The organism is Sphaerisporangium sp. NPDC088356 (genome assembly GCF_040685555.1).
Classification (GTDB): domain Bacteria; phylum Actinomycetota; class Actinomycetes; order Streptosporangiales; family Streptosporangiaceae; genus Sphaerisporangium.
In genome coordinates, this window is the sequence record NZ_JBFBIK010000026.1 from 1 (window position 1) to 57,671 (window position 57,671).

The 57,671-nt window shown below is 70.7% G+C and carries 46 protein-coding genes (1 of these 46 running past the window's edge); 23 read left to right on the forward strand and 23 right to left on the reverse strand.

All coding sequences use genetic code 11. From position 1 onward, the window contains the following. The first annotated feature begins 59 nt into the window (after positions 1-59). A complete protein-coding gene (locus AB0O34_RS12760; protein ID WP_363915489.1) occupies positions 60-386 on the forward strand; it encodes a nitrilase-related carbon-nitrogen hydrolase in 327 nt (108 codons plus the stop codon). Between the two features lie 37 nt (positions 387-423). Then, positions 424-855: a hypothetical protein gene (locus AB0O34_RS12765; protein WP_363915490.1), complete on the forward strand. Its 432-nt coding sequence runs from the start codon at positions 424-426 to the stop codon at positions 853-855. On the opposite strand, the gene AB0O34_RS12770 is transcribed toward AB0O34_RS12765, so the two are convergent. From AB0O34_RS12770 to AB0O34_RS12785, 4 genes are all read right to left on the reverse strand, one after another. Beyond that, on the reverse strand, positions 804-2,009 hold the full coding sequence (locus tag AB0O34_RS12770) for an RNA-guided endonuclease TnpB family protein (protein WP_363915491.1): 1,206 nt from the start codon (positions 2,007-2,009) through the stop codon (positions 804-806). The genes AB0O34_RS12765 and AB0O34_RS12770 overlap by 52 nt on opposite strands. 627 nt (positions 2,010-2,636) lie before the next feature. Continuing rightward, complete coding sequence (locus AB0O34_RS12775; RefSeq protein WP_363915492.1) at positions 2,637-4,154, reverse strand: carboxyl transferase domain-containing protein; 1,518 nt, start codon at positions 4,152-4,154, stop codon at positions 2,637-2,639. A gap of 76 nt (positions 4,155-4,230) precedes the next feature. Continuing rightward, positions 4,231-5,388 carry a CoA transferase gene (locus AB0O34_RS12780; protein WP_363915493.1) on the reverse strand — a complete coding sequence of 386 codons (1,158 nt, stop codon included), beginning with the start codon at positions 5,386-5,388 and terminating at the stop codon, positions 4,231-4,233. 312 nt (positions 5,389-5,700) lie between these two features. Beyond that, the gene (locus AB0O34_RS12785; protein ID WP_363915494.1) at positions 5,701-5,847 is read right to left on the reverse strand and encodes a hypothetical protein; all 147 of its coding nucleotides are present in this window, start codon (positions 5,845-5,847) and stop codon (positions 5,701-5,703) included. Between the two features lie 309 nt (positions 5,848-6,156). On the opposite strand from AB0O34_RS12785, the gene AB0O34_RS12790 reads away from it, so the two are divergent. Beyond that, entirely contained in the window at positions 6,157-6,921 is a 765-nt protein-coding gene (locus tag AB0O34_RS12790) for a DUF2786 domain-containing protein (RefSeq protein WP_363915495.1), read from the forward strand. A 161-nt stretch (positions 6,922-7,082) separates the two neighbouring features. On the opposite strand, the gene AB0O34_RS12795 is transcribed toward AB0O34_RS12790, so the two are convergent. Then, positions 7,083-8,306, reverse strand: a complete 1,224-nt coding sequence (locus AB0O34_RS12795) for a S8 family serine peptidase (RefSeq protein ID WP_363915496.1) — start codon at positions 8,304-8,306, stop codon at positions 7,083-7,085. 575 nt (positions 8,307-8,881) lie between these two features. On the opposite strand from AB0O34_RS12795, the gene AB0O34_RS12800 reads away from it, so the two are divergent. Then, positions 8,882-9,907: a hypothetical protein gene (locus AB0O34_RS12800; RefSeq protein WP_363915497.1), complete on the forward strand. Its 1,026-nt coding sequence runs from the start codon at positions 8,882-8,884 to the stop codon at positions 9,905-9,907. Positions 9,908-10,072: 165 nt separating this feature from the next. After that, positions 10,073-11,992 carry a DUF6571 family protein gene (locus AB0O34_RS12805; RefSeq protein ID WP_363915498.1) on the forward strand — a complete coding sequence of 640 codons (1,920 nt, stop codon included), beginning with the start codon at positions 10,073-10,075 and terminating at the stop codon, positions 11,990-11,992. A gap of 4 nt (positions 11,993-11,996) precedes the next feature. Here the strand turns inward: AB0O34_RS12805 and AB0O34_RS12810 are convergent, their stop codons facing one another. After that, positions 11,997-12,467 carry a hypothetical protein gene (locus AB0O34_RS12810; protein ID WP_363915499.1) on the reverse strand — a complete coding sequence of 157 codons (471 nt, stop codon included), beginning with the start codon at positions 12,465-12,467 and terminating at the stop codon, positions 11,997-11,999. A 118-nt stretch (positions 12,468-12,585) separates the two neighbouring features. On the opposite strand from AB0O34_RS12810, the gene AB0O34_RS12815 reads away from it, so the two are divergent. Continuing rightward, positions 12,586-12,888, forward strand: a complete 303-nt coding sequence (locus AB0O34_RS12815; protein ID WP_363915500.1) for a hypothetical protein — start codon at positions 12,586-12,588, stop codon at positions 12,886-12,888. Positions 12,889-13,319: 431 nt separating this feature from the next. Here the strand turns inward: AB0O34_RS12815 and AB0O34_RS12820 are convergent, their stop codons facing one another. Then, the gene (locus AB0O34_RS12820; protein ID WP_363915501.1) at positions 13,320-14,660 is read right to left on the reverse strand and encodes a hypothetical protein; all 1,341 of its coding nucleotides are present in this window, start codon (positions 14,658-14,660) and stop codon (positions 13,320-13,322) included. Between the two features lie 545 nt (positions 14,661-15,205). Between AB0O34_RS12820 and AB0O34_RS12825 the strand changes: the two genes are divergently transcribed. The 6 genes from AB0O34_RS12825 (at position 15,206) to AB0O34_RS12850 (ending at position 20,333) form a co-directional block, all read left to right on the forward strand. Next, positions 15,206-15,736, forward strand: coding sequence for a transposase family protein (locus AB0O34_RS12825; protein WP_363915545.1), 531 nt, complete (start codon positions 15,206-15,208; stop codon positions 15,734-15,736). 82 nt (positions 15,737-15,818) lie between these two features. Next, positions 15,819-16,376 carry a GNAT family N-acetyltransferase gene (locus tag AB0O34_RS12830; protein WP_363915502.1) on the forward strand — a complete coding sequence of 186 codons (558 nt, stop codon included), beginning with the start codon at positions 15,819-15,821 and terminating at the stop codon, positions 16,374-16,376. A gap of 44 nt (positions 16,377-16,420) precedes the next feature. Beyond that, positions 16,421-16,672, forward strand: a complete 252-nt coding sequence (locus tag AB0O34_RS12835; RefSeq protein ID WP_363915503.1) for a hypothetical protein — start codon at positions 16,421-16,423, stop codon at positions 16,670-16,672. Next, the gene (locus tag AB0O34_RS12840) at positions 16,669-16,893 is read left to right on the forward strand and encodes a hypothetical protein (RefSeq protein ID WP_363915504.1); all 225 of its coding nucleotides are present in this window, start codon (positions 16,669-16,671) and stop codon (positions 16,891-16,893) included. Before AB0O34_RS12835 ends, AB0O34_RS12840 begins: the two co-directional genes overlap by 4 nt. A 174-nt stretch (positions 16,894-17,067) precedes the next feature. Continuing rightward, positions 17,068-17,553 (forward strand): ATP-binding protein, encoded by a 486-nt coding sequence (locus AB0O34_RS12845; RefSeq protein WP_363915505.1) that lies wholly within the window; start codon positions 17,068-17,070, stop codon positions 17,551-17,553. Between the two features lie 398 nt (positions 17,554-17,951). Further along, positions 17,952-20,333 carry a glycoside hydrolase domain-containing protein gene (locus tag AB0O34_RS12850; protein WP_363915506.1) on the forward strand — a complete coding sequence of 794 codons (2,382 nt, stop codon included), beginning with the start codon at positions 17,952-17,954 and terminating at the stop codon, positions 20,331-20,333. A gap of 72 nt (positions 20,334-20,405) precedes the next feature. On the opposite strand, the gene AB0O34_RS12855 is transcribed toward AB0O34_RS12850, so the two are convergent. Next, a complete protein-coding gene (locus tag AB0O34_RS12855) occupies positions 20,406-22,331 on the reverse strand; it encodes a hydantoinase B/oxoprolinase family protein (RefSeq protein WP_363915507.1) in 1,926 nt (641 codons plus the stop codon). Beyond that, positions 22,328-24,412: a hydantoinase/oxoprolinase family protein gene (locus tag AB0O34_RS12860; protein WP_363915508.1), complete on the reverse strand. Its 2,085-nt coding sequence runs from the start codon at positions 24,410-24,412 to the stop codon at positions 22,328-22,330. The genes AB0O34_RS12855 and AB0O34_RS12860 overlap by 4 nt, the downstream gene beginning before the upstream one ends. A 144-nt stretch (positions 24,413-24,556) precedes the next feature. On the opposite strand from AB0O34_RS12860, the gene AB0O34_RS12865 reads away from it, so the two are divergent. Further along, entirely contained in the window at positions 24,557-25,813 is a 1,257-nt protein-coding gene (locus AB0O34_RS12865) for a hypothetical protein (protein WP_363915509.1), read from the forward strand. A 79-nt stretch (positions 25,814-25,892) separates the two neighbouring features. Continuing rightward, positions 25,893-26,549 (forward strand): thymidine kinase, encoded by a 657-nt coding sequence (locus AB0O34_RS12870; protein WP_363915546.1) that lies wholly within the window; start codon positions 25,893-25,895, stop codon positions 26,547-26,549. A gap of 2 nt (positions 26,550-26,551) precedes the next feature. Here the strand turns inward: AB0O34_RS12870 and AB0O34_RS12875 are convergent, their stop codons facing one another. The 3 genes from AB0O34_RS12875 to AB0O34_RS12885 form a co-directional block, all read right to left on the reverse strand. Further along, positions 26,552-27,208, reverse strand: a complete 657-nt coding sequence (locus AB0O34_RS12875) for a DsbA family oxidoreductase (RefSeq protein WP_363915510.1) — start codon at positions 27,206-27,208, stop codon at positions 26,552-26,554. A gap of 37 nt (positions 27,209-27,245) precedes the next feature. Then, the gene (locus AB0O34_RS12880; protein WP_363915511.1) at positions 27,246-28,148 is read right to left on the reverse strand and encodes a hypothetical protein; all 903 of its coding nucleotides are present in this window, start codon (positions 28,146-28,148) and stop codon (positions 27,246-27,248) included. A 303-nt stretch (positions 28,149-28,451) separates the two neighbouring features. After that, on the reverse strand, positions 28,452-29,228 hold the full coding sequence (locus AB0O34_RS12885; RefSeq protein WP_363915512.1) for a carbon monoxide dehydrogenase subunit G: 777 nt from the start codon (positions 29,226-29,228) through the stop codon (positions 28,452-28,454). Positions 29,229-29,553: 325 nt separating this feature from the next. Between AB0O34_RS12885 and AB0O34_RS12890 the strand changes: the two genes are divergently transcribed. Continuing rightward, positions 29,554-32,442, forward strand: coding sequence for a BTAD domain-containing putative transcriptional regulator (locus AB0O34_RS12890; RefSeq protein WP_363915513.1), 2,889 nt, complete (start codon positions 29,554-29,556; stop codon positions 32,440-32,442). A gap of 21 nt (positions 32,443-32,463) precedes the next feature. Here the strand turns inward: AB0O34_RS12890 and AB0O34_RS12895 are convergent, their stop codons facing one another. From AB0O34_RS12895 to AB0O34_RS12905, 3 genes are read right to left on the reverse strand one after another with little or no spacing between them, the layout of a single operon-like run. Continuing rightward, entirely contained in the window at positions 32,464-33,753 is a 1,290-nt protein-coding gene (locus tag AB0O34_RS12895) for a tetratricopeptide repeat protein (RefSeq protein WP_363915514.1), read from the reverse strand. A 12-nt stretch (positions 33,754-33,765) separates the two neighbouring features. Then, positions 33,766-34,488 (reverse strand): hypothetical protein, encoded by a 723-nt coding sequence (locus tag AB0O34_RS12900; RefSeq protein WP_363915515.1) that lies wholly within the window; start codon positions 34,486-34,488, stop codon positions 33,766-33,768. A gap of 58 nt (positions 34,489-34,546) precedes the next feature. Further along, complete coding sequence (locus tag AB0O34_RS12905) at positions 34,547-35,296, reverse strand: Crp/Fnr family transcriptional regulator (RefSeq protein ID WP_363915516.1); 750 nt, start codon at positions 35,294-35,296, stop codon at positions 34,547-34,549. Between the two features lie 497 nt (positions 35,297-35,793). On the opposite strand from AB0O34_RS12905, the gene AB0O34_RS12910 reads away from it, so the two are divergent. From AB0O34_RS12910 to cydB, 3 genes are all read left to right on the forward strand, one after another. Next, positions 35,794-36,534: a polysaccharide deacetylase family protein gene (locus AB0O34_RS12910; protein WP_363915517.1), complete on the forward strand. Its 741-nt coding sequence runs from the start codon at positions 35,794-35,796 to the stop codon at positions 36,532-36,534. A 305-nt stretch (positions 36,535-36,839) separates the two neighbouring features. Beyond that, a complete protein-coding gene (locus AB0O34_RS12915; protein WP_363915518.1) occupies positions 36,840-38,288 on the forward strand; it encodes a cytochrome ubiquinol oxidase subunit I in 1,449 nt (482 codons plus the stop codon). Positions 38,289-38,297: 9 nt separating this feature from the next. Then, positions 38,298-39,281: a cytochrome d ubiquinol oxidase subunit II gene (cydB, locus tag AB0O34_RS12920; RefSeq protein ID WP_363915519.1), complete on the forward strand. Its 984-nt coding sequence runs from the start codon at positions 38,298-38,300 to the stop codon at positions 39,279-39,281. Between the two features lie 63 nt (positions 39,282-39,344). Here the strand turns inward: cydB and AB0O34_RS12925 are convergent, their stop codons facing one another. From AB0O34_RS12925 to AB0O34_RS12950, 6 genes are all read right to left on the reverse strand, one after another. Further along, complete coding sequence (locus tag AB0O34_RS12925; RefSeq protein WP_363915520.1) at positions 39,345-39,746, reverse strand: peptidase inhibitor family I36 protein; 402 nt, start codon at positions 39,744-39,746, stop codon at positions 39,345-39,347. A gap of 162 nt (positions 39,747-39,908) precedes the next feature. Continuing rightward, the gene (gene cutA, locus AB0O34_RS12930; RefSeq protein ID WP_363915521.1) at positions 39,909-42,299 is read right to left on the reverse strand and encodes an aerobic carbon-monoxide dehydrogenase large subunit; all 2,391 of its coding nucleotides are present in this window, start codon (positions 42,297-42,299) and stop codon (positions 39,909-39,911) included. After that, entirely contained in the window at positions 42,296-42,784 is a 489-nt protein-coding gene (locus AB0O34_RS12935; RefSeq protein ID WP_363915522.1) for a (2Fe-2S)-binding protein, read from the reverse strand. Before AB0O34_RS12935 ends, cutA begins: the two co-directional genes overlap by 4 nt. Next, a complete protein-coding gene (locus tag AB0O34_RS12940; protein WP_363915523.1) occupies positions 42,777-43,673 on the reverse strand; it encodes an FAD binding domain-containing protein in 897 nt (298 codons plus the stop codon). Before AB0O34_RS12940 ends, AB0O34_RS12935 begins: the two co-directional genes overlap by 8 nt. Beyond that, complete coding sequence (locus AB0O34_RS12945) at positions 43,670-45,046, reverse strand: solute carrier family 23 protein (RefSeq protein ID WP_363915524.1); 1,377 nt, start codon at positions 45,044-45,046, stop codon at positions 43,670-43,672. Before AB0O34_RS12945 ends, AB0O34_RS12940 begins: the two co-directional genes overlap by 4 nt. A gap of 281 nt (positions 45,047-45,327) precedes the next feature. Further along, complete coding sequence (locus tag AB0O34_RS12950; protein WP_363915525.1) at positions 45,328-46,893, reverse strand: PucR family transcriptional regulator ligand-binding domain-containing protein; 1,566 nt, start codon at positions 46,891-46,893, stop codon at positions 45,328-45,330. A gap of 155 nt (positions 46,894-47,048) precedes the next feature. On the opposite strand from AB0O34_RS12950, the gene AB0O34_RS12955 reads away from it, so the two are divergent. The 4 genes from AB0O34_RS12955 (at position 47,049) to AB0O34_RS12970 (ending at position 53,425) form a co-directional block, all read left to right on the forward strand. Continuing rightward, entirely contained in the window at positions 47,049-47,945 is an 897-nt protein-coding gene (locus AB0O34_RS12955; RefSeq protein WP_363915526.1) for a DUF2877 domain-containing protein, read from the forward strand. 92 nt (positions 47,946-48,037) lie between these two features. Beyond that, positions 48,038-49,417: an FdrA family protein gene (locus AB0O34_RS12960; protein ID WP_363915547.1), complete on the forward strand. Its 1,380-nt coding sequence runs from the start codon at positions 48,038-48,040 to the stop codon at positions 49,415-49,417. Further along, entirely contained in the window at positions 49,414-50,796 is a 1,383-nt protein-coding gene (locus tag AB0O34_RS12965) for a DUF1116 domain-containing protein (RefSeq protein WP_363915527.1), read from the forward strand. Before AB0O34_RS12960 ends, AB0O34_RS12965 begins: the two co-directional genes overlap by 4 nt. A 175-nt stretch (positions 50,797-50,971) precedes the next feature. After that, on the forward strand, positions 50,972-53,425 hold the full coding sequence (locus tag AB0O34_RS12970) for a protein kinase (protein ID WP_363915528.1): 2,454 nt from the start codon (positions 50,972-50,974) through the stop codon (positions 53,423-53,425). Here AB0O34_RS12970 and AB0O34_RS12975 read toward each other — a convergent pair whose 3' ends face one another. Next, positions 53,426-55,006, reverse strand: coding sequence for a metallophosphoesterase (locus tag AB0O34_RS12975; RefSeq protein ID WP_363915529.1), 1,581 nt, complete (start codon positions 55,004-55,006; stop codon positions 53,426-53,428). Between the two features lie 94 nt (positions 55,007-55,100). Beyond that, positions 55,101-56,696 (reverse strand): FAD-binding oxidoreductase, encoded by a 1,596-nt coding sequence (locus AB0O34_RS12980; RefSeq protein WP_363915548.1) that lies wholly within the window; start codon positions 56,694-56,696, stop codon positions 55,101-55,103. Positions 56,697-56,793: 97 nt separating this feature from the next. On the opposite strand from AB0O34_RS12980, the gene AB0O34_RS12985 reads away from it, so the two are divergent. Then, on the forward strand, positions 56,794-57,671 hold the 5' portion of the coding sequence (locus AB0O34_RS12985; RefSeq protein ID WP_363915530.1) for a glycerol-3-phosphate dehydrogenase/oxidase. Its footprint extends 655 nt past the window's final position; only the first 878 of its 1,533 coding nucleotides appear in the window; it begins with the start codon at positions 56,794-56,796; the stop codon falls past the right edge of the window.

Sequence of the window (57,671 nt, forward strand, 5' to 3'; positions counted from 1 at the left end):
AACGATCAGGATCCTACATGTAGTGGACGCTGCCGCAACAACCCCTACAGGTTGTTGCCGTGATCGCCGCGTGGGGCACGGGCCCGATGAAGGAAGAGCACTGGGCCACGCTGGTCAGGGCGCGTGCCATCGAGAACACCATGTGGACGGTCGCCGTCGGGCAGGCGCCGAACCCCGAGGCCAGGGACGGCTTCGGGATCGGCAGGAGCATGCTCGTCGACCCGATTGGAGTGGTTCGTGCCGATCTGGGCCCCGCGGGCGCGATCCAGGTCGTCGAGATCGACCCGGCCGAGACCGAGCGCGTACGCGCCACGCTTCCCTCCCTGGAGCACCGGCGCCAAGATATTTATCGCGCCATGCCGAACGCCGAGGTGCGGGAATCGTAAAATGCGGGATGTGAGCGAGCCGGCACGAAGTACTCAGATGCAAAAGGTCATTCCGCCTCGCCTGCTGGTGCCCTATCTCGCGGGCCAGCGCACGATCATCTCCGGCTACGTCTACCGCGTCCAGGACTGCTCACGGCTGACCAGCCCGGAGCAGATCGTCTCGGCGCTCGACCTCTCCTTCGAGGGCTCAGAGCTCACGCCCTCGGTCCCCGAGCTGTACATTCTCCGGTGGCAGGTGCGCGACACCGACAACTACGTCGTCCCCTACGGCCCCCATATGGGCGGAGATTGGAACGATTCGCCGCCCTTCGCGGGCAACGGGTTCACCACCTCCCGCCAGCACGTCGTCCCCCAGTTCCACACCACCCCGATGCCCATCCCGGCGGGAGCGGAGATCCAGCACGTGACCACGCGCGGTCAGCGGCGGTTCGCCGAGTACGACGGGCTCACCTGGCGGCGCGCGGCATGAGCGACATCGAACCCGTGGGCCTGGGCTTCATCGCCCACCAGCACGAGCAGACCTACGCCGCCGCCCTCGGGCCGGGCCCCGACGACGTCATCCTGTTCAGCGAGGACTCCAGGGAGGGGTTCGCCCAGGTCGGGAGCTACTGGCGGCGGCAGGTCCGGCGCGGCGACCTCGAGTGGCTCGTCCTGCTTCGCACGGTGGGCGCGTTCGGCGGGGAGCCCTGCGTGGTGCTCGACGAGGACGACGACGGGCTGCACATCGCCTACACCGGCCACAGCGGCCTCAAGGCCGAGGCTCTCGGCTACTGGATGGTCGACCACGGGGCGTACGAAGTGGTCGTGCCGCACGACGAGGTGCACTCCATCCGCGTCGAGCGGATTCCGATCCCCTGTCAACCGACCCAGGGCGCGAGTGTCTCTGGAGTTTGACTTCCTCCCGGCGACCTTCGCTTTGGCCTTGGCCCGGTTGGCGCTGCCGCGCCGCTTGCGAGCCATGCGCCGCTGGTAACGGGCCAGATTCCTCGCTCTGCGTTCCAGGTGGCGCGGGTTGGCGATCTTCTCGCCAGTGGACAGGACGGCGAAGTCCTTGACACCCAGGTCGACGCCGACAGCCGAACCGGTGGCCGGGGCCCGCTCGGGCTCGACGGCGGTCTGGATGGTGAAGGAGGCGTACCAGCGGCCGTCCGCCTCGCGGGAGACGGTCACCGTCGAGGGGGCCAGCGTGGCGAGGTCGATGCCGGGCCAGGACCATACGAACTCGACCGGCGAGTCCATCTTGGCCAGGTGCAGCCGCCCGTCCTTCCAGCGGAACGCCGACCGGGTGTAGGTGGCCGACTGTCTGCCGTGCCGGGACTTGAAACGGGGGTAGCGGGCGCGTCCGGCGAAGAAGTTCACAAACGCCGTGTACTGGTGCCGCAACGTCTGCTGCAACGGCACGCAGGAGGCATCGAACAGGAACGCGAACTGCGGGTCGCGCTTCAGCTCGGTCAGGTACCGGTCGGTGTGCGCGTAGGACGTCTTGGCCCCGCCGGCTTGGTAGCGGGCCTGCCGCCACGCAAGGACACGGTTCCACACCAGGCGCACGCACCCGAACGTGCGGTTCAGCACCGCAGCTTGTTCGGGGGTGGGGTAGACCCGCACCTTGTATGCCGTATGCATGTTCGTATTTTGCTGCACGGCACACAGATTCCTCAGCGAAACGAGAAGGCCATGAATGCTTGGCACTCCAGGCCGTCCCGGCTCCGCCGGGACGGCCCTGACGGGGTCCGGATTTCTCCCGGCCCTAAAAGACCGGGCTTCCTCCGGAGCTTTCGGTGACCGAAGCTCAAATCCTTTCCGCAAGCGACCCGCCTTCGCCGAGATCTTCCCCGCGCGGTGCTGGCCGGGCTGCTCGGCGCGGACGACCCGGAGGACATCGTGCAGGAGGCCTCCGCGCGCCTGCATCTGAGACAGGCGCGACTAGGCGATGACGCCGCGGCCGTGCCGTACCTCTGATCGACCGTCTGCAACCTGACCCGCAACCGGATACGGCACCTACGGATCGTGCGGCTGCGCAGGCCCGAGCCGCCTCCCCCCGAGGTCAGCGGCAGCAGGCCTTCCTGGTGGCCGAACGGCACCGCCACCTGCTCGAAGCGGTCGAACGGCTGCCACGGCGGCAGCGAGAGGCCCTTGAGCTCAACACGGGTGACGCCCGTGGGACCGGTAATGCACCTGTACGGAGGCGTGACGGCGGAAGTCACGTCAACAGCTCCTTCCGAATAATCGTCTGGCTCTCTTCCGGCCTGGTCAGCCTGTGACACCGAGGTGACGGTAGCGGGCGAGGCGGGTGGTCAGGCGGTCTTCGGGCGGGCGTCGCATCAGGCCGATGATCTCGTATTCGAGGGTCCTGGCCACCCGCTCGCAGAAGGCCTCGGGCTCGTAGGCGGCGTCGGGTAGCTCGGGGATGATGCGGTCGACGATGCCGTCCCGCTTGAGGTCCGTCGCCCGCACTCTCTGGGTCTTGGCGATCTCGGGGGCGAAGTCGATGGTGCGGTACAGGATCGCCGACGCGCCCTCGGGCGGGAGCGGGGACAGCCAGCCGTGCTGGGCGCAGAGCACCCGGTCGGCGGGCAGCAGGGCCAGGGCGGCCCCGCCCGCTCCCTCCCCGAGGAGGAGGCAGACGGTGGGCGCGTCCAGCATCACGAGGTCGGCGAGGGAACGGGCGATCTCGGCGGCCAGCCCGCCCTCCTCCGCCGCCTTCGACAGCGCCGCCCCCGCCGTGTCGATCACGGTGACCAGCGGCAGGCCCAGCTCAGAGGCCAGGTGCATGCCCCGGCGGGCCACCCGTAGCCCGGCGGGGCCGAGATGGCGGCCCGCGCTCTGCTGGCGCCGGTCCTGGCCGAGCACGACGGCGGGAGCCGTGCCGAACCTGGCGAGGGCGAGCAGCAGGCCGGGGTCGTTCTCGCCCACGCCCGTGCCGTTCAGCGGGGTGACGTCGGAGGCGCCCAGCTTGAGCAGGGCCCGCACCCCGGGCCGGTCGTCGCGCCGGGACCGGCTGATCGCCTCCCAGGCCTCCACGGCGACGGCCCGCTCCTCGGGCTCCGGCCCCGGCGTGAGCCCCTCCCCGCGCTCCCCGATCTCCTTGGGCGCGCAGAGGACCGACAGGGCACGGATCGCGATCGCGCGGGCGTTCTCGGCCGACACCACGGCGTCGACGAGGCCGTGCTTGAAAAGGTTCTCCGCGACCTGCACGTCCTGCGGGAAGGGATATCCGTACAGGGACTCGAAGACCCTCGGGCCGAGGAAGCCGATCAGCGCGCCCGGCTCGGCGGCGGTGACGTGCCCGAGCGACCCCCACGACGCGAACACCCCGCCGGTCGTGGGGTGGCGGAGATAGACGATGTACGGCAGGCCGGCGGCCCGGTGGGCCGAGACGGCGGCACTGATCTTGATCATCTGGACGAAGGCGAGCGCGCCCTCCTGCATCCGGGTGCCGCCCGAGGCCGGGGCGGCGAGCAGCGGCAGCCCCTCGGCCGTCGCCCGCTCGGCGGCGCGTACCAGCCGCTCGGCGGCGGCCACCCCGATCGACCCGGCGAGGAAGGAGAACTCGCAGGCCATGACCGCCACACGGCGCCCGCCGAGCAGCCCCTCCCCGGTCACCACCGACTCGTCGTACCCGGTCTTCGCGCGCGCGAAGGCCAGTTCCTCGGCGTACGGGGAGCCGGGCGGCGCGGGGTCCGCGGTCGGCTCGTCCCACGGCTTCCAGGAACCGGGGTCAAGGACGGTGCGGATGAGGGTGTTGGCGTCCGGCCGGCTCGGGCTCATCGGCTCCCTCCGCCGTTCCCTGTGCACCCGGCCTTCCGCGTCCAGGTGTTCGGCAGTGACCTCATCACCGGCCGGATCACGCTTCCCGCTTCGCCAGCCAGTCGAGCACGGCCTGGTTGTCCTGGCCGAGCGCGGGCGGGGCGAGGTGCTCGGCGGGCGGCTCGCCGTCGAACCTGAGCGGCGAGCCCGGCAGCTCGATGACGCCGAGCTCTGGATGGTCGACCGTGACGACGAGGTCCTGCGAGCGGGTCTGGTCCCAGGCGTAGACCTCGTCCAGCGTGCGGATGGCTCCCGCCGGGATGCCCTCGCCGGCGAGCGCGGCCAGCCAGTGGGCCCGGTCATGGGAGGCCAGCGCCTTCTCGATGTCGGCGATCAGCTCGTCGCGGTGCGTGAACCTCTCCCTGTTGACGGCGTACTTCGGGGTGGCCGGGTCGATGCCGAGGAGCGCGGCGAGCTTGCGCCACTGCACGTCGTTGGCGACCGCGATCTGGATCATCCCGTCGGCGCAGCGGAACGCCCCGTACGGCGCGATGGAGGCGTGGTGGTTGCCACCCGCCCCCGGCACCTTGCCGCCGACCGTCCACGCCGTCCCGTGGTAGGAATGCACGCCCACGACCGAGGCGAGCAGTGACGTGCGCACGACCTTCCCCCTGCCGGTGCGCTCCCGCTCGTACAGCGCGGCCAGCACGCCGTAGGCGCCGTGGATGCCCGCGAGCAGGTCGGCGATCGAGGCGCCGACGCGGTACGGCTCGGCGGGCGACGGGCCGGTGAGGCTCATCAGGCCGGCCTCGCCCTGCGCGATCTGGTCGTACCCGGGACGGCCGCCCTCGGGGCCGTCGTGGCCGAAGCCAGTGATGGACAGGATCACCAGGCGCGGGTTGAGCTCGTGGAGTCGCTCCACCGGGAAGCCCAGCCGGTCGAGTACGCCGGTACGGAAGTTCTCGACGAGCACGTCGCTCTGCCTGATCAGCCGGGTGAGGAGCTCGGTGCCCTCCTCGGACTTGAGATCGAGCGTGAGGGAACGCTTGTTGCGATTGGCCGACAGGAAGTACGTGGAGATATCGCCCGAGGGGCCGACGAAGGGCGGGCCCCAGCCACGCGACTCGTCCCCGCCGTCGGGGTGTTCCACCTTGATCACCGTGGCGCCCAGGTCGCCGAGCATCTGCGCTCCGTGCGGCCCGGCCAGAGCTCGGGACAGATCTAGGACGACGATGTCACTGAGAGGTCCCTGCAAGGTCAGCCTCCACGGGGGTCGGGGGGAGATCCACGTTCCGGTGTCACCGGCAAGCCTGCCAGGTCTCACCACCCGCCCGACACCCCAGGTCGCTCCCCGATTCCGCCCGGCGCTCGCCCCGTGGTGCGGGTCACGGCGTCCCCCATCACGATCACCGTTCGTCCACACCGGCGCCGGGCGGCCCGAGGCCGTACGGACCGGGACGCCTGAGCGGACGTCCAGGACGCTCGCGTACGTCCTGGACCCCCGGCAACCGGCTGAGTCCTCGGGACGTCCCCCGCACGGGAACGCCCTGGGCTGTGCTGCCTGTGACTATCTGTGCGTCTTACGCCCACGCCACTTGTCCATGTACTCGCGCAGCTTGCGCTGGTTGTTCGGATCGCGGGCCATCGTCTTCGCCTTCTCGACCCGCTCCTGAGCCTTCGGGCTGCGCAGGTACTCCTTGATACGGTCCACCATCGATGCCATCTCTTCACCACCGTCTGCTCGGTCACCGTTTCCAATGAACGGCTACCCACGACGACCCTCGCCAATCACGCATTGTGCTCAGTAGCTGCAAAAACAGGACAACCAGTGACGGAACCACGACGAATCCGCGATAGCGGCGTGACGATTCCCGGCACGGGCCGCCCACCAGGACGTGGGCTAGGTTGGTGGCCCGCCAGGTCGTCGGAGGGGGCGAGAACGCATGGGGGCACAGTCCGCGTCGTCCGTGGCGTCGGGGAGTGCGCGCTGACCGGCACCGCCGGGCCGTCCAGGGCCAGGGTCATGGAACGGGTCAGGCGGCTGCTGGACCTGGCGGAGCACCCCAACACCGGCGAGGAGGAGGCCGCGCTCGCCTCCGCGCACGCGGCGGCCCTGATGCTCAGGCACGGCCTGGACGCGTCCGCCGTCAGACGAGGATCCGCCGGCCGCGCGGAGACCATCGACGGCATCGAGTTCGAGGTGTCGAACCGCGGCGGGCACGCCCGGGAACGCTGCTGGGCCCTCCACCTCGTCTGCGACGCGCTCGGATGCAAGGGCGCGCAACGCTGGACCGGCGTCAAGGGCCGAGGCATCCGCGGCGCCAGGCACGTCACCATGACGGTCGTCGGGCCCGAGGCCGTCCTTGACAGCCTGCGCGTGCTCCTGCCCTCCATCAGCCTGCAGATGGAGAACCAGGTCAGACCCGCTCTCCGCCGGTTCACCGCGTCCGAACTGGACGCGGTGACGGCCAAGGACCAGCGCGCCCGCGCCGCCGCCGACTTCCGCCGGGCCTTCTACGTCGGCTTCGGCTCCGGCGTCTCCGCCAAGCTGCGCGACCGGGTGGCCGAGGTGGCCGAGCAGGTCGCGGGCACGGGAGCGGAGCTCGTGCTCCTGGACCGCACGACCCTGGTGCGGGCCGAGTTCGACCGCCGCTTCCCCGGCCTCAGGCCGGCCCGCGCCACCGCGCTCGACCGCGACGGGTACGACAGCGGACGCGAGGCGGGCCGCCGCGCCGACTTCAGCGACCGCAACCTCGACGGTCTCACGTCCGGCGAGCTCACCACGTGAACGGGACCTCGGCGGCCTCGCGACCGGTGAGAAGGACCCTGGCGGCCTCGCGGCGGGCGAACTGACCACGTGAACGGGACCTCGGCGGCCTCGCGGCGGGCGGACTGACCACGTGAAGGGGACCCATGGGCACCGGCGCCCATGGGTCCCCGGCTCAGCTATCAGAAGGTGGAGACGTTGAGCAGCTTCTCCTTGATGCCATCGGGGTCGCCGGCGTTGTTCCAGTTGGTGGTGCCCGCCGCCTGGAGCGCGGCCTTCACCGCCGCCGGGGTCGCCGTCGGGTGCGTGGCCTTGTAGAGGGCCGCTCCGCCCGCGACGTGCGGGCTGGCCATCGAGGTGCCCGAGATGGTGTTGGTGCCGCTGCCCGTCCAGGTGGACAGGATGCACACCCCGGGAGCGATGAGGTCCACGTCGGCGCCGTAGTTCGAGAAGTCGGCGAGCGTGTCGTCGACGTCACTGCGGCAGGTGGCCGCCGCCCCGCCACCGGGAAGCCCGTTGAAGTCCGCGAGCGCGCTGACCGTGACGACCTCGTCATAGGCGGCCGGGACGTGGTTGGCCGCGTTGTCGGTCTCGTTGCCGGCCGCCACCACGAACGTCACGCCCGCCGCGACGGCGGCGCAAATAGCGCGGTGCATGGCGTCAGCGTTGGTGTTGCCGCAGTTGCCGTCGTCGGCTCCGAGGCCCCCGAGGCTCATGTTCGCGACCTCGATCTCGGAGGCGTGGGCGGTGACGTAGTCGATGCCGCAGATCACCTGCGACCAGCTGCCGCTGCCGCTGGCGTTCAGCACGCGCACCGGCCACAGCCGGGCACCGGGCGCCACCCCGACGACGGTGCTGGTGTTGTCGAGCGCGCCGATCGTGCCCGCCACGTGCGTCCCGTGGCCGTTGCCGTCATTCGCGCTGGTGCCGTTGTTGCAGTTCTTGGCACCCGCCGTGTAGACGTTCAGGTCGGGGTGGGTGAGCTGGATACCGGTGTCGATGATCGCGACGTCGACGTTGACGCGCGTGTCCACGCCGTTGATGGCGGCGGTGGGGCTGAGCTCGGCATCGGCCCGGTTGACTCCCGTGGGGAGCGTCTGGGCGTCGATCGACACCACGCCGTCGGGCTGTACGAACTGCACCTGCGGGTCGCGGGCGAGGTCTGCCGCAGCGGCGGCGGTCATCCTCGCCGAGTAGCCGCGCAGCGCGTGACTGTAGACGTTCTTGAGGGTGGCGCCCTTGGACCGCGCCTGGGTGTTGGCGACGGCCGAGGGATCGGCTCCGTCTCGCAGCACGACGATGTAGTCGCCGGTGGGCGCGAGGGTGGCGGCGGCCGAGGCCGTGGCCGGGCTCACCGCCATGACGAGGGAACCTGCGAAGAGGATGGTGAGGAGCGTTTTGCGCACGGGGGGATCCTCCACTCTGCGGTCCGGTTTGGACCAGCAAAGTTGACATTGACCACCCCAATCAAACCTTTCCAGCCCAAAACCGGATTTGTAACATGAATTTGACATTAGTTATTTAGGTTGTCAGATTTCCCTTAAAAGGGGCAGATCCGTTGATAAATCACTTGATCCGGTCGTTCGTAGCGATGGATACGCAGGGCCGCCCCTCACCACCACACGCGGGCCAACGAGCCATCCGGAACCGGCCTTGACAGTCACGGGAGTGGGAGCAAGGGACCTCCCCGGACAGCCTCTCGACCGCACGTCAGTACGGCCCGGCCAACCGGTTTACCCCGCTTCCCCTTCTTGGACGAGAGGCTCGGTTAGGTTCGCAATTGGCGACCGGGGCGGACCAACCCGCCACCTGGCCGCGAACGAGCCTGACCGGACCCGAGGCGCACCTGGCCGGACCGAGCTGCCCCTCAAGATCTCCACCGCTTGCGACACGGCGACGACGCCAACTCGACCCCTGGGCGCCGTGTCACGACCCCATCCGAACACCACCGACAGCCGCGTTGCCGACTTAACGTCACCGGGTGAACCCCAGATGCGGCGGCCCGACTCCTTCGGAGTCCTTCGCCGCCATCCAGCGCATCCGATACACCGTGTGGTCCGTCGGACTCTCCCTGATGCTACTGGCCACCAGCGTCCAACCATGGATCCGCTCCGATGAACCGACCACCGGCACCGTGCTCTCGCTGTGGGACCTGCCTGCCTCCGATATCCAGATCATCAGCGAGAACGGCACCAGCGCTCTCGGCATGCTGATGCTGGCCCTCTCCCTCGCCACACTCACGGCGCTCAACCCCGTACGCCCGCTGATCTTGGGCACTCTGCTGTCAGCGATCCTGAGCTTCCTCAATCTCATGTGGCTCCATCAGGCCCTCCCCCGACCGCACAGCCGCTTCCCCTGGAGCACGGCCTGGGTCACACAGGGATCCGCCGCGACCGCCGCGACCGCGGAGACGCTCGCGCTCATAATCGGCCTGGCGCTGGTGGCCGTGGCCGACTCGTCGGACGAGCGGGACGTCATCCTGCAGACGTCGCCGGACCCCGCAGAACGATCTGGAACCTCCGTGTGGTCTCCCTACCCCACCCGCAGACTCGCCCACGCGACCCGGGGAATGGCCCTCGTCCTCCTGCTCTTCTTCGCGGGCTCCCTGCCGTGGATGCGCTTCCACCATCACTTCCGCGACGGGAGCGACACGATCAGGCACCTGTCCCTGTGGGACCTGTCCGACTCGTCCATCAGTGACGAGGTGACCACGGCCGGCCAGGTGACCCTCACCCTGCTGGTCGCTTCATGCCTGCTGGTCTTACTGGCCGCCGCCGAGCCCCACCGCATGGTCGCCGCCTGCGGCGCCCTGTCGCTCTGTCTCACCGTCGCGTCGGTCTTCCGGCTCTGCTTCGTGGCCACCGACCTCCACCGCCGGTACCCAGCGGTCGAGTTGACCACGCTCCCCGGCCTGGTCGCCGCGATCGTCCTGCTCCTGGTATCCACGACCGCCCTCGCAGGGCCGCCGCTGTGCCGAAGGCTGCGAACAATCGCCAGACGCCCTTAGGCGGAACGCCACCCGGTTTGACACACTCCCTCTCCACGCGTCGCCGGCTGCGTTAGGTTTGTGGTCCGGCAACTGGGGCGTCGGAGGGGGCGTGAGCTCGTGACCACTGTGCCACCGGGGACGGGACCGCTGTCCCCGGAGTTCACGGGGATCGATCCAGGGTTGATGGACGGCTTCATCACCGAGATGGAGCACGCCCGTGGCGTCATCGGCGAACGCACCGAAGCCATCCGCCGGGTCTTCGCCGCCGAAGGCGTATCCGCCGCGTCCCTCGACCCCATCGCCGAGGTCGAACACTGGATCGACGAACGCCTCCCCGACCTGCGCCGCCGTACCCAAATAGCCCGGAACACGGCCAAGCTGCCCGACTGGTCTCCCGGATCGGCGAACGGCCTGAGGTCGTACGAAGAGAACGAAGTTCTTCCCGCTGCGGAGGCACGCCGTCTCGGCGCGGAATTGGCCTCCAAATACAAGAAGATGAACTCCGGCCTCTTGTCGTCCCTCAGCCGGGACCAGAGCTACCAGGAGATCGTCGACACGCTTGCCGCACATGTCAACGATCCCGAATACACGGCCGCGTTCTTCGCGGCCCTCGGGCGACAGGGCACGCTCGACCTTCCGGCGACCCTGCGACACAACCTCGCACCGCCCGGCGAGTCGACCCTCGCGCCACCGCGGCCCAACGACGAGGCTTTGCGCACCGTCAGCCAGGCCCTCGGCACGGCCGTCTCGGCGGGTTCCCACGTACCCGGGTTCTCCCAAATCAAAGACTCGCTGATGAGCACCACCATGTCCGGTCCCGATAGGTTCAATGCTGGCCTCCTGTTGAGCGCGGGATCATTCCCCGCGAAGTGGCTCGCTCAGGTGGCGGTGGCGCAAGGCCTTGGAACGCCAGGCAAGGTGAACGCGGGGCTTCTTTCCGCCTTAGGAAACAACCCGAACGCAGCACGCCTGGCCCTCAGTGCCGTTACAGGACAAGACCAGTCAAAGCTCATCAGCCTCCTCAAAGACTTGACTGCTCACACCAGCGGAACGGCCTCGATCGCCGGTGAAGCCGACGCCTTCGGGCGCATGCTGGCTGCCGCCTCTGGCGCCTACGACGAGAAGGACGGCAAGCACAGCAAGGACGCGGCCGCATTCGCCTTCACGGTCATAACGACGCTCGGCCACCTATCTATCGGTCAAGAGACCCGGATACACCTCGCGGAGATCGCGGGCGCTTACGCGACCGAGATCACCGAAGGCGCCGACCTCGGAGACGCCAACCATGTGCTCCCCGGCGCCTTCGGTGATGTGAAATCTCGAATCGCTGGGCTCAATCCCAAATTCCGCCTGAGCCCCGAGGACACGTATCGTTTCATCAAGACCTTCTCCGACACCCTGGACCACCAAATTCCCTTCCAAGCGGGAATTGACGTCCTTACGAACCGCCTGGTCGGCCATGGCGTACCGGACATGTTAAAAACCAAGGACCCCACAAGACTCGACGACGTGTTCGCCGCCCTGGGCAACGTCAGCGGCCTCCAGTTGGCGGCCCAGGAAAAACTGGGCAGGGCCAAAGACGACGCAGCCGAAGCATCCAGCAAGGTCACCAGTTGGCTGATCGGCACCGGAATGGGCGTCGCCGGCCTGACCCCGCTCCTCGAGCCTTTCCCACTGACCTGGACAGCCCTGAGCACCGCCGAAGCATATGGCGATACCTTCAAGGCGGACAAAGAAACCGAGGTCGACAAGATTCGCACAGCCGATGACGAACAGACCCTCGGCCGCCAACACGCCATCGCACAGGCCCTGATGAACGCGGGCTTCACCCCCAAGATCTCTCCCCATGAGTACCAGGCAACCCATCCGTCCACTGTCCCCATCAGCGACAGCGACAGCGACAGCGACAGCAGGCTCCGCCCCTTCGCCGACATCCTCAAATCCGGCAACGACGGCCTCAACGCCCTCGACCGTTGGTTCATAGAAAACGGAATCGGCGGCCAAGATGACTTCACTCTCGGAAAGATCTCCGAAAGGCTTGCCGACCGCTATATCGGTCAAAAATTTGTTGCCTTGCCACGGGCCCATCTTTACGAAAACTAGATCGTCAATCAAATACCGGCAAACACTCCGTTTGACCCGTGACTACATACAAAGAGTTACCAGGAGAGTTGAACACCAGAGCTGTCCTCGTCGTACTATTAACTACACGAATCGGCGCTCCTGGAGCACCAGCAGAAACCACCTCATATTTCGCTACCCGGCTCAACGCACCGACCAATAACGTATTTAGAGCCTCGGGATCGCTACTTCCTGCCGAGTCTCGCCCAGTGGCCGCAAAGGTTCGCTTAGCCTTTCCCTCTCCACAGGGAATATCATTTCCACCTGCATCAGTGACCTTCACATCCGCTGCCGAGCGTTCCTTCAACAGTTGGAGAATATGAATTTTCAACGTTTGACCGGCTTGGGCTGCGGTGGGGCCTTTGTCGGATGTGCAGGCGGTTAAGGCCAAGGGCGCCAGTAGTACGAGGATGGCGAACTTACGGCGGAGCTTTACGGGACTGGACAGGACGAGCATCGTTTTCGCCTCCACGTCTGGCCGGAAACCGGTCGAGCCCACATAATCTCAGTGAGAACCCCTGCGCCACCTAGTATCTACACTTTCATCGATCCTTCCACCGCAGCGGGAGCCAGGGTTGCCCCTTGACGACGATCTGGTACCGAACCCGAAGTACCGGGATCTGGAGACCGCGCTCGCCGCCGTGCGTGCGCACATCCACGTGCTGGAGACCGCCCTCGATCCCGTCTGCGCGCAGTTCGGCGGCCAGGCAGTATGGGTGGGGCCGACCGCGCGGGCCTTCGGAGAAGAATTGAACGGCCGGAGAGCACGGATCAGAACAGCGGCGCAGCACGTCCTCGCCGAGCTTGAGGCCGAGTTGCGTGCCACGCCCACCAAGATCTCCCGAGCGGCGGCGTCCAGCATGAGTGGTTGGGGCTGACCTATCGCGTTCGCCACGGGTATGGACCGCCAGCCACCTCGGCGTACTCGGCGGAGCGGCAGGGATGCCACATCGAGTTCGTTTACTGCGTTCCGGACTGGTAAGTGCCGGCTTTCGAACCCGTTTGCATCTCATCCCACTCGGGATTCGGTTCCCATTCACTTCGACCGCACCGCCCTTCGACGCACCTGTAGCACGACAGGTCGCGCGGACGGAGCGGCCAACCCGGGCGAACTGCTCCGCATGATCTTTGAGAGGCCCAACCTGACTGACCGAAGCGCACGGACTGGACCGGTACACGAGATCAGCGGATACCTCGAGCCAGCCGGGGGCAACGGGGGCACGCTATGGGAGTCACTCCGTGCGGTTATTCAGTGCCCCCAACGACGTTTGGTCCTCAGCGCGGGTGGTGAGGGGATTGAGATACCGGGTCAGGTTCTCAAAGGCGACATGGTCTGGAGTATTGCCGGGTCCGGTGCCCGTATAGCGGCCAGCGCTTCCCGCCAGTCGGCGCTCGCCGCCCCTGTAGGAGTAAGCAAAGCGTCGAAGTCGTGCGCCCGTACCACCACGGTGATGCTGTGCCCAGCGGGAGGCGCCTCCTGGATGGCGTCGGTGGCGAAGCGACAGGCCTCCTCGATCTCCCCAGCCTTGGCCAGAGCGCATGCGTAGGCGAAACGCACAAGCGCAGGATCGTTGGAAGCACCGTTGTCGTACGAGGCGAGCGCGCGACTTACGGCCTCCGCCGTGCCGTTCAGGTCACCGAGATCTGCTCGGCCACGTGCCTCGTAGAAAGTATGCCTTTCGGGTTGGAACGACAGGATGCCCGGCTGAAGCTCGTCGGCCGAGCATCGTTCCAAGGTGTTGCGGGACCTGCTGATAGCTCGTTCGAAGGCGGTCCGATCGCCGAGGGATGCGTAAGCCAATGCGGCGAGTCCCCACATCCACGCGATGGCGGGAGTGGCACCCACCGCGTGCTCCAGCCTCGCGGTGACGGTAGCGAGGACGGAGCGTGGGTCCGCCGAATATGTCGGCATGAGCGCAGCACTGGTCAGCGCGAGGTCACCGAGGTGGAGGTCTCCTGCCTCGTCCGCTGCCCGCCTCGCAGCGGCGTACCAGCGTCGAGCCAGCGGAAAGTGATTGGCGCAGAACATGATCTCGCCGACGACGATGGAGAGCTTGGCTCCTACTCGCGTCAGCCGACGCTGCGCCTCGGTGGGCTGCCTGTAGGCGAGCAACTCCCTAATGCTTGCCAAATGAAGGAGCGCTTCCGGCAGTACCGACGGCGGTGGAACCTTCTGGCCGAGTCGGGCGGCTTCGTACTCCAGGAAGTGCAGCCGAGCTTCGCCGACGTTACTGAAGTCGAGTGCCTGCTCGAACAGGTCAGGGCCTCGCCAGATGCTCTCGCTGAGGCCGATGGCCAAGGTGGTCGCGCCGAGTTGGAATACTTCTCGTCGTTTCGTGGCCGCCTCCCGAGGGTCGGAGCGCATGTCGTGAACGCCGGATCCCTTTCCTACAGGGTCGTACGGCGCGAGGAGTTCCGCAACGGTGTGGCCGGGGAACATTCGCTCCAGGACACGGCAATGGTCGGCGTGTGGTTTGGTCTTGAGGTGGCCTTTCAACCATCGGCCGTACGCTTCCCTGCTCGGAGACGACCCGATCAGATTCCGATCGATGCTGCGGGCCACCTTGTCGTACTCCAGGCAGAACGCCCGATGCGTCTCCTGGTGCCGCTTCGTCAGCAACACCTTCAGCAAGGTCTGCCGGCCAGACATGAGCGACACCCACCCTTTGCTATCAATCGACTACTATGAGTCACGCCTACTCAGGGTAAAGCTTCTCGCCACCGCGTTCGCCTTCTTTTATACGACGACACAGATAAGACACACCGGCGACAGCTCGATGACCTGTCATTGCGGACCGAAGCGACAACCGTCGGCCTTCGCAAGACGGGTCAGACGCTCTACAGGACGTTTCAGGATTGGTCGCCGCATCCGTCAATGGGGGATCTCGGGGTGGAGCGGTCGATCACCCAGGCGGCCCGGCCGATCCGGAAACCCAGCAGACCCAGACCTTGCTGGAGAATCTGGAGCAGCTTTACCACTGACGCAACCCGCCCCGACCTAGGCATACCCTCCATGGCGGTCTCTCGCCGTCCCCTCCATGGCGGTCTCTCGCCGTCCGGGCTCGTCCATGGCCGTTGTCACCCAGATATCATTCACTGGCCGGACTTTCCGTGATCGGTGTGCCTCTAAGATCACGATCGTGTTGAGCCGGATGTGGGCTGCTGTCAGTGCCGGGACGCTGCCCTGTGTCGATCATGGAGCTGTTGGCGGTCGTGTTCCCGCACCTTGCCGCCGTTCGTGTCGAGCGGGTGCATCGGGTGGGCGCCACCGTACGAGTAAAGGCCGCAACGACGGAGCCGACGAGCGAATGTCCAGCTTGCGGATGCGAGTCGGCGCGGGTCCGTAGCCGCTATGAGCGGTGCCTGTCGGATCTGCCGGTGGCCGGGCAGGAGGTGCTGCTCCAGATGCGGGTGCGCCGCTTCTTCTGCGACAACACCGCCTGTGCCAAGCGGACCTTCGCCGAGCAGATTCCCGGCCTGACCAGCAGGCATGGCCCGTGCGCAGCAGGGCTGCCGTCGATGCTGCGGACGGTGGCGCTGGCTCTGGGGGGCCGCCCTGGTGGCCGTCATACCGCCCGTCTGGCCTGTGCGGTGGGCCGCTCGACGCTGCTGCGGCTGTCGCGGAGCATGCCGGACCCACAGGTGGCGACCCCGCGAGTGCTGGGGGTCGATGAGTTCGCCTGGCGCAAGGGCCACACCTACGCGCCTCCTCCGGCGACTGGATGACCTACGCCGCCGACATCAGCCGCAGACCCGGTCAGGACGAACCGAGCGCGTCACCCAGCCGACCATTGGAAACGGAGACCCCGTGACCCTGCCGACCCGCATCGAGCGCGACCTGGTCGAGATCGTTCAGGCCAAGCATCCCGAAGACATGACGCCCGAGGCGACCCGCGAACTGGTCAACTGCTGGATGACCGTGGCCAACAACGGCGGAGCCGTCGGCTTCGCGTTTCCTCCAGTCGGCATCGACGATGTGAGCCCCGTCGCAGAACAGCTCATCGCAGACCTTGATCCCGAGTACAACCGGCTCCTGCTTGCCAAACTCGACGGTGTCCTCGCTGGATGGCTGAGCCTGAGTCGATACCGGGACCCGCTCGTTCCGCACTGGGGCATGGTCAAACGTGTCCAGACCCACCCCGACTTCCGCGGCCGCGGTATCGGCGCCACGTTGATGCAGCGTGTTCGTGAAGTCGCTCGTGACGAACTGGGCCTCGAACAACTCCGACTCGAAGCACGAGGCGAAGAAGGCCTCGAAGACTTCTACCGCCGACTCGGCTGGCAAGAGATCGGCCGATGGCCGGGCGCACTCCGCTTCGATCACGGCGACCGCGACGAGGTCCTCATGCTCCTGACACCACTGTGAGGCCCACACTCTCCGAGGCATTCGGACAGTTCTGATATCCGACGGTGCCGTTAGAAGGCGCGCAGCGCGGCGCTCCGCTGACTGTGCAGGTCGCCGACCGCCGGCATCTGCTCCACAACCTGTCCGGCGCGGTCCAGCGGGCCGTGTCCCGGCACCGCGCGCACCTGCGCGAACTGGCCACGCCCGAGGTCGCGGCACCTCTCGCCTTGCCGGAACCCGCCCGCGACCAAGGGGCCCGGCAGCCCGCACCAGAACGCGGCACGCCGAGATCCACCAGGCCCTCGCCCAAGGGATGACTATCACCCAGATCAGCCGTGAGCTGCGGCTCGATCGCAAGACCGTGCGCCGCTATGCCACGGCCGCCAGTGCCGACGAACTCATCAGCGAGGAGCGTGCACCACGCCGGATGATCCTAGATGCCTATCTTCCCTACTCTTCCCTACCTGCGCGAACGCCCGAAGCCGCCAAGGTGGAAGCTGCCGCCCCGCCTCTCAGCCGGCCTGTGGGAGGGAGCTGATCACCGACGAATCGATGCGGCTCCCACACCGGGAAGACTGACGTGCTACGGCACGGAAGGGACACGGGAGGGACAGGTCCACGACCTTTCGCGGCGCGGCGGAACGCTGCTGGCAACCCCCTCCCCTTCCTAGCGTCATCGCCGAACGACAAGCGAGTGATGAAGGTGGCGCAGATGTCCGGTGAAGACGCCGGAGCGGGCCCGTCGGGACACTGGGACGGCGATACGAGGCGCGGACGCCTGAGCACCGGGGTCCGGTTACTGGAGAAGGCCGTATTCCGTGCCGGCGAGGTGAACGTGGGTGAGGCGCGGCTGTGGATACGCAAGGTCCTCGACGGTCATCCGCGCTGTGACGACGCAGTGCTTCTGCTGTCGGAGGCGATGACCAATTCCGTCGTCCACACCAACTCCCCGGTGATCGGGGTGGTGGTGCTCATGGAGGAGGACGGCCGCGTCCAGATCGAGGTCATCGACGACGGAGCTGCGACCCTGCCCTCCGCGTGCTGCCACTCCCCCGACGACCCCGACGACCCCGACGACCCCGACGGCCTCGCGGAGTCCGGACGCGGAATCCGGCTGATCCGCACGTTGTCGAGCCGGTGGGGATTCAGCGAGGAGGACCCCCGCTGCGTCGTGTGGTTCGTCCTTGATCCGTGGTGATCATGCCGTGCACGTGGTTCACACGGCCTTGAAGGGCTCCCATCATGGCCGGAAGGCGATCGATCGGCGGCCGGGACGCGGTCGATCGCCGGGACGCGGTCGATCGGGGGCGCGGCGGCGAACTTACACCAGGCTCGCGGGCATCTGATGCCGTGTTCGGGGACGGGACGCAGGTGGACGGGTGGCGGAGGGCCTCTGGGATGTGCCGCCGGGTGAACGCTCAGCGGGCAGCAGTGGCGGCGTTACCTTCCTGGGAGTGCCGTACAGGAATGTGTGCCCTTCCTGATTCTGCCTGCCGAGCGTCCTGCCGTAGTCACGGTGCCGGATGTGATCTACCGTTGACCCAAATTGCCAGGTTTTGACCATTTACGGGTGATTCTGGTGGTGGAGGAGGGGCCATGGACCAGCCGGTTCTGGAGGCGCAGCGGTGGGTCAATTCGGTCTATGGGAAGGTCGACGGGTACGAGCCCATCGTTGAGGACGGAAGGACCGGCCGGGCGACCGTGCGGGCGCTTGTACGAGCCCTGCGGCACGAGCTGGGCCTCCCCCCGGGCGACGCTTTCGGGCCGGACGCGCTGGAAGCCCTCGCCGCCGCGTACCCGATGGTCGGCGCGGGCACGGCCGATCCGAACATCATCAAGATCGTGCAGTGCGGGCTCTCCTGCAAGGGCTACGACGGCGGCGGCATGTCCGGCGCGTACGACACGGCCACCGGCACCGGCGTGACCAAGCTGCGGGCGGACATGGGGGTCGACGAGGCGTTCCCCCCGAACGGCGTCTCACCGAAGGTCTTCCAGGGCCTGCTGTCGACGGACTCGTACGTCCCCACTACTGGCGGCTCGCAGCGGATACGACAAATCCAGAAATGGTTGAACGGCACCTACGTTCACCGCAGGGACTTTCCCATCATTCCGTGCGACGGGCACTTTTCCCGCGAGGTGCGCAGGTCTTTGCTGCTCGGGATCCAGTTCGAGATCGGGATGGACGACGACACCGCGACCGGGCGGTTCGACGCCGGAACCCAGGCGGGCATCAAGGACCAGGCCGTCCTCGGCCCCGGCGCCGACGATACGGGGAAACGGTTCGTCCGCCTGTTTCAGGCTGCGATGACGTTGCACGGGTGGGACGTCCCCTTCGACGGGGAGTACACCACCGCCGTGGCGGACACGGTCGCGGAGTTCCAGGGGTTCGCGCGACTGCTGCCCGACAACGGCATCGCCGGTTACCAGACGTGGGCGTCGCTGCTCGCGAGCAACGGCGACCCCACCCGCAGGGGAACGGCATGCGCCTGCGCCACCGAGATCACCCCGGCCCGGGCGTTCGTCCTTAAGGTGGAGGGCTACCTGACCGTGGGGCGCTACCTGACGGACGCTCCCGGACCGACAGCGGACGAGCCCGTCCAGCCGGACGGGAGGACCCAACCCGACGAGAGGACCCAGCCAGACGAACGCGTCCAAACGGACGGGGGGACCCAACCGGAGGAGAGCCGGCCGGACGAGGGGATCCAGCCGGACGAACAGAGCCGGCCCTTTGAGCGGATTCAGCCGGGCGAGCTGGAGACGATCGCGTCCGGGGGGTTGAGCGCGTTCCCGATCTACCAGGCGGGCGGCCGCGACCACTTCTCGGCCAAGCAAGGAGCCGAAGACGCGCTGGCCGCCCTGGAGGCCGCTCGGGACCACGGGTTCGCACGCGGGACGACGATCTACTTCACGGTCGGCTTCGACGCGCTCGACGGCGACTTCGGCCAGCGGCTCATCCCGCACTTCCATGCGCTGGCCACGCGCATGAGGCACTACGGCGGTGAGTTCAAGATAGGCGTCCACGGCTCGCGCGACGTCTGTGGCCGCCTGGTGCGAGAGGGCCTCACCGTGTCCAGCTTCGTCGCCGACATGCCGGCCGAGTTCGGTGGCAACCTCGGCTTCCCGCTGCCCCCCGACTGGGCGTTCGACCACATATCGACCCTCACGCTCGGCACCGGTCCCGGCAGCGTCCAGATCGGCAACGCCGTGGCCTCCGGCCGGGACCCGGGCCAGTCGCTGTTCGTGTCGCCCACCCCGGCGAGCGGGCCGCTCGACGTGAACTTCGACCTGTCACGCCGCCAGGCGCTGCTGGACGACCTGAGGTCGATCGCGGGCCACGAGACGCCGGTCCGGCGGGACTCCACCGAGCACTCGCTCGATCTGGTCCTGCGGCACGACGCGCTGATCACCGGCCTGAGCCGCGCCTACCGGATGCGCAAGGCGCTGATCCAGAGCCCGATCTTCTGGGAGACCCGCTGGCTCACGCCCGAGGACGCGCCGGAGGATCTCGCCGTCACGGCGTACTACGGCTATCGCGCCGAGCTGGAAGCATGGCAGAAGCTGCCGCCCGAGCAGCAGGTGATCACCGCCGCGCCGACTCCCCCTTCTCCCCAGAAGGACGACGCGAGAACCGGCCTCGGACGGATGCTCGCGCGCTCCGCGATCACGGCGCACAACCACGCGGTCGACGCCGGCCTCGTCGAGGGAGAGCGGCTGGACCCCGATGACTGGCACGTGATGCGCGACATGTGGCGATGGCTCCGCGAGGACCCGGACCACAACATCAGCACTGTGCCGCTGATGCTCGTCAACGCCGCGCATGAGGCGGGCGTGGACAGCGACCCCCTCTCCTACGACGACACCCGGCTGAGCCAGGTGATGGCCCGATACCGGGGCACGGGGCCGGACGCCGAGCGGTACGGGCGCGAGCTGCCGGCCGTCTACGCGGTGTTCGAGAAGCACAACGCCTTGCTCAGATAGCGTCACACCCGTCGAACCGCCTTCCCGAGACGCTGGCGCCTCACATCACATGCCGACGCCGGCCCGCCGCCGTCACGTGTCGACGTCGGCCTGCGGCCGGCCGCCGGACAGGAGCGGGTAGCCGGGCCCCCGGTCGAAGAAGGTAGCCGGCCGGGCGGTACGGAGCTCCGCGCGGAGCCTGTCGGTGGCTTCGAGGTCGGCCCGGAGGTCGCCGCCCGAGCCGGCCAAGCCGCCCGAGCCGCCCGAGCCAGCCGGACCAGCCGAACCGCCCGAACCAGCCGAACCGCCCGAGCCAGCCGGGCCGTCCAGGCCGGCCGGGTCGTGCAGGATGACGCCGTAGTCGTCGCGTGCCGCTTCCACCGACACCTTGCCGTCGCGGACGTCCGCCGCCACCAGCGCCGGGTCGCGGTCGTACGGCGAGCCCCACCCGCCGCCCCCGGTGGTCCTGACCCGGACGATCTCGCCCTCCTTCACCGGGAAGTCGTCGACCAGCCCCTCCATCTCCCGGTCTCCGACGGTCACGAGGAACGGGCGGCCGGCCCTGCCGCCGTTCACTCCCCAGCACGCGAGGATCGAGCGGTCGGCGATGGACATGAAGGAGGCGTCACGCAGCATGCGGATGTGCTTGTCGTACCCGAGCCCGCCGCGATAGAGCCCCGCCCCGCCGGAGTCGCGGGCGAGCCCGAGCCGCTCGACCCGGAACGGCCAGCGCGACTCGGCGAACTCAACGGGGATGTTGCGCGAGTCGGGGACGACGTGGATGGTGTCCTCCCCGTCGGCGTACCAGCGCCCTCCCGAGCCGCCGCCGAGCACCTCCCGCATGAGGTACGGCCGCCCGTCGTGGTCGTCCCCGTACACGCCGGTGTAGCGGATGGTCTCCTGGTCGGCGGGCATGCGCCCGCCGGTGGCCTTGGCGAGCACCCCGGCGAGCACGCCGAGCAGGCGCAGGATGACGAACGTGCGCGCGTTCGTCGGCGCCGGGAAGATCGGCGTGAGCAGGGTGCCCTTCTCGGGGAACCTCATCTCGATCAGGGGGACGACGCCCTCGTTGACGTCCAGCTCCGCCATCCGCTCCGGGGTGTCGGCGAGGTTGCGCAGGATGGGCGCCAGCCACTTCTTCAGGAACACCCCGTCGGCGTAGTCGCCGGCGTGGTTGATCGGGCCCTTGGCCTGCGGCGAGGTGCCGGTGAAGTCGATGACGAGCGGCTTGTCCGCCGCGTGGTCGACGGTCAGCGTGATGCGCTGGGCGTGCAGTTTCGGCTCGTCCACGCCGTCGTGCTCGGCGTAGTCCTCCCAGACGTGGACCCCCTCGGGGATCTTGGCGAGCAGCTCGCGGCGGAACGTCTCGGTGGTGTTGGAGATGATCGCGTCGAAGCACGCCTCGACCGCCGCCCTGCCGTACCTGCCGAACAGCTCGCCGAGGCGGCGGGCGCCCATCAGGCAGGCCGAGCACTCCGCGTCGAGGTCTCCTGCCAGGGAGTCGGGCATGCGGGAGTTGCGGGTCATGATGGTCAGCGCGGCGCGGTTGGGCTCGCCGCGGTCCCACAGCTTGATCGGGGGGACCATCAGCCCCTCCTCGAACGCGCTGCGCGCGTGGGAGGGCATGGAGCCGGGCACCGCCCCGCCGATGTCGTCATGATGGCCGAAGGCCTGCACGAACGCGACCACCTCGCCGTCGTGGAACACCGGCACGGTGACGCACAGGTCGGGGAGGTGGCCGATGCCGCCCTCGGACAGGTAGACGTCGTTGTGGAAGAAGACGTCACCCGGGTTCATCTCCGAGACCGGGAAGTCGCGCACGATCGGCTGCACGAGGGCGGAGTACGAGCGGCCGGTCAGCTTGCGCAGCCGTACGTCGTGGATGCCCGCCCGGAAGTCGTGCGCGTCGCGGATCATCGGGGAGCGGGCCGTGCGGGCGATCGCCGTCTCGACCTCCATCTCCACCGACGCGAGCGTTCCCTCGACGATCTCGACCAGCACCGGGTCAACGGTTGTCACTCGCCCGCTCCGTCCTTGTGCGCGGTGGCCCGGCGGACCACGAGGTTGGCGTGCCGGTCCACCTCGGCGGTGAAGCCCGGATGCAGCGGCAGGGTGGAGCCGTACTCCTCGATCACCGCGGGCCCGGTGACGACGTCGCCGCGGCGCAGGTCGCCACGCCGGTGGACCGGCGCGGTCCACCAGCCGTTCTGGTGGAGCGGCGAGCCCGGGTCCTCGTCGAAGTACACCGCCCGCTCCCCCGCGGGTGCCGCCGCCGCGCCGTCCGCCGGGGGAAGCTCGCGGATGACGGGCCGGGTGATGGGGCCGATGCCGGAGACCCGCAGGTTGACCCATTCGACGGCGTGCCGGGGATCGTCGCGGTAGCCGTACCCGTAGAGCTTGTGGTGGGCCTCGTGGAACCGGTCGAGCACCTCCGCGCGCCACGCCTCGTCGATCGGGCCGGCGGGGGCGGGCACGCGCACCTCGTACGCCTGGCCGTAGTAGCGCAGGTCGGCGCTGCGCGCGTAGACGTGTCGGCCGGCGGGAAACCCCTCGCGGTCGAGCGTGGCGGCGGCCTGGGCCTCCAGGTCGCCGAGGATGCCCGCCGCCGTGCCCAGGGAGAGCTCGCGGGTCACGTGCGTGCGGACGTAGTCGTTCTTCACGTCCACGGTGAGCAGCCCGAACGCCGACACGTTGCCGGGGTTGGGCGGGACGACGACCGCCGGGACCGACAGGATGTCGATGAGGCGGCAGACCAGCAGCGGCCCCGAGCCGCCGAAGGCGACCATCGGGAAGTCCCGCACGTCGAGGCCGCGCTTGACGGTGATCTGGCGGATGGCGTTGGACTGGTTGAACGCGCTGATCTCCAGGACGCCGACGGCCGTGCGCTCGGGCGACAGGCCGAGCTTGCCGGCCAGCGCCTCGATGCCGGCCCTGGCCGCGTCCGCGTCCAGCGGGATCTCGCCGCCGAGCAGGTGGGGCGGCACGCGGCCGAGGTAGACGTGCGCGTCGGTGACCGTGACCTCGGTGCCGCCCTTGCCGTAGCAGATGGGGCCCGGGTCGGCGCCGGCCGACTTGGGCCCGACCTTGAGCGTGTCCTCGGGCGAGATCCAGGCGATGGAGCCGCCGCCCGCGCCGACGGTCACGATGTCGATCATCGGGATCTTGCACGGGTACCGGCCGATGGAGCCCTCGGTGGTGAGGGACGGCTCGCCGTCGACGACGACCGCGACGTCCGTCGAGGTGCCGCCGCCGTCGAGGGTGATGACCGACGGGTGCCCGCCCGTGCCCGCGATGAGCGCGGCGCCCAGCGCGCCCGCGGCCGGGCCCGACAGCACCGTCGTGATCGGCTGGTGGACGACCTCCGTCGCCGACAGCACCCCGCCGTTGCTCTTCATCACCGAGAACGGCATGCCGAGGCGCGAGGACAGGTTCGCGATGTAGCGGCGCATGGTGGGCTTGACCGCCGCGTCGACCAGGGTGGTGACCGAGCGCTCGTACTCGCGGTACTCGCGGAGCACGTCGCTCGACAGGGACACGACGGCGCCGGGGTGCTCCCGTTCGAGCACCTCGCGCATGCGCCGCTCGTGCGCGGGGTTGGCGTAGGAGTGCAGGAAGCACACGCCGAGCGCGGTGACGCCGCGGTCGCGGAACCACCGTGCCACCCGCACCGCTTCCTCCTCGTCGAACGGCCGCACCTCCTCGCCGAGGTGGTCGAGCCGCCCGCCGACCGTCTTCACCCGGTGTACGGGCACGATGCGCGGCGGCTTGACCCAGAAGTAGGAGTTGCCGTAGCCGTCCGGCACGCTCTGCCGGGCGATCTCCAGGATGAACTCGAATCCCTCTGTGGTGACGAAGCCCAGGTCGACCGGACGGTCTTCGAGCAGCTGGTTGGTCGCCACGGTCGTGCCGTGCACGATGCCGCCGACCTCCGACAGGCTCCTGCCCGCCAGTACCTTGTGCACGCCGTTCATGAACCCGTCGGCGGGGTTGGCCGGAGTGGAGGGGGTCTTGGTCGTGGTGATCTCACCGGTCTGCTCGTCCACCGCGACCACGTCGGTGAACGTGCCCCCGGTGTCGACGCCGATTCGGACGGTGCGCATGCCTTCAGTGTCTACTGAACCGCTCCGGATTGCGGAATCAGCAACATCCGCCAAGGAATCGGCCACTCGTAGGCAGGTATAGCCCTGCATTCAGGCGACCCTGGTCCCGTGGAACCTCTTGCCCGCGCGAGCGGTAGGAAGGGCATGGAGCGACGCGAATTCCTGAAGGTGACCGGCGGCCTCGCCGGCGCGGCACTGCTCACGTCCTGCGCGCGGCCTCCCGCCGCCGCACCGGCGTCCCCCGCGGGCACGCCCCGGCCCTCCGCCCACGTGCTCTTCGCCGACGTCTCGGACCGTCTGTCCGCCCTCGACACCCGCTCAGGGGCGACGATCTTCTCCACGGCGCGGCCGGTCGCGGGAGCGGCCTGGTATCGCCTGTACACCGTGTCCGCGGCGGGCGAACTGCTGACCCTCGACTCCGTGACCGGCAGGGAGCTGAGCCGCGCCACCGTCCCACGTGGCGTGGTCGCACGTGTGGTGTCGCCGCTCGGGGACGTCGTGGCCCTCGGCGCCCCTCCCCCGGCCTCGCCGTACGGCCGGCCGGGGCGGCGCTCGACGACGCTCGTCGTCGCCGATCCATCCGGGTCCACGGCTCCCAAGGTCGTACGGCTGAAGGGCAACTTCGAGCCCGACGCCTTCTCCACCGACGGGAAGGCGCTGTTCCTCCTTGAGTACCTGCCCGCGACCTCGCCGGAGAGCTACCGCGTCAAGGCCTACGACATCGAGCGAGGCGCGTTCTCGCCCCTGTTCACCCGCGAGAAGCGGCCCGTGCCGGCGGGGGCCGAGGAGACGATGCGGGGTGACGGGCGGGTCGCCGTGCTGTCGCCCGGCCGCGATCGGCTCTACACGCTCTACACCCACCAGCCCAACCACCTGCACACCCGCGACCTGGTCGCGGGCAGGACCACGGGGGTCCACGCGTTCGTCCACGTGCTCGACCTCGGCCAGCGGTGGGCCTACTGCCTCGACCTGCCGGAACCGTTCGGACGCGGCCCGGCGGAGGGCCACACGCTGGCGGTGTCCGCCGCCGCCCTGTACGTCTACGACGGAGGCAGCGGCATCCTGCTCCGGGCGAGCACCGAGTCGCTGGAGGTCGAGAGGACGGTCGTCGTCGGCGCGTCGTCCGGCGCCGCGTCGGCGGCGTCGGAAGGCGCTTCGCTGTACGTCGCCGCCGGGCCGTCCGTGCGGTCGATCGATCCCGGCTCGCTCGCCGTGCGGGGCGAGTGGCGCCTGCCGGCGGCCGCCCGCGGCGTCGCGGTGACCCCGGACGAGCGCGCCTTCTACGCGGGCGTCCCCGGCGGCGTCGTACGGTTCGACGGCCGGACGGGGCGCGAGGTCTCCCGCATCGCGGTCCCGGGCATCTCCCTGCTCCGTCACGCGGCGACGCGCCCGGACGGGTGACCGGCTCGACCGGCCCGGACCGGTCATGCCCGCCCGCCGGCCCGGCGGCCGGGCTGTATGCTGACGCCCCGTGAGTGAAATGTCCGCCCTGTCCGCCGTGCCCGCGCATCCCCACCGCGACGGCGTGCTGAGGTTCTTCCACGGCCCCATGGACTGCGGCAAGTCCACGCTGGCGTTGCAGATGAACTACAACCACGGCCGCCAGGGCAGGCGGGGACTGGTGCTCACCAAGCACGACCGCTCGGGCGGCCCCAAGGTCACCAGCCGCATAGGGCTTGGGCTCGAAGCCATCGAGGTCGTCGACGATCTCGACCTGGTGGAGCTCGTGCTGGCACACGACCGCGTCGACTACCTGATCTGCGACGAGGCGTGCTTCTACACGGTCGCCCAGATCGAGCAGCTGGCCGACCTGGTCGACGAGCACGGCGTCGACGTCTACGCCTTCGGCCTGGCCTCGGACTTCCGGTCGCGGATGTTCCCCGCCGCGCAGCGCCTGTTCGAGCTGGCCGACGAGGTGTCGCGGTTGCAGGTCGAGGTGCTCTGCTGGTGCGGGCGCGAGGGCAGGCTCAACGCCCGCGTGGTGAACGGGCTGATGGCGCGCACGGGTGAGCAGGTCGTCATCGCCGACACCGACGGCGCGCAGGTGCACTACCGCGTGCTGTGTCGCCGGCACTATCGCACCGGCGACCTCGGCCCGTCAGTACAGGCGCAGCACCTGTCCCCCTCGCCCGCCTGACGTCAGACGGAGCAGGCCTCGCCCTGGTCCGGCGGCGCCTGGCCGGTGAGCGAGGCGACCTCCTCCAGGGCTGCGAGGAGCGTGTCCTCGGGCTGCGCGCCCGAGACGGCGTACTTGCCCTCGAAGAGGAAGAGCGGCACGCCGCTGATGCCGAGCTCGCGGGCCCGGTCGATCTGCGCGCGGGTCTCCTCGGCGCCGTCCTCACCGTCCAGGGACACCTGGACCCCCACCTCGCCCGCCAGCTTGGCGAGGGTCTCCCGGCTGCCGATGTCCAGGCCGTCGCTGAAGTAGGCGCGGAACAGGCGCTGGGCCATCTGCTCGCCCTTGCCCTGTTCGGTCGCGGCCAGGATCAGCCGGTGGGCGTCGAAGGAGTTGGCCTGCACGGCGTGGTCCATGTGCAGGTCGAGGCCGGACTCGGCGGCCACCCCTGTCACCCGGCCGGTGAGCTGCCGCGTCTGCTCCGGCCCGCCGAACTTGCGCTCCATCCACGTGGTGAGCGGCTCGCCGAGGGACTCGGCGTCCGGCGCGAGCTGGAACGGCCGCAGCCGCACCTCGACCTCACCGCCCTGCTCACGGTAGCGCTCGGCTGCGCGCGTGAAGCGCGTGTGGCCGATGTAGCACCAAGGGCATACGACATCAGAAAAAATCTCAACTTTCACATGATGCTCAACCGCGGCAAACTAGCCAAACATTCCGTCAGGGGGCAGAGGAGATGTCGTCCATGCGGGCCGCGAGCTGCTGGGGGTCGCCGCCGAGCAACGCGGACGTCGCGCGCCACCAGGCGAACCACTCGCCGCTGCGCCACATCCAGTCGACGCGCTCGATCGCGGCGATGACGTCGCCCTTCGCCTGCCACCACGGACCGACCTGCTCGCCCGTGGCGCCGTGGCGCAGCGCCCAGTGACGCAGTTGCTCGGCCGCGTGCTGGTCGACGGTCACGGCGTACGGATCGGGGTCCTCGCCGGGAAGCTGGTGAGGGCCGAGCCCCGCCGCCACTCCCCAGCTCCACTGGGCCTCGGCGGGTCTTGAGTAACGCAGCGAGGAGAAGTCGAGGTGCGACCCGAGCTCGCCGCCGGGCCGCTCCGTCACCACCGCGTCAAGGCGGCCGCCCGCGTCGAACGAGACGACCAGCCGCTGCCCCGCGGCGACCCCGCCGGGGAGGTCGACGCGGTCCTCTCCCTGCCAGGAGTTGAGGTCCACCGACCCGATCGGCGCGCCCCACGCCACGTCGGCGGTGTCGTCCGCGATCCACGCGGCCAGCATCTCCAGCACGGTGAGGTCGGTCCACGGCTCGATGGCGGTGTTGGCGGCGAGCACCTCGTCGGGGGCCGGTATCTTCCCGCCCCGGCCGGCCGCCCACCATTCCCTGCCGAGCGCGCCGGTGCCGACGAGCAGGCCGGCGATCGCGGCGAGCTCCGAGGACCTCCTGGTGAGGGCGGCGCCCTGCGCCAGTTCCACGCAGCGCGCCACGCGGTCGTCGCCGAGCGCGGCTCTCGCTTCGCGCAGCAGCAACGCGGCCGTCGGATGCTGCTCACCCAGCAGATCGTGGATGAGTCGCCGGGCCTCCGATCGAGCATCCTCTGCACGAAACTCACGCATATCACCACGTTACGCCCAGAGATCCTCTTCCGCGAGGTTCCGTAACAACCCTGGGATCTACCTGACACGTACGGCGGATCGCGCCCGCGCCCTCGCTACGGCGCCTCGCCTGCCGCCCGCGATGGACTCCGCGAAGGCGGTCGCGGCGTGCTCCGGCCCGGCGCTCGGGCGCCTCCCGTGCCCGGGCCAGTACGGCCGCGCGGCCCCGGAACCGCCCCGGCACCGGGGCAAAGGCTCGGGCAACCGCCCGCACCCGGACTTGTGAACGTTGCCGGGAACAGGCGAAAGATCTAAGGAGGGCCGTTATCGCCCGCGGCCGGTGCGGCCGAGCAGCCACCCGATGACGGCGCTGCCGAGGGCGACGCCCGCGCCCATGCCGAAGGCGGTCAGCACCGGCCAGACCGGGGTGCCGCTTCGTCGCTCGGACGCCCGCGCCGCCTCGCCACGGGGCCGCTCGAAGACCTGCCCGGCCTCGTGCCGCTCCACTACCCGGGCCGCACCGCCATCCGCCATCCGGGCCGTACCGCCATCCGCCACCTGGGCCGCACCGCCATCGGTCACCAGGGCCGTGCCGCCGTTCGTGGCCGGGATCGTGGAGGGCAGGAGCGCCAGGCCGCCGGGAGCCTCCGCCGGAACGGAGCCCACCTGGAGGTGCTGCTCGACGGCGTTGAAGAACTCCCCGGCGGTCTTCTTCGCGACGGAGCCGAGCATGCGCTGGCCCACCCCGCCGATCATGCCGCCGACGACCGCCTCGGCGTCGTAGTCGACCCGGGTCGCGCCGCCGTCGACCTCGCTCAGCGAGATGCGCACGGTGGCGTCCACGGTGCCGGGCGCTCCGGCGCCCCGCGCGCGGAGCGTGAACCGCTCGGGCTCCTCGGGGTCGGAGAGCGCGACCTCGCCCTGGTAGACGCCCTTGATGGAGGCGACGCCCGCGGTGACCGTCATGCGGTAGGTGTCGCCGCCCGTGGCCTCCAGCCGCTCGCACCCCGGGATGGTGCGCACCAGCACCGCCGGATCCTGCAGGGCGGCCCACACGCGACCTCGGTCGACTCCGACCACGGCACTGCCAACGACCTTCATGGACACCTCCGATGCCGAGAGACTAGAGACCGACCGGCGACGCGGATAAGGGCAACTTCTGCCCGCCGATGACGCTGGGACTCGTCAGGTCTCGCTGGCTCACCGCCATCCGTCTCGCGTGGGGATCACGTTAACACCGCCGCGACCCGGCCGCCTTGAAGGCGACCACCACCATTCACGAGACAATCACCGGAAATTATCCCGAAATCGTCCCGAGTTTGATCCAAATTCATGAGCAGCCTTCGCCTTTGTCGGCGTTCGGGATATAACTAGCCAATTGTTCCGCAGCTTGCGGAGGGGCGGACGCGCAAGGGGACGGTTCACCGTGAGTGCTCAAACGGCGGGGCTTCAGTTCTCTGTCCTCGGCCCGCTCACCGCGACCCGCGACGGGGAGCGGCTCGACCTCGGCGGCAGCCGCGTCAAGGCGGTCGTCGCGACCCTGCTCATCGCCCAGGGCAAGGTGGTGACCGCCGAACGGATCGTCGAGGCGGTCTGGGGCGAGCAGGCCCCGAACAGCGTCATGGCCAGCCTGTATTCCTACGTCACCAAACTGCGCAAGTCCCTCGAACCCGGTCGGCCGTCGCGGGCGCCCACCGGCATCCTCGACCGTCAGGGCCCCGGGTACGTGCTGCGCGTCAGGCCCGAGTCGGTGGACGCCGAGCGCTTCGCCGCGCTGGCCGAGCGCGGCGCCCGGCTGCTGGCCGAGGACCCGGCCACCGCGGCGGAGAGCCTTCAGACCGCGCTCGGGCTGTGGCGCGGGCCCGCGTACGTCGACCTGGGCGACAGCGACGTGGCCACGGCCGAGGTCGCCCGGCTGGAGAACGCGCGGCTGGCCGCCCGCCAGGACCACGCGGCGGCCCTGCTCGCCATGGGCAGCGCCGTCCCGGCCGTGGGCGAACTGGAGGCTCTGGTCCGCCAGCACCCGCTCGCCGAGCGCTCCTGGGAACTGCTGGCCCTCGCCCTGTACCGAGGGGGACGGCAGGGAGACGCGCTCGCCGCGTTGCGCGCCGCGCGTGAGCGGCTGATCGACGAGCTGGGCGTGGACCCCGGCCCCTCGCTGCGCGCCATGGAGACCGCGGTGCTCCGGCAGGACCCCGCCCTGGACTGGCAGCGTCCCCGCGAGACCGTGGCGCTCGCCGAGCCGGTCGAGCAGCGCGAGGCCCCCGGACCCCGGCTCCCCGCGCCGCTGACCCGCCTCATCGGGGGCGAGGGCGCCGTGAGCACGGTGACGGGGCTCCTCGCGACGCACCGGCTGGTGACGATCACCGGCGTCGGCGGCGCCGGCAAGAGCCGCCTGGCCCTGGAAGTCGCCCACCAGCACGCCGGCCGGGCGGAGGGCGAGGGGCCGTGGCTGGCCCTGCTCGCCGACGTGGCCGACGAAGCGCTGCTCCCGTGCGCCATCGGCGCGGCCATGGGCACCGCGATCACCAAGAGCGCGGACGACCTCGCGGCCTCGATCGGCGACCGCCAGACGCTCCTCCTGCTGGACAACTGCGAGCACCTGGTCGACGCGGTGGCGGGCCTCGCGGAGGGCCTGCTGTCCCGGTGTCCCGGCCTGCGGCTGCTGGCCACCAGCAGGGAGCCGCTGTCGATCGCCGGAGAGGCTACCTGGGATCTGCCGCCGCTGGACCCCGACGGCACCGGCGTCGAGCTCTTCGTGGAACGCTCCCGCGCGGTGCGCCCCGGCTGGCGGCCCCGGCACGCCGAGCGCGAGCTGATCTCCCGGATCTGCCGCGAGCTGGACGGCCTTCCCCTGGCGATCGAGCTGGCGGCGGCCCAGACGCGCGTCCTGTCGCTGCGGCAGATCGAGGAAGGGCTCAACGACCGCTTCGCGCTGCTGGCCGGGGGGTCGCGTACCGCTCCGGCGCGCCATCGCAGCCTGGAGGCGGCCATCGAGTCGAGCGTGCGCCTGCTCACCCCGGCCGAGCGGCGGCTCCTCGGTTGCCTCAGCGTGTTCGAGGGCGGGTTCGACCTGGAGGCCGCCGAACGGCTGGACGACCGCCCGCCCGTGCTGCCCCGGCTGAGCGGGCTGGTCTCCAAGTCGCTCGTCACCGTGGACGGAGGAACGCCCCGCCGCTACCGCATGCTGGAGACGATCCGGCAGTACGCCCTGCGCACGCTGCCCGGCGACGAGGTGCCCGGCTGGGCCGGACGGCACGTCGCGTGGGCGGTCGAGCTGGCCGAGACCGCCGACCGGCGACTTCGGAGTTTCGACGGCGAGCTGTGGATGCGCAGGCTCCGGTACGAGCAGGCCAACATGCGCACCGCGCTCGCCCACGCTCTGGCCTCCGGCGACGGGGACTCCGCGCTTCGCGTCTCCACGGCGCTGGCCTGGCACTGGTACCGCGCCGGGAACGTGCACGAGGGCATCGGGTGGCTGTCCAAGGCGCTGGACTCCGCGGGCCCCGACCACCCGGGCCGGGGACAGGCGCTGATCGGACGGGCGCTGCTCCGCTACCTCGCCGGCGACCCGATCACCGCCAACGACGACGTAGAGATCGCGCTGCGGCAGGCCGAGGCCGTCGGCGACATCGAGGTCATGGCGCGCGCCCTGCCGTACAGGGGGTACTTCCTGCAGCTCAGCGGCAACCCCAGCCAGGCGCAGCTCGCCCTGTCCGAGGGATGGAAGCACGTGCGCGCCGCGGGCCTGCCGTGGGTGGAGGCGGAGCTCATGATGGTGCGCGGGCAGATCACCCGCGTCGCCGGGGACCCCGCCCTGGCCGCGGGCCAGCTCGTGCAGGCGGCCGACATCGCCGAGGCGTGCGGCCACGACTGGGCGTACTGCTCGTCCGGCTGGATCGGCGCGAAGGTCGCCATGGACCTCGGGGACGCGGACCGGGCCGTGCAGCAGGCGGCGCGGCTGGTGGTGCACCTCGACCGCACCGAGGACATGACCTCGTGGCTCGCGTGCGCCCACGTGCTCGCGGGGGCACTCGGCATGGCGGGCCGGGCGATGGAGGGCGCCGTGCTGCTCGGCGCGGTGTCGGCCATCGGCTCGCGCGTGGGCTACTCGCCCCAGCTGATGGACCCGCTCGACGGCCCGCGCAACGTCGCCGTGGTGCGCGCGCCGCTGACGCCGGAGGCGTACGAGGAGGCGACGGCCATGGGGGCGAGCCTCACCAAGGAGGACACCACCGCGACGGCCCGCCGCCTCATCGTCCGCTCCCCCGGCGAGCAGGACCACCGGCCGGTGCTCCGCATCGACCACTCCTGAGCCGCCCCGGGCGGGCCGGCGCTAAGGAAGTTCCTCCGGATCTCGGGTCATCGCCGTCCCGCCGTTGAGGCTGTACGGGCGGCGGGCGCCGGACACGATCGCGCGGTGCCCGGCGACGACGCCGTTGTGGTAGCGGTTGCCGGGCCTCGGGCGCTCCCCCGGCGCCCGCTGGTGCTCCCAGGAGTCCAGGCGCCGCCGCAGCTCGGCGCGGTCGATGAAACGCGCCTCTTCCATCGCCGCCAGCGTCACGCTTCCGTACGCGCCGGCGAACGCCCCGCTCATCAGACGCGCGATCAGGCGCTGATCGGTGCGGGGAACCTTGGACACGGCCTCGCGGATGTGCCGCCGGAAGGCGTCGTGGTCCTGAAGCTCCTCGTCGATCATCGCCTGGTTCAGCGGAGGGTAAGGGCTGTCGGGGCAGAGCCGCGCGGCCCTGGCGAGGAAGGCCCGCGCCCGTTCGTGGTCCTTGGGCGGGGCGAGCGAGATGAGCGCCGCCTCCACCAGCAGGCCGCCGGCCGCCTCCCGCGCGTGCGCGACGTCCTCGCGACGCGCCTGCGCGACGTCCTCGTGCCGCGCGTGCCGGGGCTCCGCGTGCGGTGCCTGTACGGGCTCCGCGAGGTGCGCGCGGCCCGGCGGGGCGATGAGGGCCTGCCCGTGTTCGAGCAGCTCGCAGGCCGCGGCGCGGTCGCTCTCCGCCAGGACGTGCGCCAGGGAGATCCACGCCTCGGCCACCAGAGGCCGGTGGGCGAGGACGGTCTGGAACGCGCGCTGGGCCCCCGGCTCGTCCCCCATCTCCATCAGGCACGTACCGAACAGGTACCAGGCGAGGGGCGCGGGATCGGCGCCCGGATCGGGCAGCGCGGCCACGGACGCGGTCAGCTCGGCCGCCGCCTCGGAGTACCGCCCGAACGACAGGTGCAGGCGCGCGCGCTGGATCGCCACGCGGGCACGCCTGCGCGGATCCGTCACCACCGCGGCCGCGAGGTCGAGCGCCCACGCCGCGTCCTTCCTGCTCACTCCGTGGTCGATCCATATCTGCGCGGCGTTCGTCAGGACCACCGGGTCGTTCGGTGACACCTGCAGCAGGGCGCCGTACCGCCGCAGGGCCTCCGCCGGCATGCCGTCGGCGTGGTGCCGGATCGCCGCGTCCAGGTCCTCCCCATACTGGCGCCACTGCGACTCGGCCGGCTCGCGCCCGTGCTCGTCCCTGCGTTTGAGCGACGCCCTGTGCGAGTGCAGCGCGCGTACGACGGCGAGCCCGGCGACGGCGATGAGCGGCCCTGTGCCTTCCCTGACTTCTTCGCCGCCCATGGCCCTCTTCCGTCAGTACTCGTCGATGTTGACGATGGGACCCGTCAGACCGGCCCCCATGCGCGCGGGGGTGACACGGACCCGGCGCGGGATGTCGCGCCCGCCCGACGCGGCGTCCGGCACGCTGATCCACGCCTCGGTCACGACGTCCTTCGAGCGCACGGTCACCTGGCGGAACAGGTGTCTTCTCAGGTCGCGGTGCTCATGCTCGATGACGTCCTCGAACAGCGGCGCCGAGACGGCGACGGCCAGGTCGGCGTCCGGGTGCTCGTCGAGCGCGCCCCGCAGCTCGTCGCTGTCGCGCAGGCTGCGGACCATGTTGACCGCCCTGCCGGTGAACCCGCCGTCGCCCACCCGGGTCGGGCCCTGGTGGAAGGCCACGCGCAGCCGCAGCCGCAGGGGCGCGTTCTTGCCGAGATGGCGGTTGCGCTGGCGCAGGGCGATGCGGAGCTCGCCGGCGAACCCGGCGATGACGCGGGCCTCGTGCACCCCCGACGGCAGCAGCAGGACCACCCCGTCGCCCTGCTCCCCGCGCAACATGACGGTCCCGGGCACCAGGGGCGCGCCTCCCTCGGCGAAGTAGAGCCGGTCGAGGCCCGCCTGCCTGCTCGCGTCGGCGATCACCTCGGTGAGCCGGCGCCGGATCTCCCTCTGCCCGGGATCGTGCCAGAACCCGTGGTCGTGGACGTCGAGGGCGATGCACAGCCGGCGGACCTCTCCGCTCAGGTCGTTCAACGGTTCTCTCCTTTGGACGGGGCGGCGCTGCTGGAGTTCACACAGCGTCCCGCCCCGGTCACGCCGGAACCTCATAATCCAACGGGTTCTCGCCGAGTCCCGCGAAGGTCTGCAGCCTGCGGATGTCGTGGACGACGATGCGCCGGTAGCCCGTGCCGAGGACCCCTGCCCTCCGCAGCACGGTCAGGGCCTTGTGCACGGTCGGGTCGGCGGCCCCCACGAGCGCCGCGAGCTCCGGCTGCGTGAGGGCGACGCCGATCATGACGCCCTCGCTCACCGGCTCGCCGTACGACCACGCCAGCTCGACGATGACGCGGGACAGCCGCGTGAGGGTCGAGAACGTGCCGTACTCGACCCGGCGGCGGGTGGTCCAGCGCACCTTGTCGACCACCGCCCGGTTGACGGCGAGAGCGGCCTCGGGGCAACGGCGCAGGAACGCCACGAAGGTCTCCTGGGTGATGAGCCGCACCAGGCAGGGACCCGCCGCGGTGACGGTGGCCACCCGGGGATGCCCGTCCAGGGCCGCGAACTCCCCCACGAGATCGCCGCCCACCCTTATGCCCAGCAGCGTGACCTTGCCGCTCTCGGTGTTCGCGGTGACCTTGACGCAGGCGTCCACGAGCAGGAAGACCTCGGTGGACCTGTCGCCCTCCAGCATGAGCGTCTCGCCCGCCGTCAACTGGCGGGGGCGTCCCAGCCCGAGCAGTTCGTCCCTGGCCTCTTCGCCGAGGCCGCCGAGAAGGCTGCCGCGCGGCCACTTGCCTACCTTGCGGATCACACGGCGCCGCCCGGGTTCGGGGCCGTTCATGGTGGTCCTCCCAGCGTGACGGTGGCCGGCTTGCGGCCAGATGCTTTAAGCCGGACCCCCACCCGAGCTTTCCGACGGTCAAGAAGGCCACGTCCACGACGATCGAAGGAGCTTGGTGGCCGTTCGCCCGGAAGCCCGGCGTCCTTTCGGCGCGCTTCCGAAGCCGCGAATCTGGTTTGCTCTTCAACTGTGCGCGGGGGTCCTTGCGAAGACCTTGCGGATGGGTGACAGCGGTGGCCGCGGGCTTGCGGATCACCGCGATGGCAAGATGGCTCACCATGATCTGGGGATGGAAGGCGTTACGCGTCGCGCTCGGGCTTGGACTTATCGGGATATGTTCGGCGAGCGGCACCGTCCTCCCCGCCGCGCCGGACTCCGCACCGACCGCGTCCGGTCTGTCCGCCGCTCCCACGCCGTCCCCGTACGCGAGCTCCCCCGCCCCCTCACCGGACGCGACTCCAACGGCCGGCCCGCCCTCCCCCGCGCGGGCGGCTCAGGTGGGCGCGCTTCCCCGGCCCGGCGAGGTCGACCGCGTACGCGGGCGCGCCGGCCGGCCTCCGGTGGTGACCGCCATCCCGACCAGGCGCAAGGTCGTCTTCCTCACCATCGACGACGGCTGGGAGCAGGATCCGGGGTTCGTCAGGCTGGTCAGGGAGCGCGCGGTCCCGATCACCGTGTTCGCCATGCGCGACGCGGTGGAGGCCAGGGGCATGCCGGACCCGTCGGCGGCCGGCGGGCACTACGTGGGCGCGGGCAAGTGGTCCTACTTCCGCGAGCTGCGCGACCTGGGCGTGCCGATCGAGGACCACACGCTCACCCACCCCGACCTGTGGGGCCTCGGGTACACGGCGCAGAAGGCCGAGATCTGCGGCTCCGCCAAGACCATCACCAGGCAGGTGGGGCGGCGCCCCGTGCTCTTCCGCCCGCCGTTCGGCAACTTCAACGACACCACCCTTCGCGCCGTGAAGGCGTGCGACCTGTCGGCCCTGCTCCTGTGGACCGCCAGCGTCCAGCCGGGCGGGAAGATCTCCTACCAGACGCCCGACAAGAAGCTCCACCCCGGCGACATCCTGCTGCTGCACTTCCGCGCCGATCTGGCCAGGGACTTCCGCGTCCTGCTCGACAAGATCGAACGGCGCGGCTTCGAGCTCGGCAACCTGGACGCCTACCTCAGAGCGGCGGGAATCCTGCCGCCGGCTCCCTCGGACGGCGTACCCCCGAATCAGCCCGTGGGGTGACGCGCCGGGCGTGACCGGCGACGGATCATTGGACACGCCGCCGGGGAAGATCCGGGGTCCCATCCTGGGAGGACGGGGCCCGAGTCCCTTTTTGACCGGGGCACCCCGGCGAGCATTCTCGGTTCCACGGGGGACCGGGTGCCGCGAGTGGGGGGCCGGTCGCCGGCGGCCTGTACGGGGTCGCCGGGCCGGTGTGACGAAGATCGCATAACTCGCGATACCTCCCTTCCCGCTTTGCTCTACAAGCTGTAGTACTACTTTAAGTAGAACTACGATGTGTAGAGCTCCTTACCCGTGAGGGGAACATGGACGCATTGGACCTGGCGCGGTGGCAGTTCGGGGTCACCACCGTGTACCACTTTCTCTTCGTACCCCTGACGATCGGCCTCGGCGTGTTCGTCGCCGGGCTGCAGACGGCCTGGCACCGCACGGGCAAGGAGCACTACCTCAGGCTGACCAAGTTCTTCGGGAAGCTGTTCCTGATCAACTTCGCGATGGGCGTGGTCACGGGCATCGTCCAGGAGTTCCAGTTCGGGATGAACTGGAGTGAGTACTCGACGTTCGTCGGCGACGTGTTCGGGGCGCCGCTGGCCCTTGAGGCGCTGCTCGCGTTCTTCCTGGAGTCGACCTTCCTCGGCCTGTGGATCTTCGGCTGGGAGCGGCTGCCCAAGCGGGTCCACCTCGCGTGCATCTGGGCCGCCGCCATCGGGTCGAACCTGTCGGCGTACTTCATCCTCGCGGCGAACGCCTGGATGAAGCACCCCGTGGGTTACGAGGTGGTCGACGGACGGGCCAGGATGACCGACCTGTGGGCCGTGCTGACCAACTCCACGGCCACGGCCCAGGTCCCGCACGTGATCGCGGCGGCCTTCATCGTCGCCGGAGGGTTCGTCATCGCGGTGAGCGGCTACCGGATCCTGCGCGAGCGGCGCCTCGCCGCCGACGGGGACGCGACCGTGCCCTTCACCCGGGCGGCGCGCGGGCGGGCCCGGGTCCCGGGCGACCCCGCCATGTGGCGGACGAGCCTTCGCGCCGCGCTGGTCATGACGGCGATCGCCGGAGTGGTCGCCGCCGGGAGCGGCGACCTGTCGGGGCAGCTCCTGCGCGAGCAGCAGCCCATGAAGCTGGCCGCCGCCGAGGGGCTGCGGCACGACGTGAAGGGCGCGCCCTTCTCTCCCGTGCCCGGCCTGGAGGTGCCGAAGGTGCTCAGCCTGCTGGCCGCGCACGACCCGAACGCCGAGGTCCAGGGCATCGACGACATCCAGAAGCGGTACGAGAAGCAGTACGGCGCCGGCGACTACCAGCCGAACGTGCCGGTCGTGTACTGGTCGTTCCGGGTCATGATCGTGTTCGGGGTCGCCACCGTCGGCCTGTCGGTCCTCGGGCTCTGGCTGACCCGGCGCCGCCGCACGACTCCGGAGTGGTTCGCCAGGGCCTGCCTGCTGGCGCTTCCGCTGCCCACCCTCGCGATGGTCGCCGGATGGCTGCTCAGCGAGATCGGGCGGCAGCCCTGGACCGTCCAGGGCGAGCTGCTCACGGCGGCGAGCGTCTCGCCGGGGGTGAGCCTGAGCGAGGTGGCGATCTCCCTGTCGATCTTCACGGTCCTGTACGGGGTGCTGGCGATCGCCGAGGCGAAGCTGCTGGTCCGGCACATCAAGGCGGGACCCGAGCCCGCCGAACCGTCCCTCGACCCCCGCCGTCCGGACGACCTCGACGCCGAGGCGGCCCGTCTCGCGCCGACCCTGATGTACTAGGAGACCGCCATGGAGCTCACCACCGTCTGGTTCCTGGTCATCGCCTTCCTGTGGACCGGCTACTTCGTGCTCGAAGGCTTCGACTTCGGCGTCGGCGCGCTGCTTCCCCTGCTCTCCCGCGACGAGGGCGAGCGCAAGCAGATGCTCGCGACGATCGGCCCGGTCTGGGACGGCAACGAGGTCTGGCTGATCACGGCCGTGGGTGCCATGTTCGCGGCCTTCCCGGTCTGGTACGCGGAACTGCTCAGCGGGTTCTACCTGCCCCTGGTCATGGTCCTGATCGGGCTGATCGTGCGCGGTGTGGCCCTCGAATGGCGCGGCAAGGTCACGGCGCGGGAACGCGCCCTGTGCGACGCGGGCATCGTGACCGGGAGCGTGCTGACCGCCTTCCTGTGGGGGGCGATCTTCGGCAACCTGCTGTACGGCACCGCGGCCGCGACCGTGCTGGGCGGGGCGCTCTCGCTGGCGCTGGCCGTCCTGCACGGCGCGGTGTTCGTCGCGTTGAAGACGGCGGGACCGCTCCGCGCCAGGGCACGCCGTGCCGCGCTGACCGTGGCGGTGGCCGCCCTGCCGATCGCCGTCGTGGCACTCCCCGGCCTCCCGTCGGCGGGCCGTGCGGACACCGCCGGCCCGGCCGGCCTGGTGCATGCGGCAGGGCGGGCGCACGTGGCCGGCGCGGGATGGACCTCGCATCCGCTGCTGTGGGTGGCGGCCCTGGCCGCCATGATCGCCCTGGCCGCCGCCGTCGCGCTGATCTGGCGCCACCGCGAGGGCTGGGCGTTCACCGCCACCGCCGCGTCCATCGTGCTGGTCACCGGCACGCTGTTCGGAACGCTGTGGCGGGCGCCGCTGCCCGGTCTCACCGTGGCCGAGGCGGCCTCCGGCCCGTACACGCTGGGCATCCTCACCTGGATCGGGCTGATAGCGCTGCCGTTCGTGCTCGCCTACCAGGGCTGGACCTACTGGGTCTTCCGGAAGCGTGTCACGGCCTGAGACGCGGAAAGCCCGCGGGCGCGGACCGGAAAGGCCGGCGCCCGCCTCGCCGTCGCCGTGGGGTCAGCAGGTGGGGCCCACGGCGTCGATCCTCCTGCCGAAGTTGGTGTCGTACGCCTTGGCGTAGTCGCCCTTGTTCACCTTGCGCTTCTCCTGCGGGTTCCAGTCGATGAAGCAGCCATCGGCGTTGGCGATGAACGAGTAGACGTGGTCGTGGAGGTTCGACGGCATGTCGCGGTAGCCGCTCGACGGCGACCAGCTCCACGAGGGCCCGGAGTAGTTGCGGTCGTGCCAGAAACAGATGTCCCCGTCCGCGCAGCTCTCGGCCGCGCGCCGGAACGCCGCGGAGTCCCCGGAGGCGGCGCTCGGCGGCGCCGCCTCCGCCGGAGCCGGGGCGGCGAACACCACCACCATCATGAACCCGATCATGCCCGTCGTCGCGGCGATACGCGTCCTGCGTGTCATCGGCTGCACTCCGCTTCCTCCTCGTGTACGGCGGTGCCCAGGTGATCCGGGCGATCTCCGTCACGCAATGTAGCAGTACCAACACGCAGAGCAACCGCCCTGAACGGTCACAGAGATCAGGCGGCCAGGCCGGTGAAAAGTGGCCTCCAGGAGATAGACGGGTCAGGAAGAGGCGAGACCTCGCAGCTCGTGGAGCTCCGAGGGGGAGATCGGCATCCGGTCGATGGTGATGCCCTCGGCGTCCTCGATGGCGGAGGCGATGACGGCCGAGACGGGGATCACCCCGGCCTCGCCCGCGCCCTTGATCCCGAGCGGGTTCAGCGGCGACGGCGTCTCAAGGTGAGCGGTCTCGATGAACGGCACCTCCGTGGCGTACGGCATCAGGAAGTCCATGAACGAGGCGTTGAGCAGCTGACCGTGGCCGTCGTAGACCATGCGCTCGTACAGCGCGCCGCCGACGCCCTGCGCCACTCCCCCGTGGATCTGCCCTTCGACGATCATCGGGTTGATCAACCTGCCGCAGTCGTGCACGACGGCGTACCGCAGGATGTGGATCTCCGCGGTGTCCGGGTCGGTCTCGACGATGGCCGCGTGCATGCCGGAGGCGAACGTCGAGCGCACGGGCGAGTAGTAGTCGCGCCCTTCCAGCCCCGGCTCCTCGCCCTGCGCCACGGGCGACCGGTCCATCGAGGCCTCACCGGAGAACTGCGTGGCCCGCTTGGTCTCCTCGTCGAAGGCGTACCGCAGGGGGTTGGACAGCACGGCCACCGTCGCGAGCGGGATGGACGCCCCGGGGTTGCCGACCACGCGGACGAGCCCGTCCTCGATCTCCAGGTCGCGGGGATCGGCCTCCAGCGCCTCGGCGGCGACGCGTATCGCCTTGTCGCGCACCTTGCGGCAGGCCAGGGCGATCGCGTTGCCGCTCATCACGGCGGCGCGCGAGGCGAAGGTGCCCACGGCGTAGCCGAAGCGCCGCGTGTCCCCCGTGACGACCGAGACCTTCTCCAGCGGCACCCCGAGCTCGGTGGCGGCGATCTGCGCGAACACCGTCTCGTGCCCCTGCCCCTGCGAGGTCAGGCCGGTCGAGACGTGCACCCGTCCGTCGGAGGTGACCTGCACGTGGCCGCCCTCGTACGGGCCGACGCCCGTGCCCTCTACGTAGCACCCGAGGCCGATGCCGATGCGGCGTCCCTCGGCCGCGGCCCGCGCCTTCAGCTCCGCGAAGCCGTCCCAGCCGATCAGCTCCTTGATCATCCGCAGCGACTCTGGGTAGTCCCCGCTGTCGTAGATCAGCGGCCGGCCGTCCTGGAAGATCAGCCCCTGGTCGTAGGGGAAGTCGCCGGGCTGGATGAAGTTGGCCGCGCGCACCTCCGTGCGGTCGAGCCCGAGATGGGCCGCGATGCGGTCCATCGTGCGCTCCATGCAGAAGACCCCCTGCGGGCGCCCCGCCCCCCGGTACGGGGTGACCTGCACCGTGTTGGTGTAGATGGAGGAGAACTCCACGCGGTAGGCGCCGACGCGGTACGGCCCGAGAAGCTGGGTGGCGGTGATGATCGGCACGATGATGCCGTACGGCGTGTAGGCGCCGTGGTCGTGCAGGATCGTGACGTCGAGACCGAGGACGCGGCCCCGCTCGTCGAAGCCCACGCGCACGTGCTGCACCTGGGCCCGTTCGTGGGCCGAGGAGATGAAGTGCTCGCGCCGGTCCTCGGTCCACTTGACCTCCTGGCCGAGCAGCATCGCCGCCCAGGGGACGAGGACCTCCTCCGGCCAGGGGTGGACGATCTTCACGCCGAACCCGCCGCCCACGTCCGGCGCGATCACCTCCACCGAGGGCAGCGGCAGGCCGAGCTTGGAAGCGATCGCCATGCGGACGCTCGTGGAGGTCTGGGTGGAAGAGTAGACGCGAAGCGACCGGTCGTCCGCGTCCCACCGGGCGTAGACGCCCCGGCCCTCCAGCGGCATGGACGCGCTGCGCTCGAAGTCGAGCCGGAACGACAGCGTGTGCGGCGCCGCGTCGATGGCCTCCGCCGCGCCAAGCCCCCGCTCCGAGGGCACCTCCTGGACGAGGTGGGCGCCGAGGTTGCCGGGAACGTCCTCGTGGACGAGGTGGGCGCCCTGCGCTGCCTCCTCGATGCCGACGACCGGCTTGAGGAACTCGTAGTCCACCTCGATGAGGGCGGCGGCGTCCTCGGCGAGGTAACGGTCGCGCGCCACGACCATGACCACCGGCTCGCCAACGTGCCGGACGATGTCCCTGGCCAGAGGGTAGGCGGTGCGCCCGCGGGTCAGCGCCGGGTGCGGGATCAGCAGGGGCAGCGGGTCGCGGACCCGCTCGGGCAGGTCCTCCCAGGTGTAGATCGCGACCAGCCCGTCCACCTCCACGGCGGCCGACACGTCGATGTCGCGGATGCGGGCGTGCGCGTGCGGCGACCGCACGAACGCGGCGGCGAGCGCGTCGCGCCCGAGGTCGTCGACGTAGCGGCCCTGCCCGGTGATCAGCCGCAGGTCCTCCCTGCGCTGGACCCGCTCGCCGAACAGCTTCGTCGTCACGCCTCATCACCCATCAGCTCGGCCGCGCGGTGGACCGCCTTGACGATGTTCTGGTACCCGGTGCAGCGGCACAGGTTGCCCGAGATGCCCTCGACCACCTCGTCGTCGGTGGGCGAGGGGTTGTCGCGCAGCAGGGCGGTGGCCGTGCACAGGAAGCCCGGGGTGCAGAAGCCGCACTGCAGCGCGTGGCATTCGGAGAACGCCCGCTGCACCGGCGACAGCGTGCCGTCGGGCGCGCTCAGCCCCTCCACGGTGGTGATCTCGTGGCCGTCCACCGAGACCGCGAAGGTCAGGCACGACCGCACCGGCGCGCCGTCCAGCAGGACCGTGCAGCACCCGCAGACGCCGTGCTCGCAGCCCACGTGGGTGCCGGTCAGGCCGAGCTCGCGGCGCAGGCAGTCGGACAGCAGCCGCCGGCCCGGCACCTTGGCCTCGCGCACGACGCCGTTGACGGTCAGCGAGATCTCGTGCAGCGCTTCACTCATTGGAGTACTCCCCAGCTCGCTCGTCCGCGGCCTCCTGGGCGGCGACGCGCAGCGCCCGCTCGGCGAGGACCCCGGTCAGGTGCCGCCGGTAGCCGGCCGTCGCGTGGATGTCGCCGTCGGGGTCGATGCGGTCCTGTACGGCTCGCGCCACGGCGGCCCAGTCGACGGAGGCGGCGGGCCGGTGGGCGCACACCTCCGACAGGTCGAGCAGGACCGGCACGGGGCCGACGCTGACGCAGGCCACCCGCGCCGAGGCGATGCGCAGGTCGTCGTCGAGGGTCACCACGGCGGCGGCGCCCGCCATCGCGTAGTCGCCGTGCCTGCGCGCGACCTCGCAGAAGGCGGTGCCTGTGCGGGCGGGCAGCGACGGGAAGAACGCCGAGACCGCCAGCTCGCCCGGCTCCAGCGCCGACTCCATCGGGCCCGTGAAGAACTCGCCCGCCGGGACGTCGCGCTCGGGGGTCCCGTGCCGCGCCAGCCGTACCGACCCGTCGAGGACGGTCAGCACGGCGGGCAGCTCGGCCGAGGGGTCGGCGTGCACGAGGCTGCCGACGACGGTGCCGCGGTTGCGGATCACCGGGTGCGCGACCAGCCTGAGCGCGTCACGGAGCAGGGGCTGGACCCGCGCGGCGGCGGAGGACCGCTCCACGGCCGCGTGCCTGGCCAGCGCCCCGACCCGCACGCCGCCCTCCTCCACCGCGATGGTGTCGAGCGAGGCGACCCTGTTGATGTCGACCAGGTGCGACGGGGCGGCCAGCCGCATGTTGAGAAGCGGGATCAGGCTCTGGCCGCCGGCCAGCACCTTGCCGTGCGCCCCGGCCCCGGCGAGGACCTCAAGGGTCTCGCCGAGGTCGCGGGGCGCGTGGTAGTCGAACGCCGATGGCTTCACGAAGTGCTGTCTCTCCCGTCCACGAGGGCCGGCGCGGGACCGGGCTCGCCGGTGGTTCCCGACCGCCCGGCGATCACGCGCAGCAGGTGGTAGCCGCCGAGGACCACGATCGTGCCGAGCGCGATGCCCGCCAGCGAGAAGTCCTTGGTGATCTGGTGCGACACCGGCCCGATGGCGAGGATGATGCCCGCTCCGATCGGCACCATGTTCACCGGGTTGGAGAAGTCGACGCGGTTCTCGATCCAGATCTTCGCGCCCAGCAGGCCGATCATGCCGTACAGGATGACCGTGATGCCACCGAGCACGCCGCCCGGCGTAGCGGCGACCAGCGCGCCGAACTTGGGGATCAGGCCGAACGCGATCGCGACCACGGCGGCGATGTAGTAGGCGGCCGTGGAGTAGACCCGGGTGGCCGCCATGACGCCGATGTTCTCGGCGTACGTGGTGGTGGGCGAGCCGCCGACCGCGGTGGCCACGACCGTGCCGACGCCGTCGGCGAAGACCGCGCGGCCCATGTACGGGTCGACGTCGGCGCCGGTCATCTCGCCGACGGCCTTCACGTGGCCGACGTTCTCGGCGATGAGGGCGATGACGGCGGGGAGCACCAGCACGATGGCGGACCCGGCGAACTGCGGCGCGTGGAACTCCGGCAGGCCGAACCAGGGCGCGTCCGCGACCGCCTGGAAGTTCACCCGGGGATGGGTGTCGACCTTCCCGATGCCCGCGTTGAAGGCCGTGATGTTCCCGAAGGCCTTGTCGGCCAGCCAGGACAGCACGAAGCCGATGACCAGGCCCAGCAGGATGCCGATGCGCCCGATGAACCCCTTGAAGGCCACGATGATGACGAAGGTGACGACCATGGTGATCAGGGCGATCCACTGGTCCTGCGGCCAGTAGACGTCGGACACGACGTAGGCGAGGCCGAACCCGATGAGCATGACCACCGCGCCGGTCACGACGGGCGGGAAGATCTTGTTGATGACCCGGACGCCGAGGTAGTGGATCGCGACGCCGCAAAGGGCCAGCACGACACCGGCGACCAGGATCGCGCCCGTGACCGTGGCGCTGTCGCCCCCGGCCGCGCGGATCGCGACCACGGCGCCGACGAACGACGCGGACGTGCCCAGATAGCTCGGGATCTTTCCCTGCACGATGAGCAGGAACAGGATCGTGGCGACACCGGACATCATGATCGCCAGGTTGGCGTTCAGCCCCATCACCAGAGGGAACACGAACGTCGCGCCGAACATGGCGATGACGTGCTGCGCGCCGAACCCGACCATGCGCGGCCAGCTCAGCCGCTCTTCGGGCTTGACCACCTCCCCGGGAGCGAGACCGCGCCCATCGCCGTGCAACTTCCATCCGAAGGCCATATGAGCCCCTTCACTTACCGGGCCGGGCGGTCGGTGGCCACCCCGCAGGCGGACCTCCGCGGCGTATTGCTATCTGTTCGCGTTGCAGTCTTTCTCGTGCTGCGCATAGCCGCCGGGCGAGCACACCTCGCCCGCCCGCGATGAGCGATGGGAAGACCTCTCCCGTTGCGGGCACATTAGACCTGTGAAGGGCCGTCCACATGGTAAGGATCTGCCAAACGTGCCCGCCCCGGGAGCAGTCCTCTTGCGCACCGGCACCTCCGTCCCGCCGTTAGCTCTGGCTAGATGCCGCGCATGCGGAGCACGTGCAGGGCCAGGGTCAGGTTGAGGCGCAGGTGGGCGTCCTCGGTGAAGTTGCCGAGCATGCGTTCCAGCTTCCCGATGCGGTAGCGCAGCGTGTTGTAGTGGAAGTGCAGGCGGCGGGCGGTCTCGGCCACGTTGAGGTTGGTCTCCAGCAGCACCTGGAGCGTGCGGCGCAGGTCGGCGTTCTCGGCGTCCTCGTCGAGTGCCAGCGGCCCGAGCGTCTCCTTCACGAACGCATGGAGCTCGGCGGTGTCGTTGACCAGCGACAGGAGCCGGTAGACGCCGAGCTGGTCGAAGTGGGCGACCGCGCCGGCCCCGTGGAGCTGCCGGCCCACCCTGGCCGCCTTCAGCGCCTGGCCGTAGGCATCGGGCAGGAGCTCGGCGCCCTGCGCGACCCTGCTCATGCCGGTGGAGAAGGTGGCGGGCCGGCAGTCGGCGAAGGCCGCCACCGCGTCCTTGGCCAGCCGGGTCATGTCGACGCCCGATCCGACGATGGCGACCACCTCGTGGGAGAAGCCCGCCACGGCGCCGCGCGGGTCGTGGCGGCGCAGCGCGGTGACCCACGCGGTGAGCAGCCGGTCGGGGGGGATGTCCCACTCGGGGTCGATCTCGGCGACGAGCACGCCGACGGGCCGTTCGAGATCCCACCCGAAGGCCCGGGCGCGGGACGCCACCCGGGTCCCGCCCCTGCCGGTGAGGACGTCGCGCAGGAAGTCGGCACGATACTTGCTCTCGACGGCGGCGACGGCCTCCTGCCGGGTCACCACCAGGGCCGCCACCGTGGCGGCACGTTCCAAGATGCCGATGTCGCCGGCCTGGATGGCGCCGCCGGGGCTGTGGGCGACGATGCGCCCGTGGTGGTGGCCGCCCGCGACGACGGGGACGACCGTGTAGTCGCCGCCGGAGACCGCGGGGGCGGCCCGCAGCAGGGTAGTGTCGCCGGCGGATTCGAGCACGTGCCCGGCGGGGTCGACCACGGCCACGGCCACGTCCAGGAGCCCCGCCACCTCGGCGACGACCTCGCGCAGCCCGCCGCCCGCCAGCACGATCTGCACGAGAGCCCTGTGGGCCTCCTCGGTGCGGGCGAGCAGCGCGGCCTGCCGGTTGAGGATGTCGGTGAGCACCTGGTTGAGGATGTCGTCGAAGCCGACGTCGTTGGGCAGCAGGATCAGGGGGAAGCCGAGCCGGTCGGCCTGCTCCACCATCTCGGCCGGCAACTCGTCGACGTATCTGCCGAGCTTGATGCCGAGCGCCGCGAGGCCGCGCTCGTCGAGGTCGGTGACGAGCCGTCCGAGGGACTGCGGGGTGTTCCTCAGCGGGTATCCCGTGGTGAGCAGCAGTTCGTGGGGCTTCACCCACGCGAGGATGTCGGGCACCTCCATGACGTTGAGTCGCTGGACGATGCGGTCGAGGCCGGTCCTGCCGCCGATCAGCCGGGCTCCCGCCAGTGTGGAGACGCCGAGGACCTCACCCACGGACACGCCGTGAATGATGGTGCCCGTGGAGGCCAAACGCATCGCCGGGGGTGATGGGTCAGCTGTCATGGTGCTGCTCCAGGGTGGAACGTCGTTTCAGAGATTCTGACGGAACAGGGCGTCTGTCAACAAGAGCCAACTCCTTGGAGAACTGTTGGCATCTTTCTCCGTACGGCCGATCTCCAGGACCGTTCTACGGTTCCCCCAGACTCGCGGGAGGCCGAGTGACACTGGGGACGCGTACACGGATCCAACACCGCGCGCCGGGGGACGCCAAGGCGTTCGGCGCCGCGAGCACCGCGCTGCGCCCGGCGCTCGAGTCGCCGCGGCGGCCCGCACGGGTGCTGGCGGTGTTCCCGCTGGGCGTCTACCTGGAGATCCGCACCGACGTCGAGCCGTCCGTCGTGGCGGTCGTCACCGGCGAGGCGACGCGGCTGCCCAACGCCGTCGTGCTGAGCGACCCGCTGCCAGTGACGGCGCCGGGAGACGAGGCCGCGGTCGGCGACGGGTGCATCGAGATCGGCCGGCTGACCGTCCGCGTCCGCCGCTGGTGGGATCCCGCGCCCTCGCTCGGGCCCGTCGAGCTCTCACGGCTGGAGCAGGTGCTTCCCCGGCTCGGCGTGGTCTGCGCGGCCTCGGCCCGCAGGCCGGGGCTGGCCGACGGCGGCGCCGGGGCGCTGCTCGCCGAGGGCTGCGCCCGTGGGTCGCTCACGGCGGCCATCACCGCCACCGAGCAGCTGATGGGCCTCGGCCCCGGCCTGACGCCCAGCGGCGACGACATGCTGGCGGGCGTGCTGGTCGCGCTGCGCCAGATCGGCAGGGCGGCGGGCGTGAGCAGGGCCGTGTGGCTGGCCGACTGGCTCGCCGCGACCGTGGCGTTCGACGCCCGCACGCGCACCACCCCGATCTCGGCGACGCTGCTGCACTGCGCCGCCCAGGGCCAGGCCTGCGCCGACGCGCTCGCGGTGCTGCGAGGGATCGCCGGCCACCAGCCGCTCGAACCCGCCGTGCACCGCCTGCTCCGGCTCGGCCACACCTCCGGCGCCGACCTCGCCTGGGGCCTGCGTACCGGTGTGTCCGCGGTCGTCGCGCTCGGCCGGAGTTTACGAACGGCCAGGTGAACTCCCAGGTATGCGCTCCCGCGGGCGACGCGGTGGGCGATGATCGACATGTGAGCGGACTTCTTACGAGGGGCGGTGAGCGACCGTTGACCATGACTAGCGATCTGGTGGAGGTACGCGCCGGGGTCTATCACGACTCGGTGAGCCTGATGCGGATCAGCCAGGCGCTGAGCTCCCGCCCGGGCGTCACCGTCGCGGTGGTGGCCATGGCGACCGAGCTGAATCTCGGGCTGGCCAGGGAGGTCGGGTTCGAGATACCCGAGACCGGGCCGTCCGACCTGCTCGTCGCCATCAGGGCCGATTCCGACGCGGCGCTGAAGGACGGCGCCGAGGAGCTCGACCGGCAGTTCGCCGCTCTGGCGAGGGGTGGAGGCTCGGGAGGCGCGCACGCCGAGAGCCCGCCTCGTACGACCCGGGCCGCCGCGAGGGCCTGGGATGCCTCGCTGGCGCTGGTGTCGGTGCCCGGCGAGCACGCCTTCGCGGAGGCGATGGACGCGATCGACGCCGGGCTCTCTGTGATGATCTTCAGTGACAACATCCCCGTGGAGCAGGAGGTACTGCTCAAGGAGCGGGCGAGCGAGCGGGGCGTGCTGGTGATGGGCCCCGACTGCGGCACGGCGGTCGTGGGCGGCGCGGGGCTGGGATTCGCCAACGTCCTGCGCCCGGGGCGCGTGGGCGTGGTGGCCGCCTCGGGCACCGGCGCCCAGCAGGTGACCTGCCTGCTCGACCACGCCGGCGCCGGGGTGAGCCACGTCCTTGGCGTCGGCGGCAGAGACCTGTCGGCGGCCGTGGGCGGCCGGTCCACGCTGGTGGCCCTCGCGGCCCTGGACGCCGACCCGGCCACCGAGCTCATCGTGCTGATCTCCAAGCCGCCGGCCCCCGAGGTCGCCGAAGTCGTGCGCCGGGCCGTCGAGGGCCTCGCGACGCCGGTCGTCACCGCCCTGCTCGGGCCCGGGCAGGACGACCTGACCTCGGCCGCCGAGAAGGCCCTGCGCGCCCTCGGCCTTGACGTGCCCGAGTGGCCCTCGTGGCCGGTCCCGCAGCGGGCGGCGCCCTCCGCCGAACTGTCCGGGCTCTACTCCGGCGGCACGCTGTGCACCGAGGCGCGCATCATCGCGGGGTCCGGCGCGTTCACCGACTTCGGCGACGACGAGTACACCCGGGGCCGCGCCCATCCGATGATCGACCCGACCCTGCGCCTGGAGGCGCTCGGGCGGGCCTCCGGCGTCGCGCTGCTCGACGTCGTGCTCGGCCACGCCGCCGAACCCGACCCCTCGGCCCGGCTCGCGCCCGCGGTCCGCGAGGCGTGCGAGCGGGGTACGGCCGTGGTGGTGGCCCTGGTCGGCACCGAGTCCGACCCGCAGGGCATGCGCCGGCAGGCGGACGCCCTGGTGACGGCCGGAGCGTCGGTGTTCACCTCCAACGCGGCCGCCGCCAGGCACGCCGCGAGCCTGATCGGGAGTGCCCTGTGAGGTTGTCCATGCTCGACGGCGAGCCCCGCGTGATCACCGCCGGTGCCGCCGTGCTCGCCGAAGCGCTCGACCAGCAGGCCGTGCCGCGCCTCGGGGTCGACTGGCGGCCCCCGCTCCCGGGCACCTCCGCCGCCCTGGCCAAGGTGCTGGCCGACCCGGCCCGGCAGCGCGCGAACGAGGTGGCCGTGGGCCGGCTGCTCTCCGCCCGCCCGCAGCTCGTCGGGGTGAGGCCCGCGCGCGACGTGCTCGACCTGCCCGAGCGCACCTTCTTCCACGCCGGGCCTCCCATCGACTGGGAGCGGGCCTCCGGGCCGATGCGGGGAGCGCTCATCGGGGCCGCGCTCTTCGAGGGCCTGGCGGCCGACGCCGAGGAGGCCGAGCGCCTGCTGGTCTCCGGAAGCGTGAAGCTCGACTCCTGCCACCACCACCGCACCGTCGGGCCGATGGCCGGGGTGGTGAGCCCGTCGATGTGGATGTTCGAGGTCGTCGACGGCGAGCACGGCGGCACCGCGTACTGCTCGCTCAACGAGGGCCTGGGCAAGGTGCTGCGGTACGGCGCCTACGGGCCGGAGGTGGTCGAGCGGCTGCGCTGGATGGGCGAGGTGCTCGGGCCGGTGCTCGCGGGGGCCCTGGCCGTCAGCGGCCCGATGGACCTGCGGTCGCTGATCGCCCAGGCGCTCCAGATGGGCGACGAGCTACACAACCGTAACCGCGCTGCCACATCCCTCATGGTCCGCGAGATCGCCCCGGCGATCGTGGAGGCGTCGCCGGAGCACGCCGCCGCCGTCCTGCGCTTCATCAACGGCAACGACCACTTCTTCCTGAACGCGGGGATGGCGGCGGGGAAGGTCAGCGCGGACGCCGCCAGGGACGTTCCCGGGTCCTCACTGGTGGTCGCCATGGCGCGCAACGGCACCGACTTCGGCATCCAGGTCTCCGGGCTCGGCGACCGGTGGTTCACCGGCCCTGCCGGGGTTCCCGACGGCCTCTACCTGGGCGCGTACGGTCCGGACGACGCCAACCCCGACATCGGCGACTCCACGATCACCGAGACGTCCGGCCTGGGCGGGTTCGCCATGGCCGCCGCGCCGGCGATCGTCCGGTTCGTCGGGGGTGACGTGTCGGACGCCATCGCCGCGACCCGGTCCATGTACGAGATCACGCTGGCCGAGCATCCGGCCTACCAGATCCCCGGGCTCGGCTTCAGGGGCACGCCGACGGGCATCGACCTCGCGCTGATCGCGAGGACGGGGCAGCTTCCGGTCGTCAACACCGGCATCGCGGGCCGCGTGGCGGGAACCGGGCAGGTCGGCGCGGGTCTGGTCAGCCCTCCCGCCGAAGCGTTCACCTCGGCCCTGGCCGCGCTCGCCGATACGTAAAAAAAGACCGAATTCCCTTTGACCCGGCTTTGACCCTAATATCAGTGGCCAGCCTCACCGTCTTGACGACGCACATGATCCATGCAAGATCCACAAAATGGGGAAATGACGCGGACGAGCGTGAATTGGGGACCGCGGTATGACGACCGATCGCGCGCTCGGGAGGGCGCCCTCCATGACCGAGGGTAAGAGCCCCTTGGGCGACGCCGGGGTCGCGCCAGAGGGTCAGGGACGGCTCGTGGGCCGGCGCTACCGCCTGCTCTCACCGGTCGGCCGTGGTGGCATGGGCATGGTCTGGCATGCCCATGACGTGCTGCTCGACCGTGACGTCGCGGTCAAGGAGCTGATCCTGCCCTTCGGCCTCGACCAGGCGGGCAAGCAGGTCGCCCACCGGCGCATGCTGCGCGAGGCCAGGTCCGCCGCGCGGCTCAGCCATCCGGGCATCGTCACCGTCCACGACGTCGTCGAGGAGGACGGCCGCCCCTGGATCGTCATGGAGCTGGTCCGCGCCTGGTCGCTGGAGCAGGCCGTGCGGCAGAGCGGGCCGCTGCCCGTGGTCCAGGCCGCCGAGATCGGCGTCCGCGTGCTCGACGCGCTCCGGCACGCCCACGCCGCCGGCATCCTGCACCGCGACGTCAAGCCCGGCAACGTGCTGCTCACCGCCGACCGTGTGGTGCTCACCGACTTCGGCATCGCGGCGATAGAAGGTGATGTCACCATCACCCAGACGGGCCTTCTCATGGGCTCGCCCGCCTACATCCCGCCGGAGCGGCTCCAGGGCCGCCCGATCACCCACGCGGCCGATCTGTGGTCCTACGGCGCGACGCTGTACGCCGCCGTCGAGGGCCGCCCGCCGTACGAGGGGCCGGACGCTGTGGCCGTCCTCGGCGCGGTGCTGACCCAGGAGCCCAACCGCCCGCAACGCGCCGGAGCCCTGCTGCCGGTCATCGAGGGCCTGCTGCGTAAGAACCCCGCCGACAGGATGCCTGCCGCCCAAGCCGCCGAGCTGCTGGAACGGGTGCTGCGCACCCACGGGTCGGGGCTCGCGCTCCTCGGCGACCGTCACGTCTCCACTCCCCTGCCCACGCAGGCCGACTCCACGCCGGTGCGCATGCTCCCTCCGCTCGATCCGCCGTCGGGACCGATGCCGTCACGCATCATCGAGACGCCCTCAGGACCCGTGCGCATCCCCTTCGACCCGGACTCCGCCGACCAGTCCGCGGGCACCGCCGATCCGTTCCGCCCGCGGGGCGGCGGCTCGTCCACCGGCTCGCACGGCACGCCCTACGGAGCACCGGCGGGGTACGACGCGCTGGACGGCCCCTCGGGTTCGCAGCCGGCGAACCCGTACGACGCGCTGCGCAGCCCGTCGGGGCCCCTGCCGGTCAACCCCTACGACGCGCTGGGCAGCCCCTCGGCGCCCCAGCCGGTCAACCCGTACGACGCCTTACGCAGCCCCTCAGGATCGCAGCCGGTCAACCCGTACGACGCTCTGCGCAGCCCGTCGGGACCGCAGCCAAGCCCGTTCGAGGCGTTCCGGAGCCCTTCAGGTCCCCAGCCCGCGCCGCATGACGCGCTGCACGGCCCCTCGGGAGCACAGCCGGCCGACCCGTACGACGCTCTGCGCAGCCCCTCGGGGCCGCAGCCGATGCCCTACGAGGGGCAGAACAGGTCGCCCGGCACCCGGTCGAACCTCTACGACGCCCTCAAGAGCACCTCCGGTCCCCAGCCGCACCAACCGTTCGACACGCCCGGTGGGGCCCACTCCGCCCGCGATTCGCTGGTGGCGGGGACGCCCGGATCCCGCGTGTGGCCGGCGAGCCCCCCCTCGAACCTGGCCGACAAGCTCGCAAAAGACCTCCAGGGCGATCCGTTCGCCGGTCCGGACCACAGGGGCGGCGGCCGGGGCACGCGCGAGGAGGAACCGGATCCCCGTACGCGCCGCCGCGGAACGGCGGAGCCGGAGGACGACGCCCGCGAGGGCCGCTCCCCCGTCATGCTCATCCTGGCCGGTGTGGGGGTCGTCGGCGTGGTGGCCGCCCTGCTGTTCGTGCTGTGGCCCTCGGGCTCGCCGTCGCAGGACAACGTCGCCACCCCGATTGCCGCCACCGAAGGTCCGCCCTCCGCCGTGCAGTCCTCGCCGGAGTCCTCGGCCCCCGACGACCAGGCCGTTCCCACGGCGATCCCGGCGAACTTCCGCACGCACACGGCGGCGGGCGCGTCGGTCGCGGTTCCCAAGGACTGGACGGCGTCCATCTCGGGCGAAGCGGTGACCTACCTCGGCCCGAAGAGCTCCGGGCGGCGCATCCAGATCAAGAAGGTGCCCTCCACCGGCGACGACGGCCTGACCGCGCTGACCAAGGCCAAGGACGAGGCCACGCTCACCGACTACGCCCAGGTCAGGCTGGAGTCCTCCACCTTCGGGAACGGCAAGTGGCAGGCGAGCGTCTGGGAGTACACCTACACCGCTCTGAACAACGTGACCACGCACGCCGTCACCCGGCACATCGCCATCGACGGCAAGACGGCCTTCGAGGTGACGTTCACCGCGCCCGACGCCGAGTGGGACCAGGCGGACAACCGCCAGACGATGGCCGTCCTGTGGAGCAGCTTCAAGCCCGCTTCCTGATCACCCGCCGCTCGGCGGGCCGAGGGGGATCGCCACCTCGTCCTCCATCGGGGGCTCGATCTCCTGGGGACGGCAGCCGGTGGCCGCGAAGCAGCGGATCCGCAGGGTGCCGTCCTGCACCGAGACGTGCAGGAAGCTCTTGAAGAAGGGCGGGGTGTCCCAGTCGGACAGCTCGGAGAACCAGCGGTGGAAGGTGCGCCCCACCGGCAGGCGGAACGGCATGGGCCGGCCGCCGAGGATCCGGGCCGCCCACTTCATGCGCGTCGTGATCTTCACGGGCTCACCGGGCGCGGTGGGCTCGGAGCCGTCCGCGCCCGCCGCCCCGGCCGTGCCGTCGCCCGTGCCGACGGGGCGCGGCGGGGTGTTGCCGATGTGCCTGGACATCAGCACGAGGCCCTGGTCGGGCGTGAGGTAGAGCCACGGCATGCGGAGCCGCGAGCGGTAGAGGTTGCTGTAGAACGACAGCGAGTCACCTCTCAGCGGATAACACTTGAAGTCGTCCTCGCGCACGCCTCCGACGTCGACGCGGGGGATCGTGTGCGTGGCGTGCATGAACGCCCCGCCGCCGCCGGACACGATGTACTGGATGATCCGGCCGCCCACCTCGACCGGGTAGCGCTGGTAGTTGTGGGTGTCGCCGCCGATGGCGGCGACGTAGTTGTTCGCCGGGTCCCTGACGATGTCGTCGACCGTGCCGCCGTCCTCGATCGGGCACGGGTGGTAGTCGTTGCGGTCGTAGATCGGCTTGCCCGTGATCAGCACCTTGGGGCGGGGATCGGCGGACACCCGGCGCAACCACGCCCCCTGGTCGCGGTCGATGGTGCCGCGGATGCCGGTGTCGATGCCCACCAGCAGCAGGCCTGGCAGGTCGATCACCCAGTACGGCGCGGGCTGCGCCGCCCGCTGCTCGGGCCGCGACCGCCTGGCGCGGGCCTGGGCGAGGCGGGGCTCGTCGATCGTCTCGGGCTTGGTCCAGAACAGGCCCCGCACACCCGCGGGCGACAGCGAGAACCCCTGGCGCTTCACCTCCAGCGCGGGCGCGTCGCAGAAGACGCGCATGAACCCGCCGAGCCCGTCGTACCAGTCGTGGTTGCCCGGGACGGCGTAGATCGGGGCGGGATAATCCTTGTAGGGGCGGAAGAACTTGTCGTCGTACTCGTTGCCCGAGCCCGTGGGGTAGATGACGTCGCTCGCGACGATCGCGAAGGCGGTGCCGGCGCCGATGGTGAGCAGGCCGGGCACCACGGCGTACTGCGAGGCGTCGCCCTCGCCGGTGTCGCCGACGATCAGGAAGCTGTACTCAGCACCCAGATCAGGCTTTATCCGGAAATCGGGGTCGACGCCTTCGCGGGCCGCCATCCACCGCCGGCGCACCTCGTTGGACGGGTCGCCGAAGAGCTGGGCGAGGATCTCGTTGCGCGAGCGCAGCAGGGTCTTCACCGTCAGCCAGGAGAAGCTCTCCTCGTTCGGGCGCAGCTTCTGGAACGTGCCCATCTCCTGGCAGGACCATCCGGCGCCCTCCTCGGACACCCGCGACGAGACCCGCTTCCCACGCGCGGCTGCCCGCTCCACATCGACCATGACCCTATCTTTGCCACGATCTTGATGGATCGCACGCCGACTCACCAATCGGGTCTCCCGGACGTTTCACTCCCCCGCCGCCCAGACCACGCGATCAGGGGATCAGGACGCCCGGATTGAGGATGCCGGCCGGGTCGAGGCGCTCCTTGACCGCGCGAAGGATCTCGACCCCGAGCTCGCCGATCTCGGCGGCGTAGGCCGTCTTGTGGTCCCTGCCGACGCCGTGGTGGTGCGAGATCGTGCCGCCCGCCAGCCCGATGGCCTCGTTGACCGCCCGCTTGGCGGTGTCCCACTGCCCGAGGGGGTCCGCGGTCTGGGAGGCCACCACGGTGAAGTACAGCGACGCGCCCGTCCCGTACACGTGCGACAGGTGGCACATCACCAGCGGCGGGCCGCCCGGCCCGGACAGGTCCGCGGGCGCGAGGGCCACGCTGAGCACCAGCCGCACGGCGTCGTAGAGCCTCGGGATGCCCGACCAGAAGCAGGCCGTCTCCAGCGTCTCCACGGTCGCCCCCGCGGACAGCAGCGCGTCGCGGAGGTACGGGGCGCTGAAGCGGCCGTGGGACCACGCCTCGCCGGGCTCGGGGCCGAGGTAGACGCCGCCCAGCCCCGACAGGGTCTCGGCGGTGCGCTCGCGCCGGTAGGCGACGTCGCCGGCCTCGCCCTCGTACCCGACGACGGCGAGACATCCGGCGTCGGGCCGGACCCCGCCGATCTCCCCCGGCTTGGCGAGGCCCACCATGGTCTCGGTCTCGTCGGACAGGCGCAGCACCGTCGGGAGCGGCCCCTCCTGCGCCACGCGCCGCAGCGCCGCCGTCCCGGCACTGAACGACCCGAAGCGCCAGCCCTCGTACACCTTCTCGGCCGGCGCCCGCCGCACCCGCAGCCGCATCGAGGTGACGACGCCGAAGGCACCCTCCGAGCCGAGGACGAGCTGCCGCAGATCCGGCCCCGCGGCGGACTTCGGCGCGCGGCCGGACTCCAGCGTGCCGCTCGGGGTGGCCACGGTCACGCCCACCACCATGTCGTCGAAGCGGCCGAACCCTGCCGACGCCTGGCCGCTCGACCGCGCCGCCGCGAAGCCACCCAGGGTGGCGTACTCGTAGGACTGGGGGAAGTGCCCGAGGGTCAGCCCGTGCCTGGCGAGGAGCTGCTCGGCCTGCGGGGCGCGCAGGCCGGCCTCCAGCTCGGCGACCATGGACTCGGTGTCCACCGAGATGAGCCGGTTGAGCCGGGCCATGTCGAGGGCGACCACGCCGGCGAAGCCCTGCCGGGAGGCCACGAGGCCGCCGACGACCGAGGTGCCGCCTCCGAAGGGCACGACCGCGACCCGGTGGTGGGCGCAGATGCGGAGCACCTCGAGCACCTCGTCGTGCGAGCCGGGCAGCAGCACCGCGTCCGGGGCGTCGGAGCCGTCGCCGTCGCGCATGCGCAGCAGGTCGGGCGTGGACTTCCCCCGGGTGTGGCGGATCCTGGCGTCGTCGTCGACGCGGACGTGCTCCCCGCCGACGGCCCTGCGGAGATCGGCCAGGATCAGCGGGGACAGGGCGGCGGCGCGCAGCCTGACCTCTCCGAAGCTCGCGGCGGGCCGCGCGGGCTCGCGCACGCCGAGCAGCTCGCGCAGCAGCTTGCGGACGGATTCGGGCAGCTCGGCGGCCTTGGCGGGATCGCCCCAGCCCGACCAGAGCATCGGTTCCGCGGCGGTGTCGGGAGTTTCCACGCCCTACACTGTGACACGCCCGGCTGTGGTACCCCTTCCGGGTGCCCCCTGAAGAGGTGCCAGGACCATGAGCCACACCCCCGCGCCGCCGCCGGCCGAGCCTTCAAGGTCCTCGCTCAACGCCTCACGGCGTGCCCGCGAGCTGGCCGAGGTCCGTGAGACGGTCGTGGACCTGCTGGTGGTCGGGCTGGGCGCGACGGGGGCGGGGGTGGCGCTCGACGCCGCCTCCCGTGGCCTGTCGGTCGCGGCGATCGACGCCCACGACCTGGCGTTCGGCACATCGCGGTGGAGCTCCAAGATGATCCACGGCGGGCTGCGCTACCTCGCCAAGGGCCAGGTGGGGGTGGCCAGGGAGAGCGCGGTCGAGCGCGGGGTGCTGCTGCGCCACACGGCTCCCCACCTGGTACGTGCCCAGCCGTACCTCCTGCCACTGACCTCTGGGGTGTCCAGAGCCCAGGCCGAGGTCGTGATGGCGGGCTACCGGCTCGGCGACCTGCTCAGGGCGTCGGCGGGAACCCCGCGCCGCCTGCTCCCCGGCCCGTCCCGCGTGACGGTCTCACGGGCCCGCGCCGCCGTGCCGGCCCTGCGCACGTACGGGCTGCGCGGCGCGCTGGTCTCCTTCGACGGGCGGGTCGTCGACGACGCCCGGCTGGTGGTCGCTATCGCGAGGACGGCCGCGGCGCACGGCGCCCGGGTGCTCACCCGGTGCCGCGCCCTGGCCCTGTCCGGCGACGGCGCCGAGGTCCGCGACGAGCTGGGCGGTGAGGCCTTCACGATCCGCGCCCGCAGAGTGATCAACGCGACCGGCGTGTGGGCGGGGCGGCTGACCGATTCGGTGTCCATGCGGCCCTCCAGGGGCACCCACCTCGTCCTGCGTCCTGGCACCCTCGGCGAGCCCCGCGCGAGCCTGCACGTGCCGATCCCGGGCGAGGGGGCGAGGTTCGT

Bases quoted from the DNA above. Each gene is read 5' to 3' on its own strand.
- AB0O34_RS12980 (WP_363915548.1), bottom strand. From the start codon at position 56,696: ATGCTCTGGTCGGGCTGGGGCGATCCCGCCAAGGCCGCCGAGCTGCCC.
- AB0O34_RS12935 (WP_363915522.1), bottom strand. From the start codon at position 42,784: ATGAGTGAAGCGCTGCACGAGATCTCGCTGACCGTCAACGGCGTCGTG.
- AB0O34_RS12840 (WP_363915504.1), top strand. From the start codon at position 16,669: ATGACTATCACCCAGATCAGCCGTGAGCTGCGGCTCGATCGCAAGACC.
- AB0O34_RS12805 (WP_363915498.1), top strand. From the start codon at position 10,073: ATGGACGGCTTCATCACCGAGATGGAGCACGCCCGTGGCGTCATCGGC.
- AB0O34_RS12765 (WP_363915490.1), top strand. From the start codon at position 424: ATGCAAAAGGTCATTCCGCCTCGCCTGCTGGTGCCCTATCTCGCGGGC.
- AB0O34_RS12870 (WP_363915546.1), top strand. From the start codon at position 25,893: ATGTCCGCCCTGTCCGCCGTGCCCGCGCATCCCCACCGCGACGGCGTG.
- AB0O34_RS12785 (WP_363915494.1), bottom strand. From the start codon at position 5,847: ATGGTGGACCGTATCAAGGAGTACCTGCGCAGCCCGAAGGCTCAGGAG.
- AB0O34_RS12865 (WP_363915509.1), top strand. From the start codon at position 24,557: ATGGAGCGACGCGAATTCCTGAAGGTGACCGGCGGCCTCGCCGGCGCG.
- AB0O34_RS12790 (WP_363915495.1), top strand. From the start codon at position 6,157: ATGGAACGGGTCAGGCGGCTGCTGGACCTGGCGGAGCACCCCAACACC.
- AB0O34_RS12945 (WP_363915524.1), bottom strand. From the start codon at position 45,046: ATGGCCTTCGGATGGAAGTTGCACGGCGATGGGCGCGGTCTCGCTCCC.
- AB0O34_RS12895 (WP_363915514.1), bottom strand. From the start codon at position 33,753: ATGGGCGGCGAAGAAGTCAGGGAAGGCACAGGGCCGCTCATCGCCGTC.
- AB0O34_RS12960 (WP_363915547.1), top strand. From the start codon at position 48,038: ATGACTAGCGATCTGGTGGAGGTACGCGCCGGGGTCTATCACGACTCG.
- AB0O34_RS12775 (WP_363915492.1), bottom strand. From the start codon at position 4,154: ATGAGCCCGAGCCGGCCGGACGCCAACACCCTCATCCGCACCGTCCTT.
- AB0O34_RS12825 (WP_363915545.1), top strand. From the start codon at position 15,206: ATGGAGCTGTTGGCGGTCGTGTTCCCGCACCTTGCCGCCGTTCGTGTC.
- AB0O34_RS12970 (WP_363915528.1), top strand. From the start codon at position 50,972: ATGACCGAGGGTAAGAGCCCCTTGGGCGACGCCGGGGTCGCGCCAGAG.
- AB0O34_RS12905 (WP_363915516.1), bottom strand. From the start codon at position 35,296: ATGAACGGCCCCGAACCCGGGCGGCGCCGTGTGATCCGCAAGGTAGGC.
- AB0O34_RS12950 (WP_363915525.1), bottom strand. From the start codon at position 46,893: ATGACAGCTGACCCATCACCCCCGGCGATGCGTTTGGCCTCCACGGGC.
- AB0O34_RS12810 (WP_363915499.1), bottom strand. From the start codon at position 12,467: ATGCTCGTCCTGTCCAGTCCCGTAAAGCTCCGCCGTAAGTTCGCCATC.
- AB0O34_RS12880 (WP_363915511.1), bottom strand. From the start codon at position 28,148: ATGCGTGAGTTTCGTGCAGAGGATGCTCGATCGGAGGCCCGGCGACTC.
- AB0O34_RS12885 (WP_363915512.1), bottom strand. From the start codon at position 29,228: ATGAAGGTCGTTGGCAGTGCCGTGGTCGGAGTCGACCGAGGTCGCGTG.
- AB0O34_RS12850 (WP_363915506.1), top strand. From the start codon at position 17,952: ATGGACCAGCCGGTTCTGGAGGCGCAGCGGTGGGTCAATTCGGTCTAT.
- AB0O34_RS12770 (WP_363915491.1), bottom strand. From the start codon at position 2,009: ATGCATACGGCATACAAGGTGCGGGTCTACCCCACCCCCGAACAAGCT.
- AB0O34_RS12860 (WP_363915508.1), bottom strand. From the start codon at position 24,412: ATGCGCACCGTCCGAATCGGCGTCGACACCGGGGGCACGTTCACCGAC.
- AB0O34_RS12925 (WP_363915520.1), bottom strand. From the start codon at position 39,746: ATGACACGCAGGACGCGTATCGCCGCGACGACGGGCATGATCGGGTTC.
- AB0O34_RS12975 (WP_363915529.1), bottom strand. From the start codon at position 55,006: ATGGTCGATGTGGAGCGGGCAGCCGCGCGTGGGAAGCGGGTCTCGTCG.
- AB0O34_RS12915 (WP_363915518.1), top strand. From the start codon at position 36,840: ATGGACGCATTGGACCTGGCGCGGTGGCAGTTCGGGGTCACCACCGTG.
- AB0O34_RS12845 (WP_363915505.1), top strand. From the start codon at position 17,068: ATGTCCGGTGAAGACGCCGGAGCGGGCCCGTCGGGACACTGGGACGGC.
- cydB (WP_363915519.1), top strand. From the start codon at position 38,298: ATGGAGCTCACCACCGTCTGGTTCCTGGTCATCGCCTTCCTGTGGACC.
- AB0O34_RS12820 (WP_363915501.1), bottom strand. From the start codon at position 14,660: ATGTCTGGCCGGCAGACCTTGCTGAAGGTGTTGCTGACGAAGCGGCAC.